The 57,671-nt window shown below is 67.3% G+C and carries 41 protein-coding genes and 1 tRNA gene (1 of these 42 running past the window's edge); 17 read left to right on the top strand and 25 right to left on the bottom strand.

The annotated features are described in order from the left end of the window. Positions 1-386: the start of an ABC transporter substrate-binding protein gene (locus SP5_RS16480; protein WP_042490697.1), read on the bottom strand. 691 nt of this gene lie to the left of the window's left edge; 386 of the gene's 1,077 nt are visible here — the first part of the coding sequence; its start codon is at positions 384-386; the stop codon falls past the left edge of the window. A 100-nt stretch (positions 387-486) separates the two neighbouring features. On the opposite strand from SP5_RS16480, the gene SP5_RS16475 reads away from it, so the two are divergent. Then, the gene (locus tag SP5_RS16475; RefSeq protein WP_042490696.1) at positions 487-1,152 is read left to right on the top strand and encodes a response regulator; all 666 of its coding nucleotides are present in this window, start codon (positions 487-489) and stop codon (positions 1,150-1,152) included. After that, positions 1,142-2,536, top strand: a complete 1,395-nt coding sequence (locus SP5_RS16470) for a sensor histidine kinase (protein ID WP_042490694.1) — start codon at positions 1,142-1,144, stop codon at positions 2,534-2,536. The genes SP5_RS16475 and SP5_RS16470 overlap by 11 nt, the downstream gene beginning before the upstream one ends. Before the next feature lie 63 nt (positions 2,537-2,599). On the opposite strand, the gene katG is transcribed toward SP5_RS16470, so the two are convergent. Further along, the gene (gene katG, locus SP5_RS16465) at positions 2,600-4,831 is read right to left on the bottom strand and encodes a catalase/peroxidase HPI (protein WP_439645623.1); all 2,232 of its coding nucleotides are present in this window, start codon (positions 4,829-4,831) and stop codon (positions 2,600-2,602) included. A 351-nt stretch (positions 4,832-5,182) separates the two neighbouring features. Here katG and SP5_RS16460 point away from each other — a divergent pair, with 351 nt between their 5' ends. From SP5_RS16460 to galA, 3 genes are all read left to right on the top strand, one after another. After that, the gene (locus tag SP5_RS16460; protein WP_042490692.1) at positions 5,183-6,868 is read left to right on the top strand and encodes an alpha-L-fucosidase; all 1,686 of its coding nucleotides are present in this window, start codon (positions 5,183-5,185) and stop codon (positions 6,866-6,868) included. A 128-nt stretch (positions 6,869-6,996) separates the two neighbouring features. Beyond that, positions 6,997-9,807, top strand: a complete 2,811-nt coding sequence (locus tag SP5_RS16455; RefSeq protein ID WP_042490691.1) for a glycosyl hydrolase 115 family protein — start codon at positions 6,997-6,999, stop codon at positions 9,805-9,807. Then, on the top strand, positions 9,804-12,689 hold the full coding sequence (gene galA / locus SP5_RS16450) for a beta-galactosidase GalA (protein WP_174435561.1): 2,886 nt from the start codon (positions 9,804-9,806) through the stop codon (positions 12,687-12,689). Before SP5_RS16455 ends, galA begins: the two co-directional genes overlap by 4 nt. A gap of 145 nt (positions 12,690-12,834) precedes the next feature. On the opposite strand, the gene SP5_RS16445 is transcribed toward galA, so the two are convergent. The 6 genes from SP5_RS16445 to SP5_RS16420 all read right to left on the bottom strand — a co-directional run bounded on the left by SP5_RS16445 (position 12,835) and on the right by SP5_RS16420 (position 24,003). After that, a complete protein-coding gene (locus SP5_RS16445) occupies positions 12,835-13,953 on the bottom strand; it encodes an acyltransferase family protein (RefSeq protein WP_042490690.1) in 1,119 nt (372 codons plus the stop codon). Continuing rightward, a complete protein-coding gene (locus tag SP5_RS16440) occupies positions 13,950-16,244 on the bottom strand; it encodes an alpha-N-acetylglucosaminidase (protein WP_042490689.1) in 2,295 nt (764 codons plus the stop codon). The genes SP5_RS16445 and SP5_RS16440 overlap by 4 nt, the downstream gene beginning before the upstream one ends. A gap of 64 nt (positions 16,245-16,308) precedes the next feature. Next, a complete protein-coding gene (locus tag SP5_RS16435) occupies positions 16,309-19,095 on the bottom strand; it encodes a TonB-dependent receptor (protein WP_052811608.1) in 2,787 nt (928 codons plus the stop codon). A gap of 513 nt (positions 19,096-19,608) precedes the next feature. Continuing rightward, on the bottom strand, positions 19,609-20,622 hold the full coding sequence (locus SP5_RS16430; protein WP_052811607.1) for a FecR family protein: 1,014 nt from the start codon (positions 20,620-20,622) through the stop codon (positions 19,609-19,611). Continuing rightward, the gene (locus SP5_RS16425; RefSeq protein WP_042490688.1) at positions 20,615-21,121 is read right to left on the bottom strand and encodes an RNA polymerase sigma factor; all 507 of its coding nucleotides are present in this window, start codon (positions 21,119-21,121) and stop codon (positions 20,615-20,617) included. Before SP5_RS16425 ends, SP5_RS16430 begins: the two co-directional genes overlap by 8 nt. Before the next feature lie 149 nt (positions 21,122-21,270). Then, complete coding sequence (locus tag SP5_RS16420) at positions 21,271-24,003, bottom strand: TonB-dependent receptor (protein ID WP_042490687.1); 2,733 nt, start codon at positions 24,001-24,003, stop codon at positions 21,271-21,273. Positions 24,004-24,246: 243 nt separating this feature from the next. Here SP5_RS16420 and SP5_RS16415 point away from each other — a divergent pair, with 243 nt between their 5' ends. Continuing rightward, positions 24,247-24,981, top strand: coding sequence for an acid phosphatase (locus tag SP5_RS16415; protein WP_052811606.1), 735 nt, complete (start codon positions 24,247-24,249; stop codon positions 24,979-24,981). Here SP5_RS16415 and SP5_RS16410 read toward each other — a convergent pair. Further along, positions 24,959-27,649: a TonB-dependent receptor gene (locus tag SP5_RS16410; protein WP_042490684.1), complete on the bottom strand. Its 2,691-nt coding sequence runs from the start codon at positions 27,647-27,649 to the stop codon at positions 24,959-24,961. The two genes, SP5_RS16415 and SP5_RS16410, sit on opposite strands and share 23 nt — an antisense overlap. 172 nt (positions 27,650-27,821) lie before the next feature. On the opposite strand from SP5_RS16410, the gene SP5_RS16405 reads away from it, so the two are divergent. Genes SP5_RS16405 through SP5_RS16390 form a run of 4 tightly spaced genes read left to right on the top strand, consistent with a single transcriptional unit; the run spans position 27,822 to position 33,953 of the window. Continuing rightward, positions 27,822-31,397, top strand: coding sequence for a hydantoinase B/oxoprolinase family protein (locus SP5_RS16405; protein ID WP_042490710.1), 3,576 nt, complete (start codon positions 27,822-27,824; stop codon positions 31,395-31,397). Beyond that, on the top strand, positions 31,397-32,059 hold the full coding sequence (locus SP5_RS16400; protein ID WP_042490683.1) for a DUF969 domain-containing protein: 663 nt from the start codon (positions 31,397-31,399) through the stop codon (positions 32,057-32,059). Before SP5_RS16405 ends, SP5_RS16400 begins: the two co-directional genes overlap by 1 nt. Then, positions 32,056-32,961, top strand: a complete 906-nt coding sequence (locus tag SP5_RS16395) for a DUF979 domain-containing protein (RefSeq protein ID WP_042490708.1) — start codon at positions 32,056-32,058, stop codon at positions 32,959-32,961. Before SP5_RS16400 ends, SP5_RS16395 begins: the two co-directional genes overlap by 4 nt. Next, complete coding sequence (locus tag SP5_RS16390; RefSeq protein ID WP_042490681.1) at positions 32,958-33,953, top strand: DUF2891 domain-containing protein; 996 nt, start codon at positions 32,958-32,960, stop codon at positions 33,951-33,953. Before SP5_RS16395 ends, SP5_RS16390 begins: the two co-directional genes overlap by 4 nt. 16 nt (positions 33,954-33,969) lie before the next feature. Here SP5_RS16390 and SP5_RS16385 read toward each other — a convergent pair whose 3' ends face one another. From SP5_RS16385 to SP5_RS16375, 3 genes are all read right to left on the bottom strand, one after another. Next, the gene (locus SP5_RS16385; protein ID WP_042490680.1) at positions 33,970-34,722 is read right to left on the bottom strand and encodes a FadR/GntR family transcriptional regulator; all 753 of its coding nucleotides are present in this window, start codon (positions 34,720-34,722) and stop codon (positions 33,970-33,972) included. 62 nt (positions 34,723-34,784) lie between these two features. Continuing rightward, complete coding sequence (locus tag SP5_RS16380; protein WP_042490679.1) at positions 34,785-35,594, bottom strand: DeoR/GlpR family DNA-binding transcription regulator; 810 nt, start codon at positions 35,592-35,594, stop codon at positions 34,785-34,787. Next, a complete protein-coding gene (locus tag SP5_RS16375; RefSeq protein ID WP_042490678.1) occupies positions 35,591-37,096 on the bottom strand; it encodes a glycerol-3-phosphate dehydrogenase in 1,506 nt (501 codons plus the stop codon). The genes SP5_RS16380 and SP5_RS16375 overlap by 4 nt, the downstream gene beginning before the upstream one ends. 122 nt (positions 37,097-37,218) lie before the next feature. Here SP5_RS16375 and glpK point away from each other — a divergent pair, with 122 nt between their 5' ends. Beyond that, positions 37,219-38,712, top strand: a complete 1,494-nt coding sequence (gene glpK / locus SP5_RS16370; RefSeq protein ID WP_042490677.1) for a glycerol kinase GlpK — start codon at positions 37,219-37,221, stop codon at positions 38,710-38,712. 2 nt (positions 38,713-38,714) lie between these two features. Further along, positions 38,715-39,428 (top strand): triose-phosphate isomerase, encoded by a 714-nt coding sequence (gene tpiA / locus SP5_RS16365; protein ID WP_042490705.1) that lies wholly within the window; start codon positions 38,715-38,717, stop codon positions 39,426-39,428. A gap of 81 nt (positions 39,429-39,509) precedes the next feature. On the opposite strand, the gene SP5_RS16360 is transcribed toward tpiA, so the two are convergent. Beyond that, positions 39,510-40,706, bottom strand: coding sequence for a sensor histidine kinase (locus SP5_RS16360; RefSeq protein ID WP_167334729.1), 1,197 nt, complete (start codon positions 40,704-40,706; stop codon positions 39,510-39,512). Continuing rightward, positions 40,666-41,874 (bottom strand): sigma-54-dependent transcriptional regulator, encoded by a 1,209-nt coding sequence (locus SP5_RS16355; protein WP_042490675.1) that lies wholly within the window; start codon positions 41,872-41,874, stop codon positions 40,666-40,668. The genes SP5_RS16360 and SP5_RS16355 overlap by 41 nt, the downstream gene beginning before the upstream one ends. Before the next feature lie 198 nt (positions 41,875-42,072). On the opposite strand from SP5_RS16355, the gene SP5_RS16350 reads away from it, so the two are divergent. From SP5_RS16350 to SP5_RS16330, 5 genes are read left to right on the top strand one after another with little or no spacing between them, the layout of a single operon-like run. Next, positions 42,073-43,305: an efflux RND transporter periplasmic adaptor subunit gene (locus SP5_RS16350; RefSeq protein ID WP_042490674.1), complete on the top strand. Its 1,233-nt coding sequence runs from the start codon at positions 42,073-42,075 to the stop codon at positions 43,303-43,305. A 12-nt stretch (positions 43,306-43,317) separates the two neighbouring features. Further along, positions 43,318-43,995 (top strand): ABC transporter ATP-binding protein, encoded by a 678-nt coding sequence (locus tag SP5_RS16345; RefSeq protein ID WP_042490673.1) that lies wholly within the window; start codon positions 43,318-43,320, stop codon positions 43,993-43,995. A gap of 13 nt (positions 43,996-44,008) precedes the next feature. Further along, positions 44,009-44,767, top strand: a complete 759-nt coding sequence (locus SP5_RS16340; protein ID WP_042490672.1) for a GIN domain-containing protein — start codon at positions 44,009-44,011, stop codon at positions 44,765-44,767. A gap of 25 nt (positions 44,768-44,792) precedes the next feature. Then, positions 44,793-47,192 carry an ABC transporter permease gene (locus SP5_RS16335; protein ID WP_042490671.1) on the top strand — a complete coding sequence of 800 codons (2,400 nt, stop codon included), beginning with the start codon at positions 44,793-44,795 and terminating at the stop codon, positions 47,190-47,192. Further along, complete coding sequence (locus tag SP5_RS16330; protein WP_042490670.1) at positions 47,185-48,465, top strand: TolC family outer membrane protein; 1,281 nt, start codon at positions 47,185-47,187, stop codon at positions 48,463-48,465. The genes SP5_RS16335 and SP5_RS16330 overlap by 8 nt, the downstream gene beginning before the upstream one ends. Positions 48,466-48,507: 42 nt before the next feature. On the opposite strand, the gene SP5_RS16325 is transcribed toward SP5_RS16330, so the two are convergent. From SP5_RS16325 to SP5_RS19325, 11 genes are all read right to left on the bottom strand, one after another. After that, entirely contained in the window at positions 48,508-48,894 is a 387-nt protein-coding gene (locus SP5_RS16325; protein WP_042490669.1) for a response regulator, read from the bottom strand. Beyond that, entirely contained in the window at positions 48,887-51,487 is a 2,601-nt protein-coding gene (locus tag SP5_RS16320; protein ID WP_281177348.1) for a CheR family methyltransferase, read from the bottom strand. The genes SP5_RS16325 and SP5_RS16320 overlap by 8 nt, the downstream gene beginning before the upstream one ends. Before the next feature lie 42 nt (positions 51,488-51,529). Beyond that, entirely contained in the window at positions 51,530-52,282 is a 753-nt protein-coding gene (locus SP5_RS19825) for a chemotaxis protein CheB (protein ID WP_245613523.1), read from the bottom strand. Between the two features lie 50 nt (positions 52,283-52,332). Further along, positions 52,333-52,893, bottom strand: coding sequence for a PAS domain-containing protein (locus tag SP5_RS16315; RefSeq protein ID WP_245613522.1), 561 nt, complete (start codon positions 52,891-52,893; stop codon positions 52,333-52,335). A 132-nt stretch (positions 52,894-53,025) separates the two neighbouring features. Next, positions 53,026-54,912 carry a M61 family metallopeptidase gene (locus tag SP5_RS16310; RefSeq protein ID WP_052811605.1) on the bottom strand — a complete coding sequence of 629 codons (1,887 nt, stop codon included), beginning with the start codon at positions 54,910-54,912 and terminating at the stop codon, positions 53,026-53,028. A gap of 159 nt (positions 54,913-55,071) precedes the next feature. Next, positions 55,072-55,145, bottom strand: a tRNA-Cys gene (locus tag SP5_RS16305). 84 nt (positions 55,146-55,229) lie between these two features. Continuing rightward, positions 55,230-55,580 (bottom strand): tyrosine-type recombinase/integrase, encoded by a 351-nt coding sequence (locus tag SP5_RS16300; RefSeq protein WP_042490668.1) that lies wholly within the window; start codon positions 55,578-55,580, stop codon positions 55,230-55,232. A gap of 9 nt (positions 55,581-55,589) precedes the next feature. Next, complete coding sequence (locus SP5_RS16295; RefSeq protein WP_052811604.1) at positions 55,590-56,279, bottom strand: site-specific integrase; 690 nt, start codon at positions 56,277-56,279, stop codon at positions 55,590-55,592. Further along, positions 56,266-56,538: a DNA-binding protein gene (locus SP5_RS18605; protein WP_157013780.1), complete on the bottom strand. Its 273-nt coding sequence runs from the start codon at positions 56,536-56,538 to the stop codon at positions 56,266-56,268. Before SP5_RS18605 ends, SP5_RS16295 begins: the two co-directional genes overlap by 14 nt. 91 nt (positions 56,539-56,629) lie before the next feature. Further along, a complete protein-coding gene (locus SP5_RS16285; protein WP_042490665.1) occupies positions 56,630-57,208 on the bottom strand; it encodes a hypothetical protein in 579 nt (192 codons plus the stop codon). 50 nt (positions 57,209-57,258) lie between these two features. Continuing rightward, positions 57,259-57,671: hypothetical protein (locus tag SP5_RS19325; protein ID WP_217995709.1), on the bottom strand; the 413-nt coding region annotated here is incomplete at its 5' end.

The raw sequence follows: 57,671 nt of genomic DNA, 5'->3' as shown, positions 1-57,671 counted from the left end.
GCGGGGAGCGCGGGTTTTTCCGGGCTGAGATAGCCTTGCGCATAACCGTCGTTGATCAGCTTGGCCTGAAGATCCATCGCCGAGGACCAGACCAGATCGGCCCCGGCGGCGCGGCGGCGCGCCTCGGCGACGACGCGGTCGTAGATGATGCTCGATTCCAGATCGTCATAGCGGACCTGGACGCCGGGATAGGTGCGGCGAAACGCGGCGATCAGCGGCTGCATCGCGGCGGTGTCGGCATTGCCATAGATGCGCACCATGCGCTCGCCCCGCGCCTCGTCGACCAGCGCGTCATAGGAGCGGGGATAACCGGCCGGGCGCTGCGCATCGGCGTGAGCGGGCGCGACGGCACCCAGCATCAGCATCGATAGAATTACCATTCGCATCGTTCAGGTCCTCTCGCTTCCCGCCTCTGGGTTCGGGTAAGCTCAATGCCATGGATTATCCCGCCAAGCTGTCATCCGCCTTTCACGCAAGGCCCGCGCCATGCGGATTCTGATCGTCGAGGACGATGCGGCGCTGGCGCGCGGGATCGTCGCGTTGTTGCGCGCGGCGGGCCATGCGGTCGATCATGTCGCGACGGGCGAGGACGCGCTGATGGTCGCGGCGGATGAAGCCTATGCCCTTGTCGTCCTGGATGTCGGGCTGCCCGATATTGACGGCTTCTCGGTGCTCCAGACGCTGCGGCGGCAGGGCAACCGGGTGCCGGTGATGATGCTGACCGCGCGCGATGCGCTGGACGACCGGGTGCGCGGGCTGGACCTCGGCGCGGACGATTATCTGCGCAAGCCCTTCGCGCCGGAGGAACTGGAGGCCCGCATTCGCGCGCTGGGGCGGCGGCGCGGGGGCGATCCCACGCCCGAGCTGGTGGTCGGCGCGCTCGTCCTCGACCGTTCGCGCGGCGCGGCAAGGGTGGGGGAGCGGACACTCGACTTGCGTCGCCGCGAATGGGCGGTGCTCGACGCGCTGGCCACCCGCGCCGGGCAGATCGTGCCGCGCGAGACGCTGCAATCCGAGGTGTTCGGCTATGACGAGCCGGTCGGCCCCAACGCCATCGAGGTGAACATCACCCGGCTGCGCGGCAAGCTGGCCCCCGATGGCCCGGCAATCCGCACCGTGCGCGGGGTCGGCTATATGCTCGATGCCCATTGAGCCTCCACGCGGGCGCGCCGTAGCGCTGCGCACCCGGCTGCTTGCCGCGATGCTGGCGCCGATGCTGGCGATCGCGGTGCTGCTGGGGTTGGCGGGGGCGACGCTGATCGCCGATGTGGTTCGCCGGACCAACGACCGCGTGCTGGGTGGCGCGCTGGGCGCAGTGGCCGAGACGGTGCAGGTGGAGCGCGGCGAGGTGACGCTGGACCTGCCCGCCGCCGCTTTCGGGATGCTGGAGAATAGCGAGCGCGACAATGTCTATTACCGGATCGCGGTAGGGGGACGGCTGCTGACCGGCTATGCCGATCTGTCCGCGCCGAACATCGGTGAACTGGCACTCGACACGCCGCGCTTCCGCTTCGCCCGCTACCGCGATCAGGATATCCGCATCGCCGAAGTGCGCCGCGCGCTGCCCCGCATCGACGCGCCGGTCATCGTGCAGGTGGCCGAGACGCTCGACGGTCGCCGTGCGCTGCAACGGCGGCTGGTGGTCGCGCTGGTGCTGGGCGAGTTGCTGCTGGTGGGCGTGGCCATGCTGCTGATCCGCCCCGCGCTCGCCTGGAGCCTGCGGCCGCTGGCGGGCTTGCGCGGCGCGGTGGCGGCGCGGGACACGCGCGCGACGCCGGACCTGTCGCCGCTCGATACCGGGCCGCTGCCGGTCGAGCTTCGCCCGCTTGCCGATGCGTTCGACCATCTGCTCGCCCGGCTGGACAGCGCGACGGCGGGGATGCGGCGCTTTACCGCCGACGCCTCGCACCAGATGCGCACGCCGCTCGCGGTGCTCAAGGTGCAGGTCGCCCTGGCAAGACGTGGCAGTCCGGCGGCACTGGGCGAGATCGCCGACGCCGCCGATCGGCTGGAACATCTGGTGACGCAGTTGCTGGCGCTCGCCCGTGCCGAGGAGGCAGGGGTCGCGCCACCGCGTGAACGGGTCGACCTGCGCGAGGTGGCGGTCGCCGTCATCAACCGCCGCATCGCCCAGGCGATCGAGGCGGGGGTGGAAATCCATCTCGACGCACCCGCCGACATTGCGATCGCCAGCCACCGCACCCTGTTGTTCGAGATCCTGTCCAACCTGCTCGACAATGCGATCCGCTATAATCGTCGCGGCGGTCAGGTGATGCTGACGGTGTCCGACGAAGCGGGGGAGGGGATCAGGATCGACGTGGCCGATGACGGCCCCGGTCTGCCCGATGCCGATCTGGCCCGGCTGGGCGAGCGCTTCACCCGCCTGTCGACCGCCCGCGACAGCGAGGGCAGCGGACTGGGCCTCGCCATCGTCCGCTCGGCCGCATCGCGGCTCGATGCCGCATTGGAGATCGTGAATACCCGCCCGGGCCTGCGCATCACGTTGCGCTTTGGTGCTGTGCTCGGACCGTCATGACATTGCAATAGTCAGGGCGATCCCCTCCCCTGAAGGGGAGGGGGGCATCTCATGCATCCCGCTTCAGAAGCGATCCGCGTCCATCACCTTCGTCCAGGCGGCGATGAAGTCGTTCACGAACTTCTCCCTGGCATCGTCGGCGGCATAGACCTCCGCCACGGCGCGCAGTTCGGAGTTGGAGCCGAAGATCAGGTCGACCGGCGTCGCGGTCCAGCGGGCAGCGCCCGTCGCCCGGTCCTTGCCCTCATACAGGCCCGGCGTCGCCGACCTGGTCCATACCGTGTCCATCGACAGCAGGTTGACGAAGAAGTCGTTGCTGAGCGCTCCCGGACGGGTCGTCAGCACGCCGTTCTTCGATCCGGCGCTATTGGCGGCCAGCGCGCGCATTCCGCCGACCAGCACGGTCATTTCCGGCACGGTCAGGTCCAGCGAGTCCGCCTTGTCGACCAGCGCTTCGGGTGCGCTGACCTCTGCCTTCGGCCCGTAATAGTTGCGGAAGCCATCGGCGACCGGCTCGAGATGGGCGAAGGACTTCGGATCGGTCTGTGCCTGGGTGGCGTCGACGCGACCGGGCTTGAACGGCACGCTGACCGTCATGCCCCCGGCCCGCGCCGCCTGCTCGATCGCGGCATTGCCGCCCAATACGATCAGGTCGGCCATCGACACCTGACGTCCGCTGCGCGCAAAGTCCTTCTGGATCGCGGTCAGCTTCGCCAGCACCGTCTTCAGCTCGGCCGGATCGTTGACCGCCCAGCCCTGCTGCGGGTCGAGGCGCAGCCGCGCGCCGTTCGCCCCGCCGCGCATGTCGGTGCTGCGGAAGGTCGAGGCCGAGGCCCAGGCCGTGCGGATCAGCGCCGGACCCGAAAGGCCCGATGCGAGCACCATCGACTTCAGCCGGGCCTGATCCTCCGCACCGATCGGTGCGAAGCTGGCGGCGGGCAGCACGTCCTGCCAGACATAGGATTCGGTCGGGACGTCCTTGCCCAGATAGCGGGCACGCGGGCCGAGGTCGCGGTGGGTCAGCTTGAACCACGCGCGGGCAAAGGCCTGTGCGAACAGGTCGGGGTTCTTCTGCCAGCTCTCCAGAATCTTGCGGAAGGCAGGATCGTCCTTCAGCGCCATGTCGGTGGTGAACATGATCGGCGCGTGGCGGACACCCGGCAGATGCGCGTCGGGCACCAGCTGCGCCGCCGCCGGGTCGGTCGGAATCCACTGGGTCGCGCCCGCCGGGCTCTTGGTCTTCACCCAGTCATAGTTGAGCAGATTGTCGATATATTGGGTGGTGAACTGGGTGGGTGAGGCCGACCAGGCGCCCTCCAGGCCCGAGGTCACGGTGTCCTGGGCATTGCCCTTGCCGCACTTATTGGCCCAGCCCAGGCCCTGCTGCTCGATGGCACCCGCCGCCGGTTCGGCCCCGACGCAATCCTTCGGGGCATGCGCGCCATGCGCCTTGCCGAAGGTGTGGCCGCCCGCGATCAGCGCCAGCGTCTCCTCGTCGTTCATCGCCATGTTGCCGAAGGCGCGGCGGATATCGGCGGCGGCGCCGATCGGATCGTGATTGCCGTTCGGTCCTTCCGGGTTGACGTAGATGAGGCCCATGGTGGTCGCCGCCAGCGGACGCTTCAGCGTGCCGTCCGCCTTGGTTCGCTCGGTGCCCATCATCTTGGTCTCGGGGCCCCAGTAGACAACGTCCGGCTGCCACGCATCGACGCGACCACCGGCAAAGCCGACCGTCTTGAAGCCCATATCCTCCAGCGCGACATTGCCGCTGAGCACCATCAGGTCGCCCCAGCTGAGCTTGCGGCCATATTTCTGCTTGATCGGCCAGACCAGGCGGCGGGCCTTGTCCAGGCTGACATTGTCGGGCCAGCTGTTCAGCGGGTCGAAGCGCTGCTCGCCACCGTCCGAACCACCGCGCCCGTCACCGGCGCGATAGGTGCCCGCGCTGTGCCAGGCCATGCGGATGAAGAAGGGACCGTAATTGCCATAGTCGGACGGCCACCAGGGCTGCGACGTGTGCAGGACGCGGCGGATGTCGGCCTTGACCGCCCCCAGGTCCAGGCTGTTGAACTCCTTCACATAGTCATAGTCCGCACCGTAGGGATTGGCACGGGTGTCCTCATGCTGGCGCAGCGCCGTCAGGTCGAGGCGGCTGGGCCACCAGTCGCGGTTCGTCATGCCGCCGGGCCGGGCGACGACCGGCGCGGGCGGGTCCTGCGTCACGGTCTTGGCGGCGGTCGGCGCCTTGGGCTGGGGGCGGTCGGTCTGCTGCGGCGCGCTGGTCAGCACGGCCATCATCGCGATCAGGGAAACGGGTGCAATCGGCATTGGGGCCCCTTTGGTCTGCTATTCGTGTTGCGGGGCGCGATTAGAAAACCGGGTCTCGATGGCAAAGCGAGTTAACCCGATTACAGTCATCGATTGCATGGTGCGGTGCGGTAGGGTTGAATGCGCGACGGGATTGGAGAGCGCGCCCCTATTTTGGCCCCTTGCGACACGCCTTGCAAACTCCGACAAATGTGAATTATGATCGCGCTTATAACATAATGCTTTCACAGAAGAGAGCAGGGCGGGTGACGTAACCCGAGCGGGCTGACTTGAAAGTGCCGGTGCGAGCGACCGGATCGATGGCAGGGAGAGCGAGGGATGAAGGCGAACAGACGCGAGATGATCGGGGGCGCAGTCGCGGCGGCGGCACTGGCACCCGCAGCGGCCTCGGCGGTACCGACGGCGCCGCAAGCCATGGGAGCGGGGCGTGCGCTGAAGGTGCCGCCGCCCTCGCGCTTCACGCCGGATTGGGCGTCACTGACCGCCGGGTACAGCGTGCCCGACTGGTTCCGCGACGCCAAGTTCGGCATGTGGGCGCACTGGACCGCGCAGTGCGTGCCCGAACAGGGCGACTGGTATGCCCGCGAGATGTATCTGCCCGGCAGCCGCGCCTACAACCATCATCTGAAGACCTATGGCCACCCGGCCGATGTCGGTTTCATGCAGATCCAGAACAAGTGGAAGGCGGACCGCTGGGACCCCGGCCGCTTGCTCGACCTCTACAAGAAGGCGGGCGCGAAATACTTCATGGCGCTGGCCAACCATCACGACAATCTCGACGCCTATGATTCCAAATATCATGCATGGAATACGACGCGGGTGGGACCGCGCCGGGATATTGTCGGCGAATGGGCGAAGGGCGCGCGCGCGCGGGGTCTGCGCTTCGCCGTGTCGAACCACTCGGCCCATGCCTGGCACTGGAACCAGCCCGCTTATGGCTATGACCCGACCGGCCCACGCGCGGGTGAACGCTATGACGCCTATAAGCTGACCGCCGCGCAAGGGCGCGGGCAATGGTGGGAAGGGCTCGACCCGCAGCAGCTTTATACCGGCCGCCACATGCCGATGCCCGATGGCATCCGTACCGAGGCGGAGGCCAATGCCTGGCACGAGGCGACCGACCGCCTGTGGAACGAGGGGGTTCCGGCAGGCTCGAACTTCGCGCCCAACTGGCTGCTCCGCGCCAAGGATCTGGTCCAGAAATACCGGCCGGACATGGTCTATTTCGACAATTTCGACCTGCCGCTCGAGCAATATGGCCTGGATTTCACATCCTGGTTCTACAACCAGTCGATGCAGTGGAATGGCGGCCGCCTGGAAGCCGTCGTCACCAGCAAGATGACGCCGCCGCAGCGGCGCACGGGCATCGTCGACGACGTCGAGCGTGGCGGTAAAAATTATATCGAGCGCTTCCCGTGGCAGACCGACACCTGCATCGGCAACTGGCATTACGATATCGAGACCTATCGGAACGACGGCTACAAGTCGGCGGCGACCGTCATCCATACCTTGTGCGACGTGGTGTCCAAGAACGGCAATCTGATGCTGTCGGTGCCGATGCGCGGGGACGGGACGATCGACGACAAGGAAGAGAAGATCGTCAACGATATCGCCGAATGGATGGGCCGTTATGGCGAGGCGATCTATGCCAGCCGCCCGTGGAAGCTGAACGGCGAAGGCCCGACGCGCGGCAATTCGGGCAATTTCTCCGAAGGGGGGCCCAAGTCCGCCTATACCGCGCGCGACGTGCGGTATGTGACGCGCAACGGCAATCTCCATGCGCTGGTGATGGGCTGGCCCGAGGACAATGTTGCGCGCATGACCCTGCTGGCGCAGGGCAACCCGACCATGCCGGGCCAGATCCAGCGCGTGACGCTGCAGGGCGACAACAGCCCGCTGCCGTTCAAGCGCACCGCCGAGGCGCTGGAAGTCACGCTGCCGCCGGGCGCGCGGCATGAGATCGGCGTCGCGCTGGTGATTTCAGGCAATGGCGTCACCGCCTGATGATGGAAGGGGCCACCTGGGGTGGTCGCTTTCCCTGGACTGGAAAAGGCCTCTAATTGGTCAGGCAAATGAGCTTTACAGCTTGAGCCGCCGGGTTAGACTGATCCGATAACCATGGGGGTGGGCGGATGAAACGGGCGGGGATCATGGTCATGGGGGCGGGCCTGGCATCGTTGCTGGGCCTCGCCGCTCCCGCCCCGGCCGCCGAGTTCGACCTGACGCGAGTGAGCCTGCTGGCGGCCCCGGACGGCGAGGGGACCACCCGTATCGCCGCCGAACTTCTGGCCCGCGACCTGACGGCGCTGGGCGGACGGCCGGGCGCGATCGTCGAGGATGCGGCGAACTGTGCCGCGATGTGCGTCGTGATCGGAACGACGGCTTCCCCGATCGTCCAGCAGCTGGCGGCGCAGGGCGGCGTCGACCTGTCGCCGATCTCCGGCGGCTGGGAACGTTATGTCCGGGCCGGGTTCCGCGTGGCCGGGCGGCGCTATCTGCTGATCGTCGGATCGGACGCGCGCGGTGCCGCTTATGGCGTGACCGACCTGTCCCGCGCGCTGGGTGTGTCGCCCTGGGAATGGTGGGCGGACGTCACCCCGCGCCGTCGCGAGCGGATCGTGATTGATGACGCCGCGTTCGTGTCGCGCGCGCCATCGGTGAAGTATCGCGGCATCTTCCTGAACGACGAGGATTGGGGGCTGGAGCCTTGGGCGGCCAAGACCTTCGATCTGGAAAAGGGCAATATCGGCCCCAAGACCTATCAGCGCGTCTTTGAGCTGATGTGGCGGCTGAAGGCCAATACGCTGTGGCCCGCGATGCACTCGGTCTCGACGCCGTTTTTCGGCGATCCGGGCAATGCGCCGCTCGCAAAACGCTATGCGATCGTCATCGGCAGTTCGCACGCCGAGCCGATGCTCCGCAACAACTTGCGCGAATGGGACGAGGGGCAACGCGGCGGGTTCGACTTCACCCGGCGGCCCCAGGCGATCCTGGATTATTGGCGCGAACGGGTGGGTGAGACCAGGGGGCAGGAGGCGATCTATACGGTCGGCCTGCGGGGGCTGCATGACGGACCGATGCAGGGGGTGACGACCACGGCGGCGCGGCGCAGCATCCTGGAGGATGTGGTCGGGCGGCAGCGCGGGCTTCTGGCCGACACGCTGGGCAGACCGGCCACACAGGTTCCGCAGCTTTATGTCGCCTATCACGAGTTGCAGGAGGCCTATGACGCCGGGCTGACCTTGCCCGGTGACGTCACGCTGATGTGGACGGACGACAATTACGGCTATCTGCGGCGGCTCAGCACGCCCGAGGAGCAGAAACGGCCGGGCGGGGCGGGGGTCTATTACCACCTGTCCTATTGGGGGCGGCCGCACGACTATCTGTGGCTGGGCACCACGCATCCCGCGCTGATCCGCGAAGAGATGGGGCGCGCCTGGGACACCGATGCGCGGCGCATCTGGGTGGTCAATGTTGGCGACATCAAGCCGGTCGAATATCTCTCGCAATATTTCCTCGACCTGGCCTTCGACGGGAAGCTGCTGGACGAGGCACCGCGCGAGCATCTGCGCCGCTTCATGGCCGAGCAGTTCGGCGCGGCGGAAGCGGGTGCGATCGCGGACGTGATGATGCGTTTCTATGACCTCGCCTGGCCGCGAAAGCCCGAATTCATGGGCTTCGGCCAGACCGAATGGGTCACGCCCAACCGCCCGAGCGGCTATGTCCGGTCGGATGGCGAAGAAGCGCAGGCGCGCATCGCGGCCTATCAGGCGCTCGCGGCGCAGGCGGAGGCGATCGGCACGCGTATCGCGAAGGACCGGCAGGATGCCTTTTACGAGCTGGTCCTCTATCCGGTGCGCGGCGCGGCGGGGCTGAACACACGTATCCTGTCACTCGATCTGGCCGAGCTGTACGCGCGCGATCAGCGGGCCAGCGCCAATGCCTATGTCGCGGGGGCGAAGGCGGCCCATGCCGGGCTGGTCGCGGATACGGGGCGCTACAATGCGCTGGCTGGCGGCAAGTGGCGCGGGATGATGGACATGGCGCCGCGCCGCCTGCCGGTCTTTGCCGAGCCGATGTGGCCGAACTGGCAGTCCTCGACGCAAAGCGGCTGCGCCACCAGGCTGTGGGGCGCATGGATCGGGGACGAGAATGTCCTGACCTTCACCCGCGGCATTCCCGCCGCGCGGCCCGTGACGCTGTACCAGCATCAGCCGCAGGCGACGGCCTGGGCGGTGAGCGATATGCCCGCCGGTCTGTCCTTGTCGCAAAACAAGGGCGAACTGAACGCGCGCGGGGGTTACGAGCAGCGGCTGACCCTGCGCTACGACGGCAAGGGTGCGGTCGGGCCGGTGACGCTGCGCTGCGGCGATCGGCCGGTGGTCGTCCATGCGACCGCGCTGACCCCGCCCAATGTTGAGCCGGGCACGGCCATCGAGGACGAACGTCGCGTCACCATGCCTGCGCTGACAGCCAGTTATGGGGCGGATTGGGAAGCGATCCCCGATCTCGGCAGTCAGCACGGCGCGCTGCGGGCGAAGCTGACCCTGCCGTCACGCGGTTCGGCGGCGCAGGGCACGCACGCAACATGGCGCTTCGCGACCATGACCGAGGCGGGGGCGACCCTGCATATCGTCGCGCTGCCGACCCATCCGCGCGATCCCGCGCACGGACTTCGCGCCGCCGTCCGGCTGGACGACGGCGACTGGCAGACGGTCGATTTCGCGACCACCGGGCGCAGCGACCAGTGGCGGCAGAATGTGCTGACCAACACTGCGATCGCCGACATCCCGCTCAAGAGCTTTCCCGCCGGACAGCACCGGGTGGCGATCGTGCCGCTCGACCCCGGCCTGATCCTCGATCGTGTCGAGCTGGTGCTCGACGGCGCCCGCCCGCTCTACGCGCCGCTCGCCTCTGATTCTTGGCCGGAGACTGCCCGATGACCGTGACCCGCCGCACTCTTCTGGCCAGCGGGCTGGCCGCACCCGCGCTGGGGACGCCCGCATTGGCGGTCGACCGTCCGATGGAACTGGACAGCGGCGATGCGCCCGCGCCGTTCGACATTATGCCCGAGCCGCCCTTTATCGCCGATCCCGGCCTGCTGCGGCTGGATGACGGTTGGCTGTTCCACAAGGGCGACATCGCCGTGCCGCCGATCCTGGGGCATGAGGAAAGCTATCAGAATGCCAAGGCCGGGATCGCACAGGGCGCGGCGGCGGTCAGCTATGACGACAGCGACTGGCGTGGGGTCGAACTGCCGCATGACTGGGCGATGGAGGAGGTGGTCGACCCCAAGGCCAATGTCGCGCAAGGCTATCGGTGGCGCGGGATCGGCTGGTATCGCCGCACGCTGAAGCTGCCGAGCGAATGGCGCGGGCGCTATCTGGAGGTGCAGCTGGGCGCGGCGGCGACCAACGCCAAGGTCTGGTTCAACGGCGTCCTCGTCGCGCACAGCTTCAGCGGATACACCGCGATCCTGATCGATATCACGCCCTATGCCCGGTTCGGCGAGGAGCTGAACACGCTGGCCGTCCGCGTCGATGCCGAGACGATGGAGGGTTGGTGGTATGAGGGCGCGGGGCTGTACCGCCACAACTGGCTGGCGGTGCGCGACGGGGTGAGCATCGTCACCAATGGCCTGCACGCCGATCCGCGCCGCGACGGTGCGGGCTGGACGGTGCCGGTCGCGCTGACCGTCTCCAACATCCAGAAGACGGCGGCGACCGTCCGCGCCGAGGCGGTGCTGATCGACCCGGCAGGCCGCGCCATCGGCCGGGCGGAGGCGGACGTGACCGTCGATCCGCTCAGGACCGCCGAGGCGATGATGACCATCCCGGTTACGTCGCCGCAGCTCTGGTCGGTCGACCAGCCGACCCTCTACCGGGTGGAGACCCAGCTGCTGCGCGACGGCAAGGCGATCGATGCCCGCGCCACCCGGATCGGCTTTCGCGAGATCCGCTTCGACGCAGCCACCGGCTTTTATCTCAACGGCGTGGCGACCAAGATCAAGGGCGTCTGTGTCCATCAGGATCATGCCGGTGTCGGCGTCGCCATGCCCGATGCGATGTGGGAGTGGCGCGTCCGGCGGTTGAAGGCGATGGGCTGCAACGCGCTGCGCTGCTCGCACCATGCGCCCGCGCCCGAACTGCTCGATGCATGTGACCGGCTGGGGATGCTGGTCATGGACGAGAACCGCAACTTCAACCCCAGCCCCGATTATCTGCGGCAGCTGCAATGGCTGGTTCGCCGCGATCGCAACCATCCCTCCGTCTTCCTCTGGTCGGTGTTCAACGAGGAACCGATGCAGGGCACCGAACAGGGTTACGAGATGGTCCGCCGCATGGCCGAGGCGGTGAAGGAACTCGATACCTCGCGCCCGGTCACGGCGGCGATGAATGACGGGATGTTTTCACCGCTGAACGTCTCGGACGCGGTCGATGTGATGGGCTTCAACTATCAGCATCGCCGCTACGACAGCTTCCACGCCGCGCATCCGACCAAGCCGATGACCAGCTCGGAGGACACCAGTGCCTTCATGACGCGTGGTGTGTGGAAGACCGACATGGCCGCGCACGAGGTCAGTTCCTACGATACCGACGCCGCCGAATGGGGCCTGACCCATCACGAAAGCTGGCGGATGATCGATACGCGGCCCTTTGTCGCGGGGACGTTTGTGTGGACCGGCTTCGACTATCATGGCGAGCCGACGCCGTTCGAATGGCCGACGACCAGCAGCGTGTTCGGCATCATGGACCTGTGCGGTTTCGCAAAGATGGCCTTCCACCTGCGCCGCGCGCAATGGGTCGATGATGCGCCCGCGCTCGCCATCGCGCCGCACTGGACCTGGCCGGGGCGCGAGGGGCAGGCGATCCGGGTGATGGCGCTGACCAATGCCGATACGGTGGAGTTGCGTCTGAACGGCCAGTCGCTGGGCCAGAAAAAGGTCGACCGGCTGGCGATGCCCGAATGGCAGGTGCCCTATAGCGCCGGACGGCTTGAGGCGGTCGGCTATCGCGGCGGGCGCGAGGTGTCTCGCACCGCCGTCGAGACGACGGGCAAGGCCGTCGCGTTGAAGCTGGTCGCGGACCGTGGCGGGATGCTGGGGACGGGCAGCGATGTGCAGCCCTTCACCGTGATGGCAGTCGATGCGAAGGGGCGGGTGGTGCCGGACGCCGATGCGCCGGTCAGCTTTCGGGTGACGAAGGGCGTGGTGATCGGCGTCGGCAATGGCGACCCGAACGACCATGACTCCGAGGTCGTGCCCGCGCGCCGCCTTTTCCATGGCCTGGCCCAGGCGCTGGTCCGGGCCGAGGCGGGGGCGGGTACGCTGATGGTCGAGGCGACCGCGCCGGGCCTGAAACCGGCGCGCGCGTCGGTGCGGGTGATCGCGGCCGAGCCTTTGCCCATGCTGCCCGCGACCCGGCCCGTCGCGATGCTGACCGACTGGAAGCGGAGCGACTTCACCGCGACCCGGCCCGACCCGCTGCGGCGCTATGCGGGCAATGACATGAACAGCCTGGTCTATGCGCGTCCCGGTCGACTGGAGGGACCGGGCGAGGGCGTCTGGTCTACCTATCGCACCAGCTTCACGCCCCGCCGCCGGGTGGCCGAGCAGGGCGGCGCGGTGGTCTTTGCCGAGGTCGTCGGGCGGGCCGAGGCCTGGGTCGACGGGGTGAAACAGGCGGAGAAGACGGACTTTGCGGGCGCGCCGCTGGTCGTGCCGTTCCCGGCCGGGGCGGGGGAGCGGCAGGTGGTGCTTTTGGTGGAAGCAGAGCCGGGCAAGGCTTCGGGATTGGGGCGGACGATTTCGGTTCGGGAGAGGTGAGTCCCTTGGCCTTCGACTTCGGCGCAAAGCGCCGAAGTTTATCCTGAGCAGCTGGCTTGCCAGCCAGCCGAAGGGCTCAGGCTGAACGGGGGTTAGGTATAAGCCCTCCGCTCCGTTCACGCTGAGCGAAGTCGAAGCGCACGGGTCAAACCTTCAAGATAATCCCCTTACGATCCAGCACCCACCCGAACGCACAGCAGACCAGCGTATAGACCAGCGCGCAGAGCAGCGACCCGACCGGCCCCGGCGCGATCGGCTGGAACGCGTTGAGGCCGACCCAGGTGTAAAGCCCTTCGCCATCGACATGGACCAGTTCCAGCACGACGACGAGCAGCTCGGAAAAGAGGTAGATGGCGAGCGGATTGCGCCCCAGCATCTGAAGAAAGGAGCGTCCGAGCGTTACGCCGCGCACCTCGACCAGCCACAGCGTCGCGCCGAGCAGGATCAGGTCCAGCCCGACCGTCAGCGCGACGAACGAGCCGGTCCACAGCTTCTTCGCCACCGGCAGGACCGGCGCGAACAGCAGTGCGACGACGACCAGCGCGGCCCCGATCGCGGCCAGCTTCCCGACCGTCGCGCCATGCTTGCCCCAGCGCTGGATGGCGAGGCCCGTCAGATAGCCCGCGATCACATTGGCGGTCGCGGGCAATGTGCCGAGCAGCCCCTCGGGATCGAAGCCATGATCCTTCTTGTAGAGATGCTCCAGCCCGATCAGCCACAGGTCGAACAGCGTGCCCGCATTCCTGTACCGCCCGAACGCCTCGCCCGTCGGGCTGAGGCCGACGAGGATCGCCCAGTGCGCGACGACCAGGCCGATGGCGGCGATGAGCAGGTGGCTCGGCCGCAGATAGCGCGCGAGCAGCGCCCCCAGCAGATAGCAGAGCGCGATGCGTTGCAGCACGCCGGTAAGCCGGGTGACGACAAAGGGCTTGGCGATCCAGCTGCCGTCCGCCTGATGCGTGAGGAAGGGGAACCAGTACATCAACACGCCGAGCAGGAAGATCAGCGCGGCGCGTTTGAACACCCGGCGCAGGAAGACATGCTCGGCCATCGGCCGGGTCAGCGCGAAACTCATCGCATTGCCGACTGCGAACAGGAAGGTCGGATAGATCAGGTCGGCCAGCGTGAAGCCGATCCACGGCGCGTGCTGCAACTGGGTAAAGGCTCCGCCCGCGCCCGCCGTGTTGACCACGATCATCAGGAAGATCGTCGCGCCCCGGAACATGTCGAGCGAGGCGAAACGCTCGGGTCTGGCGGTGGTCATCGGGCGGTCTCCTGCATCAGCGCGCGGGCCTCGGCCACCGGATCGGTGGGCGCGGCGGTCTTGTAGCTGCGGGGAGAAGCGACCCAGGCCTTTTCCCACTCGAGCAACCGGCTCGTGAAGGCCGCATCGTCGACCGGCCGTTTGGCGAGTGCCGCCGCGCGGGCCTCGGCGAGATAGGCGGTCCAGCGCGGCAGGTAATAATCGGCATACATGCCCGCCCAGGCCTTGGACGCGTAATCGCCCAGATGGCCGCGTCCGCCCCAGATCGTTACCTGCGCCTTGGCATTCTGTTCATAGGCGGCCTTTTCGGCGGGGGTGTCGCCATAGGCGCGCGCATCCGCGATCCAGCTGGCCAGGCTTTCCTGTTGCCCGCCGATCAGATGGTCGATGGCGTGTGCCAGCGCCTTGACCCGCGCCGTCTCGCGGTCTCCGGCGGGAATATCGCCTTTTTTATAGGCGGCGACGGCGGCCTTCACGCTGTCGTCCAGCGACAGGCTGGCGGCGTGACGGGTCAGGTCGACCAGATCATAGCGGTAGAGCGGACTTTTCCCGTAAGCGGGCGCAAGCCTGAGCATCGCCGCGATCCCGGCACGCAGTTTCGCGCGGTCGCCCGGTTCGGCGGGATAGATCGGTGCGTCGGCGGCGGGGCGCTTGAAGAAGAGGTACGCACCCGCCCGCTCGTTCCACCAGCGCGGGGTCCAGTAGCGGACGTCATAGGCGCCCGCGACCACATCCTGCCACGCCGTGACCATCGCCGGGTTGCTCCGTCCATAGCGCGCGGCGGTGTAGCGGCTCAGCCAGGGGCCAAGCGCCATGTCGCCGCCCGGCCACGCCACGTCATAGGCATAGTCATAGACCAGGCTGTTGCTGTGCAGCCCTTCCGGGAACATGCCGAAGCCGCGGACATTCCCGCGCCCCTTGTCGGCGAACATCGCGGCCACATCCCGGCGGTAGAAATCGGGCGCGCCGTACACCGGGTTGCTGCCACCATAATTATGGACATAGCCGTAAACCCAGTTCTTGCCGTCGAACCCGTTCGTCGTCTTCCAGATGCCGGGATAGCGGTCATTGCCGATGTCGAGGATCAGCATCTTCTCGTCCGGCACGTCGCGCAGGAAGGCGGCGATGGCGTCGGGGGTCCAGAATTTCTTGTCCGCCCCGAACAGCCAGCCCTGCATGACCCAGGTCGCCCCCGGCGCGGCGGCGGCGATCGAGGCGTAGAGCCGCTGGCCATAGGCCGCCAGCCGGGCATCGCGCACCTCGCGGGGCAGGGCGGCCGCCTTGGTGGCGGCGTCGAGCGCCGGGGTATTGGCGGTCGCGTCGCCATAAGCGGTGTGGGCGGTGTCGCTGCCATCCTCGGCGATGGGCGGCACCATCTCGTTGAAGGCGTCGGCGAGATAGTATTTCCCCGGCCCGTACTCGGCGGTGTAGAGTTGCAGGAACCGCTTTGCCAGCGGGGCGAACAGCGGATCGGACGGGTCGAGCCAATAGGTCCCCTCGAACCCTTCCCAGGACCGCATCTGGTAGATGCGCGCCTTCGGATGCGCCTCGGCAAAGGCCTTGGGCACGTAACCCGCAAAGGCAGGCAGGATCGGCGTCATGCCCAGGTCGCGCATCCGGGTGAGGATACGCTTTTGCAGGTCGTGCTTCTTGTCGATCCACCCGGTCGGCAGGGGCGCGCGATAGCCCTCGATATTGCCCATGCGCTGCCACGGCAGGAAGGCGGGGCCGGAGAAGTGCTGGGCGAGCTGCGCCTCGCTCAACCCCTGTTCGCGCCAGAGCTGGCGCCAGACATAATCCTGTCCCTCCATCGCCAGCGGCATGTCGACGCCGTGTACCGCCATCGCGTCGATCTCGCGCTCCCAGCGCGGCCAGCTCCACCAGGGCGTGGTATAGCCGAAGGTACAGGTGTTCAGATAGGCGCGGACGTTGAAGGGTGAGGCCACCCAGCCGCTGTCACCGGGCGTCAGGCGGGTCATCGGGCCGACCCGATTGCCCTCCCAGCTGATCGCGAGCCGCCCTTGCGCATTCAGCATCGCCGCCGCCCCGCGCACTGCCGCGACGGGTGAGGAGGCTTCGACATTCAACCGGTCATGATCGACCCGGACGCGGTAGCGGGAATCGGTCGAGGGCCGGATCGCCACCGAGACCTGTCGTTCCGGCACGCCCAGCCGCTGGAGCGCGGCGCGCGCCGCCTGCCCGCCATCGCTCTGCGCATGGGCCATCGAGGCGGTGAGAAACAAGGTGCCGATCAGGCCGAGCGTCTTGGGATAGGTCATCACGGACTTCATTGTCCCCGGTTCATACCAAAAGGGAAGGGCGGACCATGGCTGGCCCGCCCTCCAGAGGGGAGGTCTAGAAGCGCGTCGACGCCGAGAGGTAGATGGTGCGCCCCGTCCGGCTGGCGAGCTGGAAGGTGTTCGCGTTGGTCTGATAGGCGTCTTCGTGCGTGTTGTTCAGGTTGATGATGCCCGCCGTGAAGCTGAGATAGCTGGCGGGCGTGTAGCCCAGTGCCAGGTCCATCTGGGTGCGCGGGCGCACCACATGGGTCAGGCCGCCATTGACGAAGAAGCTCGACGCCGCGTCCTGGACGTACGAGCTGCGGTGGTTGACCGACAGCCGGACGCTGAACATCTCGTTTTCCCAGTACGGCGTCAGGTTCCAGGTCAGCTTCGACAGGTCGCGCAGGTTGAAGCCGGTGCCGATCGCGCTGGCATCGGTATCGACCACGGTCACGTTGCCGACCGCGCCGAAGCCCTTCACCGGCAGGATCATGTCGAAATTCTGCGACGCGCCCAGCTCCAGGCCCTTGATATGGATGACCCGGTCGTCGTTCAGCACCCGGCTGAAGCTGTAATCCGTCTTCAGGTCCGCCGATTGGCAGTCGCTGACCACGCCGTTCAGCGCGACGCCGTCGAACGAGCCGGGGCAGTAGAATTGGGTGAAGGTGCCGTTCTTCACCGCCTTGTAGAAACCGGCCAGCGTGATCGAATTACCCTTGCCGTGATAATATTCCAGGCTGACGTCCAGCTGGTTGGCGGTCAGCGGCTTCAACCGGCTCTCGCCCTGCGCGACCGAGACGCTGGGCCGCAGGCTGGTGGTGACGCGGGTGATGGTGTCGGCCATCTGCGTCTGGCTGTTGAGCAGAGGCCGGACCAGCACCTTGGCCGCCGCGATACGGGCGACGAGGTGCGAGGTCACGTCGAGTGCGAAGCTGGCGCTCGGCAGGACATTGCCATAATCCTGCACGACATGCTGCTGGCCGAGAAGGGTCGCGTCGCTGCCGGTGCCGTTGGTCAGGCTGCTTGTGACGTTCTGGTGGGTATGTTCGTAGCGGACGCCGACATTGCCGCGCACGGGCAGGTTGAAGATCGTGCCGTCGATATTCGCCATCGCATAGACCGCCGGGATGTAACGATCGACGCGGTAGGTGTTGGGCCAGTCGGGCGTGTCGGGCACGCTGATGCCCTTGTCGCGCAGGATCTGCTGCCACAGCGGGGCATTGACCGACAGGAAGCTGCTGGGGATCGCCATCGACCCGCCCAGGAAGTTGTTCACCAGCACGCCGGTCTTCGACAGGTCGGGGATCCAGGCGAACTCGGGGTACGTGACGGGATCGCTGACATCGGCGTCGCGGTCGTGGCGATACGCCTTGGTATCGAAGCTCTCGTGGTGATATTTCGCGCCGAAGACCAGCGCCTTGATCCCGTGCCAGTCGAGGTCCTGGGTCAGGTCGGTCTGGATCGCGCGGTCGTGGGCCGACTGGATATGCGTCGCGCCGTCGACAAAGGCGTACCAGGTGCGGTTGCCCATATTGTAGATCGATCCGTCGGTCAGGCTGGCGGTGTTCCACTTGACGTTGAACGGATCGGAAATGTCGAGCTGTCCGCCATTGGCGAAGCGCACCTCGTCGATCGTCGCCCATTCGTACAGCTTGGCATCGCCCTGGGTATAATGGCCGATCGCGCGGATATGGGTGGTGTCGGTCGGGCTCCAGTTGACCGTGCCGGTATAGGCCTGGGTCTGGAGGTTGCGCAGTTCCGGCTGGTCGTTGTTGTCGACGTTGAAGTTGCTGATGTTGATGTTGTTCGCGACGCCGTTGGCCTTGCTGTTGACCGTCACCGCCGAGGCGGCCCAGCGGCCGAAGACCATCTGGCGCGTGTCGTAGCGGGTGTGGTCGCGCGAATATTCGCCCTGCAACAGGACCTCGAAATTGTCCTGCGGCTTCCACTGGATCGCGCCGCTGCCCATCAGCTGCTCGGTATCGCGGTCGATCCGGCGATAGCGGAGATTGCCCGGCACCTGCGCATCGGAGGCCCCGGCGACGGTGCCCGGCTGATACCAGTTCTTGATGAACAGATAGTCGCCGCGATCCTTCAGCTTCTGATAGCCGACATCCAGCATGACGCCGATCGTGTCGTCGGCGAAGCGCTTGATATAGGCGGCGTTGACCTTGGGCGTCGCGGCCTTGCGATAGTCGGAATAATAGCCCTTGATGCCCGCGATGAAGCTCGGCCCCTTATAGGCGAGCGGCTTGACCGTGTCGATGTTGACGGTGCCGGCCAGCCCGCCCGTATCCATGTCGGCGGTCGGCGACTTGATGACCTGGATCGCGCTTGCCAGATCGGTCTGGATGATGTCGTAGCGGAAGCCGTCCTTGAAGTCGGCGCTGGCGAAGGTCTGGCCGTTGATCGTGGTGCGCGCATATTGCGGACCCAGGCCACGGATGCTGATCGTCGAGCCGCGACCGTTGATGTTGGACATCTGGACGCCCGCGATACGCTGGATCGCCTCGGTGATGTTCTGGGCGGGAAACTTGCCGATATCCTCCGACGAGATGCCGTCGGTGATGCGGATGTCGTTGCGCTTGGCGGCGAGCGCCGAGGCGATGCTCTGGCGATAGCCGGTGACGGTGATCTCGTTCTGGGCATCGGCCCCGGCGGTGTCGGTCTGGGGCGTCGCCTGCGCGGCATCGGCGGCGGCGGCGATGCTGGTGGTCGAGGTGGCGGCGGGGCCGCCGGTCTGTGCCATGGCGGGCACGGCGATCATCGCGGATGCGGCCCAGGCCGCGGTAAAGGCGGTCGTGTGAAGCAGGCGTTTGCGCCGGAGACGCGACGCGTCGTGGCACGGTGACATGGTCATGCTCTTTCCCTCCCTCTGATCCCGACGCGGGGCACATCGCGCCGGGCTTCCCCGAGACTTTGCCGGACGGGCTATCGGCGGCCGGCGGGAAGCAGGGGGCGTCGGCGGCCGGAACGGGGTGAGCGTTCACGGACCGGGATCGGCCGTCTCATCTGCTGCGTCGGGACGCGGAGCCTGTCCGAAGTCCGCCGTCATAAAGGCCGCCTGATCCTTTGGATCATGTGCGCCCATCACGCCGAAAGACCGAATATTTCTTCCTGCATCGCGGTGTTGTAATCTTATGGTCTTATCGGTGACATGGAATGGTCATGCCTGTCAACGGGGCGGAAAGCGGTTTCACGCGGAAATTGGTCAGGGCAATGACTGGCTAGAAATAGTCGTTGAATATTAACGACTTGAGATCGTGAATATTTTGTCATTTGAGGTTGGGCGGCGATCTTGTTGCGCAGAGCAACGATCAATCAGAGTTGAGTGGGCACCACGCCGAACGCTGAGTCTGGATTGGTATTGCGCTTATTGGTTCGGCCAATTGGCCTGGCTGGTTCGGGCGGGTCGCGCCACCCGGATGGTCCGCCCGTCGTCCTTGACGGACAGGTCGAACAGCGCACCGATCAGCGTCAGGCTTTCAAACGGCGTGTCCAGCCGGAAGCGGCCGTTGAACGTCTCGTCCGCCAGCGCCGGATCGGCCAGCCGGATGGGCCGCGCGCTGTAGCGGCCGAGCCGGGCGACCGCATCGCCCAGCCGGATCCGGTCGCCGCTCAGCCAGCGATCCTGCCACCCCTGATAGCGGGCGACATCGAAGTCATGGACCATGATCCGCCCCGCACCCGCCTCCGCCCAGTGCCCGCCCGTCACGACCACCGCCGCCTGGCCGGGCACGGTCAGCCTGACGCGACCGCGATAGACGCGCAACTCGCTATGCCCGGCACCGCGATCGACGCTGAAATTGGTGCCCAGCGCAACCATCTGCCCCTCCGGCGTGGTCACGGCAAAGGGGCGGGCGGCGTCATGGCGCACCTCGAACCGCGCCGCGCCGCTCTCCAGCGTCAGGTCGCGGCCGCTATCCGAAAAGGCGATGGCGACGCGCGAGTCGGCATCCAGCGTCATGTCCGAGCCATCGGGCAGCGCCACCTGACGCTGCTGCCCGACCGAGGAGGCATAGACCCGCTCGACCGTCGCGTCCGGGGCGGCGACATACCAAACGATCGGCGCCGCCACGGCAGCGGCCAGCGCGGCGGCGAGGCCGACCGCGACCCGGCGACGGGTGTGCATCGTCCCCGATGCGGCCCAGCGGCGCGGTCGTGCGCGGGGAAGGGGTGGGGGAGGCGCAACGTCGCGTGTGGCCTGCTCGACCACATCGAACAGCGCCGGATCGCCGAGCAGGCGCACCATTCGCGACAGCGCCGCGCGGTGCGCCGGGGCTGCGTTCAGCCATGCGCCCAGCGCGGCCCGTTCATCGCGCGATAGCGTGTCGAGCCGGTCGGCCCAGTCCGCGGCCTGCTCCAGCATGGTGTCGCGATCAGCCATGCAGGCGACCTCCCTGCATGGGAAGGTCGTCGATACAGCCGTCCAGATCGATCATCGCGCGGACCAGATGCTTCTTCACCGCTTCGACGCTGAGGCCCATGTCCTCGGCGATCTGCTGGCGCGACTTGCCCTCCAGATGCCGCTCGACAAAGACCGCGCGGCGTTGCGCAGGGAGTCGCGACAGCGCGGCCTGGAAGCGATCGTAACGCTGGCGATAGTCGAGGATTTCATCGGCCAGCGGCAGGGCGCAGGCGAGTTCGGGGTCGATCGGCGCGTGGGTCCCGCTCCCCCGCCGCCCGCGATTGTAGATGACCGAGTCCGCCACGCGAAAGCCATAGGCGAGCGGCTGGTCGATGACCTGCTTCCGCTCCTGCTCGATGACCCGCATGATCGCCTCCTGCACGATATCCTCCGCCTGTTCGGGGTCGCGTATGCGCCTGCGGACATAGGTCAGCAGACGCGTCCGTCCCTCCGCGATCCAGGCGCTCGCGTCGGTCATTCGGTCCCGTTCAGGAAGAGCCGGTTGCATCGCATCCGGGGACAATCCTTATCGAAAAAACACCGCGCCAGCCCTTGGGCGGGCCGACGCGGGAGAGGTGCCCTTGATATCCCGCACGGGCCGGACATCAAGGGCGTTCGAGGTCAGGATCAGAAGGTGACGCGGACACCGCCCAGCAGGGTCGTGCCCGAACGGGTCACGACGTACAGCCGCCGGGTGCTGTTCGAATATTGCTTCTCGCGCTGGTTGGTCAGGTTGATGCCGTTCAGCGTCAGCTGGACGTTCTTCGTGACCGCATAGTGCGCCGACATATCGACATAGACCGTGCCCTCGAACCCGGTCACGTCCTGGTCCGGCCCGAGCGCGGTCAGCACCGGCGAGGCGCTGAAGATATAGCCGCTGCGGTAATTGGCCGAGACGCGGGCGTCGAACGCCTTGTCCTGATAATAAAGGGTGGCGTTGGCGTTATACTTGCTCAGCCCCTCCAGCGTGGTGGGGATGCTGCCCTGATAGATCTTGGAATAGTCCAGCCGCGAGTCGACATAGGTGAAGTTCACCGCCGTGCCCAGCCGGTCGAAGGGGGCGGGCAGGAACTTGAAGTCGGTCTGGCCGGACAATTCGATGCCGAACAGGTTGGTCTTGGCCAGGTTCACGGGGCGCGAATAGCTGTCGACCACGGTCGATCCGGTCACGCCCGGATAGAGATTGTCCGGCAGGCCCGTCTGCGAATAGGGCACGTTGTTGATCGTCTGGGTCGAGATATAGCCGTCCAGATTCTTGTAGAACAAGGCAGCGGCGACGTATCCAACCGATCCGAAATAATATTCGGTGGAGATATTATAGTCGTTCGACTTGTACGGGCGCAGGTTCGGGTTGCCGATCGACACGGTGACATTGCCATTGTCGTTCGTCACCGACCCGTTGACCGCCAGCGCGCCGAGTGCCGGGCGGTTGATGTTCTTCGATGCCGCGAAGCGTAGCATCAGGCCGGGGTTCAGCTCGAAGATCAGGTTGGCGGCCGGGAGCACGCCTTCATATTCGCCGCGCACCGTGACGGGGCCGACATTGGCCGTGCCGTTGGAGGTGACATTGGTGCGATAGTAACGCGCACCGATATTGCCGCGGAACGGGATGCCGCCCAGGATATGGTTCCAGTCATACTGGACGAAGGCGGCGCTGGTCCGCTCCTCGACCGCGTATACGCCGATCTTGTTGGTCAGATATTGCGCGCGGTTGATGCCCAACGTCTGGAGCATCTTGGGGAAGTCGACGATCGTCCAGTCCTGCCCCGAATAGCCGGTATAGGTCCGGGCATAGGCGCTGGGATTGGCGTTGACCTTGCCCGACACGAAGCTGCTGGTCAGGATATTGTCCTGCTCGGCATAGTATCCGCCATTGGCGAAGCGACGCCATTCGCCGCCGACGCTGATCGTGTCGTCGGGAGTGATCTTATAGTCGAAGCGGCCCTTGATGTTGTCGAACGCCGAATCCTGGAACGTATTGTTCACGTAGAGGCGCTTGGCGTGCCAGAAATTCGGGTCGGTCGTGTTGAACTTATAGGTGTTGACCAGCGAATAGGTGCCGCCGCGATAGTCGGAGGTGACGTCGCCAAACCCTTCGAGGGTGAACTTGTCGTTGACCGGCATGTCGTAGCGCGAACGCTCGACACCGCCCAGCCAGGTGAAGGTCAGCCCGTCGACCAGCTCGGCATCGCCGCTCAGCACCACCTGCTTGAAGACGTTCTTGGTGTTCTGGACGCGGGTTTCGGTCGACGCCTTGCCGCCCGACACGTCGAGATAGGTCACCTCGTTGCGATCGTTCCACTGGATCGCGTTGACCCGCGAGTTGGGATAGACGATCCCTGCAAAGGTTTCGCCGCCGCCCAGCCAGGTCGAGCTGCCGCCGCCGCGCGAGGCGAGGTGGGTCTCGAAACGGTCGCCCTTGAACTGGCCGTACAGGCCGTCGAGCGTGACATGGACCTTGTCGGTCGGCGCCCACTGGATCGACGAGGTCAGGCCGATGCGTTCCTGCTTGCTGTCCCACACCGACAGGCGGTTGCCGCGCGCGAACAGCAGGTCACCCGAGTTGATCTTGGCCTGCTCGGCGGCGGTCAGGCGGCTGATGTCGCTGCCATTCGCCTTGTTGCGGCGCCAGCGATAGGTGTCGAAGCCCTCTTCGCGGGTGTTTCGGCGGCTATAGGCACCCGACACCAGGATGCCGAAATTGCCCCAGTTTTTGGAGATCAGGCCGGTCAGGCGCGGCTGGAAATCGCGGGTCAGCGTGTTGCTGCCGCCTTGCGCCGACAGCGCGATCTTGGTGCCCTTGTAATCGAAGGGACGCGCGGTGAAGAGGCCGACGGTGCCCGCCAGACCGCCCTCGGTCTGCTGCGCCTGGTACGACTTTTCGACATCGACATGGTTGAACAGTTCGGCGGCGAACAGGTTGAAGTCGAAGGCGCGGTCGCGCGTCGTCTGGCCCCGGCTGTCCTGCGGCGAGTCGACATTGCCCAGCACTTCCATGCCGTTCAGCTGGACGCGGGTGAAATCGGGACCCAGGCCGCGCAGGGAAATGCGGCGACCTTCGCCCGCCTCGCGGTTGATCGCGACGCCGGGCAGGCGCTGCAGCGCTTCGGCGAGGTTCAGGTCGGGGAAGGCGGCGATGTCGGAGGCCGAGATCGAGTCCTTGATGATCGTCGCGTCGCGCTTGGAATTGCGCGCCTGCGCCAGGCTGGTGCGATAGCCGGTGACGACGACGTCGCCCCCCTCGGTCGTCGCGCCGCCGGTCGCCCCCGCCGCTGCCTGATCGCTCTGATCCTGGGCCAGTACCGGCTGCGCGACAAACAGCGCGCTCGACGCGAGCAACAGCGTTCGCTTGGTTCCCATCACTTCAAACCCCCAAAAGACAAAATGCCTCGTCCAGCCATAGGGACGATCGCGGGGAAGACGGGGGGCGCCGCCAAACGGGGACAAGGAATTTTGTAAAAGTTTTAAGACATTTATGGCGTTTTTGTTACAACGACGCACCGCTTGTCTTGGGCGTTGAAAGTTTTGAAAGACCCTGTCCCCGATAGGCTGCCTACGGGCTCTTGGGAACGATGGGCTAAGTCTTCGGAAGGGATGGGTAGCATGGCGGAGCGGACATGGTGGGGGCTGGCGGCTTCGGTGGCGCTGGCCGTCTCGATCCCGACAGCAGCAGCGGCGCGCGATACGGCGGGCTATCTGGCGGCGGGCGAGGGACTGGACCTGGCGGCAGTGCTGCCGGGACCGCCGACGCCGGGATCGCCGCGCGCGCTGGCCGATGCGCGGGCCTTTCGTGACAGCCGCGCGCTGAACGGCATGGCGCGCTGGCAGCAGGCGACGGCAGACGTCTCCAGCGACATGGGCGAGCGTTTTGCGACCGCGCTGGGCTTCCGGCCCGACTGGACCAAGCTGCCCGTGACCCGTGCGTTGCTGGCGAAGTTCGATGCGGATCGCTCGGCGGCGATCGGATCGGCCAAGGCGCATTGGCAGTCGAAGCGGCCCTTTATCGGCAGCGACCTGCCCATTTGCGAGCCGCGCAGGCCTGGGCTGATCGCCAATGGCGATTATCCGTCTGGGCATACCGCGCATGGCTGGGGCTTTGCGCTGCTGATGGCCGAGCTGCTGCCCGACCGGGCACAGCCGATCCTGGCGCGCGGGCGCGACTATGGTGACAGCCGCTGGATCTGCGGCTCGCACAGCCAGAGCGCGGTCGAGGGCGGTTACATGGCGGCGAGCGCGGTCGTGGCGCGCGAACACGGCAATGCGGCATTCCGGCGCGACATGGCGGCGGCGGCCGAGGAACTGGCGCGCTACCGGGCTAAAATCGCCAGTCCGCGCTGAACGAGACGACCCGGCCCTGCTGCGCGCGGACGGTGACGACGCCGCCATTGTCCCCGGCTTGCACCTCTCCGCCCAGTGCGTCGCCTTGCATGATCGCGATCCGGTCGAACAGGTTGGTCGCGCGTAGCCTGAGCGTCAGTTTTTCGGCCGGGTCCCACGCCGCGCCGAGGCCGACCAGCGCGAAGCCGGGCAGCGCCAGGCTGTTGGCGTCATCGGCATAGCGCCGCCCCATCGCCGAGACATCGCCGTCCAGCGTGACGCCGGTGCCGGGCAGGGCGGCGCTGGCCGACAGGCTGGCCATGATGCGCGGCACCCGGCGGGGGATCCGTCCGCTGAGGTCCGTCACCGTCAGTGTGCCGCCGGTCAGGCTGGCGATGCGATAGGATTGCAGGCGCGGGTCCTGCCACGTCACCGTGGCGCGCAGCGACAGGCCGGGCAGGGGGGCGGCCCCGGCCCCGACCTCCAGCCCGATGGTGCGCGCCGCGGCCTGATACGCCCCCACCCGCACCGCGCCGGTCGCCGGATCGAGCGACAGGTCCGGCAGCGCGATGTCGGGAAAGCGACTGGCGAACAGCGTCGCGTCCAGGCCGGTAGTGCCCTGCCCCCAGATCAGCCCCAATTCGGCCTGTTCGATGGTCAATGCACGGGCGTCGTCGCTGCCGCCGATGCGGAACACGCCGGGATCGGGTAGCCGCATCGCACGGGTCGCTCGGGCAAAGCCGCCCAGCCGGTCGCTCGCCCGCCAGTGCAGTGCCAGAGTCGCGGCGGTGCGGGCGATGCGCTTCGACCGCGCGTCCCACAGCCCCGATCCGACCGCGATCCGGTCGTCGGCCAGGGTTGTCGGATCGCCGCCGTCGATGATCATGGGACGCTCGACCATGGCCGACAGCGCGGCCCGCTCGTGCCGCAGGCCCCAGTCGAGCCGCCAGCGTGGCGCCAGCTGCCATTCGTCGGCGGCATAGAAGGCGATCATATGCTGGCGACCGCGCACCGCCTCATAGGTGGAACCCGTGCTGAGCAGCCCGTTATCGGTCGCCCGCCCGAGCACCCGCCCGCCCGCGTCCAGTGCGACCAGATCGAGCCGCCGCCCCTGCTCGCGTGCTTCCAGCAGCACCCGCGCGACCGCGCGCCGAAAATCCCATAGATAGCCCACCGCATAGAGGCCCAGCGTCAGGTCGTGATGCCCCGCCGCCTCCAGCGCATGGGCATAGGATAGGTCGATCATGCCCTCGTTCAGCCGGGTATCCGCCGCTACCGGGTTCAGCATGATGACCCGCTCGTTGCCGGGCAGCGGGGTAAAGGCGCTGCCGTCACTGGCATGGCGCAAGCTGACCTGCGCGGTGGCGGGAAAGGCGGCGGTCAGGCGCGGCAGCGCGTCGGCCATGGCCTGCGCCGCCGGGACCGCGCCGCCCGAGGAGGAGAGGGCGTAACGTTCGGTCCGCGACGCGCGGTAATGGGCGCGCAGGGTCAGCACGCCGCCCCCAAACGGCTGCGTCCAGGCCAGCGAGGGCGTGACCATCCGGTTGCGGTTGTTGTGCCCCAACGGCCGCTCGCCCAGTGCCGCGAAGCGTAGTCGGTCCAGCTCCGGCCCAAAGAAACTGCCTCGTCGGGGATCGAAGCCGGGAAGCACTGTGATCCGCCCGCGCGCATAGAGCATGGGAAAGGACGAGATGTTGAGCGTATCGTCGTCCAGTCCATGCACCGCCAGCGATAGCTGTCCACCGTCACCCAGATCATGATCGGCGCGCACCCGAAACTGGCCGCCGCCCAGCGTCGAGGCGATCCGCCGCACCGTCGGGTCGCGCGTCGCCGAGCCGCCCGCGATCACCCGCCAGCCATCCCCGACCGGCCCGGTCGCATAGCCCTCGAAGCGGATCAGGCCGTAATCGGTCGTGGTTGCCCGCATCTCTCCGCCCGGACGGTCGCGGGGCGCGCGGGTGCGCAGGTTGAGCACGCCGCCCGGCGCATTGCTGGCGAAGATCGCGGAGGGACCGCCGCGCACATAGTCGCTGCTCTCGATCATCAGGTCGGGGCGGACGAACTGGTCGATATCGGTCCACGGCAGCGTGTCGTGCTGCACCGGCAGGCCGTCCTCCTGCACCGCGATCGCCTGATAGCCGTCGAGCGGAATGCCGCGCACCCGGATGGTATTGGCCGCGACCCCGGCGGAAGTATCGACCCACAGGCCGGGCAGGCTCGAGAGTAATTCCGCCAGGCTCTGCGGCGGGCGGCGTGCCAGTTCGACCGCATCGAGGTGCGAGGCGGAATAGCTGCGCTCCAGCTCACCCTGGACCATGGTCCCGCGACGGCCGCTGACGATCACGTCGGGGCTGGTCATCGGGTCTTCGGGCGGCGGCGCGGGGCGAGTGTGCGGCAGGACAATGCGTGGCATGGGACCGATGGCGCGCACGACGATACCGCCCGCAATCCGGCGGCAGGACAGACCGGCGGGCGCGCACCAGCGGGACAGCGCGGTCGACAGGCGCATCCGGCCCCGGAGCGCGGGCGAGCGCCGTCCCGCCAGATCGCCCGGCCGCGCGACCAGCGCCTCGCCCGCCTGACGTGCCAGCCGGTCCAGCCCCGCGCCCACCGGCTGGGCAGGAAGATCGATGGAGAGCAGGGGATCACCTTGCGCGGCGACCAGCGCCAGCGCGACGAGCATCGTCATGGCCGCCCCCCTGGCGGACCGGAAATCATTCGTCCCCTGCCGTTCCTGCCGCTACCAAATCAGCGTCTTGCCGCCGCGCCCTTAGGCGGCAATTGTGTAGCGCGCATGTCACTGGCAAAAGTCGTTTCAAATGATACTAAGGGCGTCGACGGAGGATGACATGCAGGATGCGATGACGCGGTGGCAGTTCTGGATCGATCGCGGCGGCACGTTCACCGACGTGGTGGCGCGCCGCCCGGACGGGAGCGTGGTCACGACCAAGCTGCTGTCCGAAGACCCGGATCGCCGCTACGACGCGGCCGAAGCCGCGATCCGGCAGCTGACCGGCGTGGGCGACGGACCGCTTCCGGCCTGCGGTGTCCGCATCGGCACGACCATCGCGACCAACGCGCTGCTGGAGCGACAGGGGGAGCCGGTGCTGCTGGCGATAACGCGCGGCTTTGGCGATGCGCTGGCGATCGGGTATCAGGACCGGCCCGATATTTTCGCGCGCGGCATCCGCCGCGCGCCGCCGCTGTTCGCCGAGGTCGTCGAGATCGACGAGCGGGTGACGGAGGATGGCCATGTCCTGACCCCGCTCGACCGCGAGGCGGCCGCCGCCGCCTTTGCGCAGGCCCATTCGCGCGGACTGCGATCGATCGCCATCGTCCTGATGCACGGGTGGAAGCATCAGGCGCACGAACTGGCGCTGGCCGAACTGGCCAAGGGGGCGGGCTTCACCCAGATTTCGGTCAGCCACCGCACCGCGCCGCTGATCCGGCTGGTCGCGCGGGGCGACACGACGCTGGCCGATGCGTATCTGTCGCCGGTGCTCGGCCGTTACGTGCAGGGCCTGGAAACCGGGCTGGGCGAGGCGGCGGCGGGCGGATTGCTGTTCATGCAGTCGAGCGGCGGGCTGGTCGCGGGCGATCGTTTCCACGGCAAGGACGCGTTGTTGTCGGGACCTGCGGGTGGGATCGTCGGCATGGCGCGTACGGCACGTGGCGCGGGCTTCGACCGGGTGATCGGCTTCGACATGGGCGGCACCTCGACGGACGTTTCGCTGTTTGCCGGAAGTTACGACCGTCGCTCCGACGCCGTGCTGGCGGGGGTGCGCGTGGCGGTGCCGATGATGCGGATCGATACGGTCGCGGCGGGCGGCGGGTCGATCTGTCATTTCGACGGCGGGCGGTTGCTGGTCGGCCCGGCATCGGCGGGGGCGGAGCCGGGACCGGCCTGTTACCGGCGCGGCGGGCCGCTGACCGTTACCGACTGCAACATGATCCTGGGCAAGATCCAGCCGGACCATTTTCCCGCCCTGTTCGGCCCCGACCGCAACCTGCCGCCCGACCGCGAGGCCGCCGAGCGCGCGCTGGCCGAACTGCTCGATCAGGTGGAGGCGGCGATCGGCGAACGGCTGGACCCCATGGCGGCGGCCGAAGGACTGGTCGCGATCGCGGTGGCGAGCATGGCGCGGGCGATCCGCGCCGTCTCGGTCGCGCGCGGCGAGGACCCGGCCTCCTATGCGCTGGCCTGTTTCGGCGGGGCGGGTGGGCAACATGCCTGTCTGGTCGCCGATGCGCTGGGCATGGCGCAGGTGCTGATCCATCCGCTCGCGGGGGTGCTGTCGGCGGTCGGCATCGGGCTGGCCGATCGCAGTGTGGTGCGCGAGGCGACGGTCGGCCTGCCGCTGGGCGACGAGGCGCTGGAGGCATCGCTGGCCGAGCTGTCCGCTGCCGCCGTCGCGGGGCTGGCGGAGCAGGGGGTCGATCCGGCGGCGGTGCGGCTGAGTGCGCTGGCGCAGCTTCGTTATGCGCGCAACGACCAGACGATCGGCGTCGTCTGGGATAGTCCCGAGGCGATGGCGACATCCTTCGCCGAGGCGCATCGCCAGCGTTTCGGCTTTGTCGGCGAGGATGCGCTGGTCGTCGAGCAGCTGCGGGTCGAGGCGATTGCGGGCGGCGAGGCGCAAGACCTGTCAGCGCCGGTCCTGGCCGGGCGGACGGCCGATCCGGTCGATCGCGTCGTCATGTATCTGGCGGGCGCGCGGCATGACGTGCCGGTCCACGCCCGAGAGGGACTGGCGGCGGACACGGTTCTATCGGGACCGGCCCTCGTCATCGATCCGGTGTCGACCGTCGTGGTCGAACCCGGCTGGCAGGCGCGGGTGTTGTCGGAGGGGACGCTGCTCCTCCAACGGGTGGCGGCGCGGCGTGAGCAGGCGGCGGAAGAAACGGTCGATCCTGTCCGGCTGGAAATCTTCGCCGGGTTGTTCATGGGCATCGCCGAGGAAATGGGTGCGGCGCTTCAGCGGAGCGCGGCGTCGGTCAATATTCGCGAGCGGCTGGATTTCTCCTGCGCGATCTTCGACGCGGACGGCGGGCTGGTCGCCAACGCGCCGCATATCCCGGTTCATCTGGGGTCGATGGGCGAGAGCATCCGCACCGTCATCCAGGCACGCGGAAACACGATGCGCGAGGGACAGGTCTATGCCCTGAACGATCCCTATCGCGGCGGTACGCACCTGCCCGACATCACCGTCGTCATGCCGGTCTTTGCCGGGGACGCGGCACCCGCCTTCTTCGTGGCGGCACGCGGGCATCATGCCGATGTCGGCGGTACGACGCCTGGCTCGATGCCGCCGGACAGCCGGACGCTGGCCGATGAGGGCGTGGTCTTCGACGATGTGCTGATCGTCGAGGACGGCGCGATGCGCGAGCAGGCGATCCGGGAGCTGCTGGCCAGCGGCCCTTACCCGGCGCGCAATATCGACCAGAATATCGCCGACCTCGCCGCGCAGGTCGCGGCCTGCGCACGCGGGGCGGACGGGCTTCGTCAACTGGCCGCGCAACAGGGACAGGGCGTCGTCACCCGCTATATGGCTTATGTCCAGGCCCATGCCGAGGCGATGGCGCGGCGGATGATCGCCACGCTGTCCGATGGCGCGTTCCGCTACGAGCTGGACGACGGCGCGGTCGTCGCGGTGCGCGTGACGATCAACGCCGAACGGGGCAGCGCGACGATCGACTTCACCGGCACCAGCGAACAGCGGCCGACCAACTTCAACGCGCCGCTGGCGGTGACGCGCGCCGCCGTCCTCTACGTCCTGCGTCTGCTGGTCGACGAGGCGGTGCCGCTGAACGAAGGGTTCCTCCGGCCCGTGACGCTGATCGTGCCCGAAGGATCGATGCTCAACCCACGTTTCCCCGCCGCCGTGGTGGCGGGCAATGTCGAGGTCAGCCAGGTCGTGACCGACGCGCTGCTGGGCGCGCTGGGGGCGATGGCGGCCAGCCAGGGGACGATGAACAACCTGACCTTCGGCGACGACAGCTATCAATATTACGAGACGATCGCGGGCGGCGCGGGCGCGGGGCCGGGGCATGACGGCGCCGATGCGATCCAGACGCATATGACCAACAGCCGCCTGACCGACCCGGAGGTGCTGGAGACACGCTATCCGGTGTTGCTCGAACAATTCGCCATCCGGCGCGGGTCGGGCGGTGCGGGCGAACGGCAGGGCGGCGACGGCACGATCCGCCGCCTGCGCTTCCGCCAGTCCTTGCGCGCCGCGATTCTCAGCAACCGCCGCGTCGTGCCGCCCTTCGGCCTGAACGGCGGCGGGGCAGGGCTGCCGGGCCATAACCATGTCGAGCGGGCCGATGGCACGGTCGAGGAACTGGCCTCGACCGCCGGGATCGACATGGGCGCGGGCGATGTGCTGGTCATCGCGACGCCCGGCGGCGGCGGCTATGGGCGGGGGGCGCGCTGATGTGGGTGCTGGCGGGGATCGTCGTCATCGCGGGCGGCTTCCTGCTGCGCTTCAACCCGCTGCTGGTCATCATCGTCTCGGCGTTCGTCACCGGCTTTGCGGCGGGACTGGACCCGATGCGCATCGTCGCCACCTTCGGCCATGCCTTTAACGAGACGCGCTATGTGACCGCGATCTACATGGTTCTGCCCGTGATCGGCCTGCTCGAGCGGCGGGGGCTACAGGCGCGGGCGCGGGCTTTGGTCGGCGGGCTTCGCGGCGCGACGGCGGGGCGGCTGCTGACCGGCTATCTGCTGTTCCGGCAGGTGACGGCGGCGCTGGGCCTGACCTCGGTCGCGGGGCCTGCCCAGACCGTCCGCCCGCTGGTCGCCCCGATGGCGGAGGCCGCCGCCGAGCGTCAGGGTGGCGCGCCCGAGGACGCCGACGGGGTCAAGGCGATGGCGGCGGCGACCGATACGGTCGGGCTGTTCTTCGGCGAGGACATCTTCCTGGCGGTCGGATCGATCCTGCTGATGAAGGGCGTGCTGGAGGGCTATGGTATCCTGCTGGAGCCGTTCCAGCTGTCGATCTGGGCGATCCCGACGGCGATCGCGGCGTTCGTGATCCATGGCACGCGGCTGTGGTGGCTCGACCGGCGGCTGTCGCGGGGCGGCGCGCAATGATCGGTCTGAACCTGGTCTATGCGGCGGCGGGGATCGTCTTTGCGGTCTTCGCGCTTCTGTCGGCGCGCGATCGGCGCTTTGCCAATGCCGCCTTTTATGCGCTGATCACCATATCCTTCCTGTTCGGCAACCTGCTGGGCGATGTGGCCAACGGCGTGCTGGTGCTGGCGCTGGTCGGCATCGCGGCCTCGGGGCGGATGCGTCGGGCCGAGGTCGTGGAGCCTGCCGAAGATCGTTACGGCGCGAAGGTCTTCGTTCCTGCGCTCATCATCCCGGTCGTCGCCCTGGTCGGTACGCTGGCGTTCAAGCATGCGCCGATGCTGGTCGACCCGAAGCAGGCGACGCTGGTGGCGTTGACGCTGGGCACCGTGATCGCGCTGGTGCTGTGCTCGATGCTGCTCCACGCGAGGCCTGCCGAGCCGTTCGTCGCCGGGCGCGGGCTGATCGACGATATCGGCTGGGTCGCGGTGATGCCGCAGATGCTGGCCAGCCTGGGCGCGGTCTTTGCGCTGGCGGGGGTAGGGGGTGTCGTCGGTACACTGATCGGCGCGGTGATCCCGGCGGGCAGCGTGATCGGCGCGGTGCTGGCCTATGCGCTGGGCATGGCGCTGTTCACCATCGTCATGGGCAATGCCTTTGCCGCCTTTCCGGTGATGGCGGCGGCGGTCGGCGTGCCGATCCTGATCCGCCAGATGGGTGCGGACCCCGCCATTGTCGCCGCCGTGGGCATGCTGGCGGGTTTCTGCGGGACGTTGATGACGCCGATGGCGGCCAACTTCAACCTGCTGCCCGCCGCGCTGCTGGGGCTGAAGGACAAATATGCCGTCATCCGCGCGCAGCTTCCGACCGCGCTGCCGCTGCTCGCCTTCAACATCCTCCTTCTCTACGGAATGATCGCATGACCCGGTTGGACCGATCCGCCGCCGAACGCTTTGCCGCCATGACGCTGGGCCATGTCGGGCGCGAATATCCCAATGTCCTGATGCACGTCCTGAACGGGCCGGAGGATGCGCGCACCCCGTCCGAGCTGCACCCGATCTTTTATGGCAGTTTCGACTGGCATAGCTGCGTCCATGGCTGGTGGCAGTTGCTGCGCCTGATCCGCCACTATCCCGATCTGGAGGCCGCGCCCGCGATCCGCGCCCGCGCCGATGCGGTGTTCGTGCCCGACAAGGTGGCGGGTGAGCTGGCCTATCTGGAGCGGCCGGGCGCGGCGGGGTTCGAGCGGCCCTATGGCTGGGCCTGGATGCTGGCGCTGCACGACGAGGCGAGCCGTCATGATGCGAACTGGGCTAAGGTACTGGAGCCACTCGCGCGGTTGTTCGCGCGCCGTTTCGCCGACTTTCTGCCGCGCCTGACCTATCCCCTGCGGGTCGGCACGCATTTCAACAGCGGCTTTGCCCTGACGCTGGCGTGGGACTGGGCGGAGCAGCGCGACGCTGTATTGCGCGAACGGATCGCGGCGGCGGCGCAGGGCTGGTTCGGGCAGGATCGCGGCTGTCAGGCCTGGGAGCCGGGCGGCGACGAATTCCTGTCGCCCGCCTTGTGCGAGGCGTTGCTGATGAGCCGGGTGCTGAATGCCGCCGCTTTTCGCGAATGGTTCGACGACTTCCTGCCGCATGTCGCAACGGGCGAGCCTGCGACGCTCTTCACCCCCGCCATCGTGTCCGACCGGACCGACGGCAAGATCGCGCATCTCGACGGGCTGAACCTGACCCGCGCCTGGTGCTGGCGGGTGATCGCCGCGAAGCTGGGGCCGTCGCATCCGGTCGCGGATCGCGCGAAGGCGACGGCGGACGCGCATCTGGCCGCCAGCCTGCCGCATCTGGGCGACGATTATATGGGCGAACACTGGCTCGCGACCTTCGCCCTGCTGGCGCTGGAGGCGGGGTGAAGGTGCGGGCCGCCTGTCAGATCTTCAGATGTGCGGTCCGGTCGCGCTTCGCCGCCAGCGCCTGACGCACCTCCGCGACGGCGCGGGCCTCGCTGGCGATCAGCAGGCCCTCGAGCGCGGCGGTCAGATGCCGCTGCATCGCCACCCGCGATGCTACTGGATCGCGCGAACGCAGTGCTTCCAGGATGGCGGCATGATGCTCGACGATCGGGCGGACGTCGATCTCGCGGACCTTGGCGTCGAGCAGCACGCTCTCGGCCGAGCGTAGCCGTTGTTCCCATAGCCGGTCGATCGTTTCCAGAATGGCGCTGTTGCGCGTCGAGCGGGCGATCAGCGTGTGGAAGGCGCGGTCGGCGTGGAAGGCACCACCGACCGTGTTGTTCTCTTCCTCGATCGCATCGACCAAAGTCGCCAGCTCGTCCAGTTCGCTGTCGGTGATCTGCGACGCCGCCAGCGCCGCCGCCTCCGGTTCGAACAGCAGGCGCGCTTCGGCGACTTCCATCGCGGAGACGCCGAAGTCGGGCGTCTCGCCCTGGCCCGGCAACGCCACGACATGCGCGCCCGACCCGATCCGCACCTCGATGAAACCCTGGACTTCCAGCGCAATCAGCGCCTCGCGGATGACCGGACGACTGACGTCGAACCGCGTCGCCAGCTCGCGCTCGGCGGGCATCCGCGTCCCGATCGGGTAGCGGCCCTCCTGCAACTCGGTAATCAGCGTGCGGGCGAGTTCCCGGTAGAGCCGGTCCTGGGTCGTATTGTTGTCCATCAAGACCCTTATAGGGGCCGAGCCGGGATGCTGGTCAAGCGCCAGTGTCAGACCAATGTGTGTCAGACCAATTTAGACGTTCCGCCTCCATCGGTTTCGACCACGGTCGTCCCGGCGGCGCTGGCGGCTTCGCGGAGGCGCGGATCGGCCCTGTCGGTGACGAGGAAATCGACATCGCCCATGTCGCCGACCCGCACCGGCGCGGCGCGTTCCAGCTTGGACCCGTCGATGGCGAGCAGCACCTGCCGGGCCTGGGCGATGATCGTCTGCGACACCCGCACCTCGTCCACGTCGAAGTCGAGGAAGCTGCCGTCCGGGTCGATCGCCGATGCACCAATCAGCGCCATGTCGACCTTGAACCCCCGGATGAAGTCCATCGCCAGCGCGCCCACGACCGCCCGGTCGCTGGCGCGGACCCGGCCCCCGGCGGCGATCACCTCGATCGAGGGGCGACCGCCGAGAATGTCGACGACGTTCAGATTGTTGGTGATGACCATCAGGTCGCGGTGATCGACCAGCGCGCGGGCAATGGCTTCGGTCGTGGAGCCGATATTGATGAACAGGCTGGCACCGTTGGGGACAAGCGCCGCCGCCGCCGCGCCGATCGCGGCCTTGGCGGAGGCGGCGACGGTGCGTCGCTCGGCATAGGCGAGATTGTCGGTGCCCGAGGTCACGACCGCGCCGCCATGGACCCGTGCCAGCATCGACTGGCCCGCCAGGATGTTCAGGTCCTTGCGGATGGTCTGCGGCGTCACGCCGAGCTTTTCGGCGAGTTCATCGACGCTGACGCTGCCCGTCCGCCGCGCCACGTCGAGGATCGCGGCATGACGGCCTGCGACGATCTCCGCCGATCCGGGGGCGGGGGGCTTCACGCGACGCCCTGTCCGGCCAGATAGGCCGCCAGCCGCTCGGTCGTCTCGGGGGGTACGTGCAGGCCCAGCTTGCTGCGGCGATAGAGAATGTCCTCCACCGTCCGCGCCCATTCGCTCGTCACCAGATAGTCGACTTCGGCGGTGTGCAGCCCGCCCCCCAGATCGGGGCCGAGATCGCCGTGCGCCAGGATCGCATCAACGCGCGTGCCATAGGCGCGGGCGAGACGACGCAGCAGGGCGGGGGACAGATCGGGGTGCTTGGCAGTCAGCGCGCGCAGGAAGGCATCGAAGTCCGCATCCGCGATATCCCCGCCGGGCAGCGCCGCCCCGGCCGTCCACGCTCCCCCGGCGGCGGGGAAGAAGCGCGCCAGTTCGCGCATCGCGTGTTCGGCGAGCTTGCGATAGGTGGTGATCTTGCCGCCGAAGATGTTGAGCATCGGCGCCCGACTCTCGCCCTCCGCGCCCGTATCGAGATCGAGCACATAGTCGCGCGTCACCGCCGAGGCATTGGCCGAATGATCGTCGTAGAGCGGGCGGATACCGGCATAGCTCCACACGATATCGGCTTCCCCGGTCTTCTTCGCAAAATAGCGGTTCACCGTGTCGAGCAGATAGGTTGTTTCCGCCCCGCTGATCGATGCCTTGGCGGGCGCGTCGGTCCAGGGTTCGTCGGTGGTGCCGACCAATGTGAACCTGCCCTCATAGGGGATGGCGAACACGATGCGGCGGTCGTCATTCTGCAGCATGAAGGCATGGTCGCCGTCATAGAGCTTGGGCACGATGATATGGCTGCCCTTGACCAGCCGGACCCCGCGATCGCGCCGCGCCCCATGGGTGCGGCCGATGACGTCGGCGACCCAGGGACCCGCCGCATTGACCAGTGCGCGGGCGCGGACGGTGCGGGTCTCGCCCGCCGCCTCGATCGTCGCGACCCAGCCATCGCCTTCGCGCTGTGCGTCGATCAGCTTGGTACGCGTTGCGATCTTTGCCCCCCGCTCGGCGGCATCGATCGCGTTGAGCACGACCAGGCGGCTGTCCTCGACCCAGCAGTCCGAATAAACGAAAGCCTTGCCCTTTCGCGGCGAAAGCCCGTCACCCAGCGTCGAGCGTTCCAACGCAACGGTGCGCGTGCCCGGCAGCTTCTCGCGACCGCCCAGATGATCGTAGAGGAAGAGGCCCAGCCGCACCATCCAGGCGGGGCGCGGCGACTGGGTCTGCGGCAGGACGAAGGACAAGGGCCAGATGATGTGCGGCGCCATGTTCAGCAGCCGCTCCCGCTCGATCAGCGCCTCCCGCACCAGCCGAAACTCGCCATATTCCAGATAGCGCAGACCGCCATGGATCAGCTTGGTCGAGGCCGAGGAGGTATGGCTCGCCAGATCGTCCTGCTCGACCAGCAGCACCGACAGGCCGCGCCCGGCGGCGTCGCGCGCGATCCCTGCACCGTTGATGCCGCCGCCGACGATCAGCAGGTCGATCATGTCGCTGTTCCGGTCCACCATGCTGCCGAGTCCCTGTTTTTCTACGCCAGCCCTGATATACCCTCCGTCAGGAAAACGAAAGCATTGACGTTCATATGAAAGCGTGTGACGTTCTGAAACGAAAACAGGGAGAGGGGTGAGCGATGGCGTCGCACATTCTGGTGATCGATCAGGGCACGACCTCGACGCGAAGCATCATGTTCGATGGACAGGCCCGCCGGGTCGCCATCGCACAGGCTGAGTTCGCACAGCATTACCCCGCACTCGGCTGGGTCGAGCATGACCCGGAGGATATCTGGCGCGATGCGCTGGCCACCGCGCGCAAGGCGATCGAGGATAGCGGCGTCGCTCCGACGCAGATCGCCGCGATCGGCATCACCAACCAGCGCGAGACGGCGGTCGTCTGGGACCGTGCCACCGGCGAGCCGATCCACCGCGCCATCGTCTGGCAGGACCGGCGCGGCACCGAACTATGCCAGACGCTGAAGGCCGACGGAGTCGAGGATCTGGTGCGCGAGCGGACCGGCCTGCTGATCGACCCCTATTTCTCGGCGACCAAGCTCGCCTGGCTGCTCGACCATGTCGAGGGCGCGCGCGGGCGGGCCGAGCGGGGCGAGCTGGCGTTCGGCACGATCGACAGCTTCCTGCTCTGGCGGCTGACCGGCGGCGCGGTTCACGCGACCGACATCACCAATGCCAGCCGCACGATGTTGTTCGACATCCATCGCGGGGTCTGGGACGAGGAATTGTGCCGGTTGCTGCGCGTGCCGATGGCGATGCTGCCCGACGTGCATGACAATGCGCATGTCTTCGGCACCACCACGCCCGATCTGCTCGGCGCGGCGATCCCGATTGCGGGTATGGCGGGGGACCAGCAGGCGGCATTGTTCGGCCAGGCCTGTTTCCGCCACGGCATGGCCAAGTCGACCTATGGCACCGGCTGTTTCATGCTGCTCAACACCGGCGAGACGGCGGTGACCTCGAAGCATCGATTGCTGACCACGCCCGCCTATCGGCTGAACGGCAGGACGACCTATGCGCTGGAGGGATCGATCTTCGTCGCGGGCGCGGCGGTGAAGTGGTTGCGCGATGGGCTGGGCGTCATCACCCATGCCAGCCAGACCGACGACCTCGCGACGCAGGTGCCCGACAGCCACGGCGTCTATATGGTCCCCGCATTCGTCGGCATGGGGGCGCCCTATTGGGAGCCGGATGCGCGCGGTGCCATCTATGGCCTGACCCTGGGGGCGAGCGCGGCGCATCTGGCGCGTGCGGCGCTGGAGTCGGTCGCCTACCAGACGATGGACCTGGCCGAGGCGATGAAGGCCGATGCGGGCGAAGGTCCCGCCATCCTGCGTGTCGATGGCGGCATGGCGGCCAATGACTGGCTGTGCCGCTTCCTCGCCAACATGATCCAGACGCCGGTCGAGCGGCCCGCCGACCTGGAGACGACGGCGCGCGGGGCGGCTTTCCATGCCGGGCTGGCGACGGGGGTGTGGTCGGGCCTCGATGCGCTGGAACAGCTCTGGTCGCGCGAGGAATGTTTTGAACCTTCCATGGCCGAGGACGCCCGCGCGCCGCTGGTCGCCGGATGGCGCGACGCGGTGGCGCGGACGCTGGCCAAGCCCGTCGCGTGACGATGGCGAAGCGGTCGCTGCTGGTCGGCAATTGGAAGATGCATGGCGATGGCGGCGACCTGCCCGTCATCGCGGCGATCGGTGACGCGGCACGGCAGCATCCGGCGGTCGACGTCGCGCTATGCCTGCCGGCGACGCTGATCGACCGGGCGCGCGGCGTTTGTCCCGGTCTGGCCATCGGCGGGCAGGATTGCCATGCAGAGCCGAGCGGCGCGCATACCGGCGATATTTCCGCCCCGATGCTGCGCGAGGCGGGGGCGTCGCTGGTCCTGCTGGGCCATAGCGAGCGGCGGGAGGATCATCATGAGGGCGACGCACTGATCGCCGCCAAGGTGCGGACCGCGCGGGCGGCGGGTCTGGAGATCGTGCTATGCGTCGGCGAAACGGCGGAGGATCACGCCGCCGGTCGATCGGCGGCGGTGGTTCGGGAGCAACTGACCCGTTCGCTCGCCGGGACGGACGGGCAGGGGATATCCATCGCCTATGAACCCGTCTGGGCGATCGGTGGCGATAGTACCCCCGAACCGGCGGAGGTCGCGGTCATGGCCGGGCTGATCCACGATACGGTTTCGGGTACGCGTGTCCTGTATGGCGGTTCGGTTACGGCAGAAAACGCTGCGGCGATGTTTGCGCAGGGCGGAGTCGATGGTTTTCTCGTCGGCCGACAGAGTTTGGATGCCGATACCTTTACGGCGATCTTGGCGTTGATGGATTAAACTTGTGCCCCTGTAAGGGGAGGGGGGCCAGCGAAGCCGGTGGAGGGGTGTCCCGCTATCGAGAGGGTTGATACCCCTCCGTCAGCGTTCCGCGCTGCCACCTCCCCTTGCAGGGGAGGAAAGGAGTAGCTCAAACGTCGTCACGGCGACCGGCAAAAGGGTCAGTTCCCCGCCATGCGCCTGCGCGATCCGGCGGGCGAGCGTCAGGCCGATGCCAGACCCTTCAGGCTTTGTGGTGTGGAAGGGACGGAAGATCCGCGCCCGCTCCGGCGCGGGGATGCCTTGCCCGCTGTCCGACACGCGCACCACCAGCCGATCCGCCTGCCCGACGACGGCGAGGGTCACCGCCGGGGCGACTGTCCCGGCCAGTGCGGCTTCGGCGGCGTTGTGGAGCAGCGCCCAGAGTCCTTGCGTCATCTGGTCGCGGTCGCACCAGCCGGTCACGGCTTCGGGCATGTCGACCGACAGCGTCACCCGGTCGCCGAAACGCTCGGCGAACAGGCGGGACAGGTCGCCGACCAGCTCCTCCATATCCACTACGGCCCGCACCGGATCGGGCAGCCTGGCCAGCATCCGATACGCCCGCGTGAAGCGCTCCAGCCCCTCGATCCGCCGGGCCAGCATCGCCAATATGCCGGGAAGCCGGGCATCGCCCCGTTCGGCCGCCACCTGCGCGCTGTCGGCCAGCGAGACGATCGGCGACAGGCCGTTCAGCAGTTCGTGGCCGAGAATATCGATCATCTCGTTATCGGCATGGGCCTCGGCCGCGCGGCGTTCCGCCTCGATATCCACCAGCATCACCAGCGTACGACCGGGGCCAGCCACCCGCTCGATCCGCCAGCTCCTGCCTTCATGGCGCAACTGCGTCTGTCCGGTGTCGCGCAGCGCGGGCGGGGTCGGGATTACCCGGTCGTCGGTGGCGAACAGGGTGCGGCTGGCGCGGTTGATCGCCTGCGCCCGCCCGGTATCGACGCGCAGCAGGGGCAGCGGGATCTGGTCGAACAATGCGTCCAGCGGCGGGCCGTCCGGGGCGGGGCGCGTCATGTCATGACCGCCACCACCGCGCCCCGCCCGCGCCGCCGTCCAGCATCCCGCCCCGATCAGCCAGGCGATGCACAGCCCCGCGCCCAGGATCGACCCCAGCATCCCCCTCTGCCACGCCAGCAGCATCGACGCGCCGAGGATGGTCAGCGCCAGCCCGGACAGCCCCGCCGCCACCGCGCGCCGTCGCGACAGGTCAAAGCCCATGACGTGCCATCCGGCGATAGAGCGCGCCACGACTGAGCCCCAGCGCCTGCGCGGCCTGGGTGACATTATGGTGATGCTGGACCAGTGCCGCCTCGATCATCGCGCGTTCGCTCTCGTCCAGATCGAAGCTCGCACGGGACGTCGCCGGGGCCATGTTCTGGGCGGCCGGGGGGGCGAGCAGCGCGGCCTCGATCACGCCCTGTTCGCCCAGCAGCAGCGCCCGTTCGATCGCGGCGGCGAGGCCGCGCGCCTCGTCGGGCCAGTGCGCGGTCGCCAGCAGCGCCTCGGCGGCGGGGGTGAAGCGGGGCGGGGGCAGGCCGTGCCGCTCGGCCGCGATCCGCGCGAAATGGCGGGCGAGCAGCGGCACATCCTCCCGTCGTTCGGCCAGCGACGGCGCGACGATCTCCACCGCCGCGATCCGCCGCGCGAGCGCGGGCATGATCGCACGGGGATCGTCGGCGATGGCGATATAGCGGTCCTCGGGCCGCAGCCGGTCGAGCAACCGGGCCTGGGTGACCTCGTCCAGCCGGTCGGGATGGCGGAGCAGCCAGCTCGTGCCTCCTTCGGCGCCGTCCAGCCGATCCCAGGCCAGCGGATCGCGCACATCGATCCGCGGCATCGGCCGCCCGGCTGCGTGGGAGGCGGCATGAAGCGCGGCCGCGATCAGGCCGCGCCCCGCACCCGATGGCCCGGTCACGACGACACCTGCCATGGTCGGGCCGACACGGCGGATCAGGTCGCGGACATGCGCGATGACGGGGCTGTCGCCCAGCAGACGGGCGGGTTCGGCCTTGCCTTCGTTTATGACATGATCGCGGGGCGCGGCGCGGCGGCGCGCGGCCAGTTCGATCTTGGCGATCAGCTCGGCATTGCGCCACGGCTTCATCACGAAGTCGCGTGCGCCCGCCTGCATCGCGGCGACGGCCAGCCGGATGCCGCTATGCGCGGTGATGACGATGATGCACGCGCCCGGATCATCGGCGAGCAGCCTGTCCAGCATCGCCAGCCCCTCCGCCCCGTCCGTCCGCCCGGCGGCATAGTTCAGGTCGAGCAGGATCGCGTCGTAGCGCCGGGCCGCCAGCCGCGAAAAGCCATCTTCCGGCCCTTGCGCCACGTCCAGCTGGTGCCCCGCCAGATCGATCGCGATGGCCAGCGATTCGGCGATGCGCGGATTGTCGTCGATGACCAGGATCGCCAAGGCGGTGGACGGCGCGCTTGACGCCGGGTCGGACCGTCCATTTTCGGACGGTGCGTCCGGTGCCGAACGGTCGGATTCGGCAGGGTCATGTGAAAATGGCGTATTCATAGGGGTTTAGGTTTTTCGCCCGTCCTGGGTGACACTCCATCCATGATGACCGAACAGCCCGTACACGCAAGCACTTCACCGGGGGCGGGAATGGACCGCGTCATCGCGCGCAAGCCCGCGCCCTGGTGGCGCCGCCGCCCGGTGGTGATCGCCGTGTTGCTGGCGATCGGCGCGGTGCTGGTCTGGCGGTTGCTGCCCGCCGCCGGGTCGACCGACATTGCCGCCGCCAATGTCGAGACGGGCGAGGTGACGCGCGCCGCGTTCGACGATTATCTGCCCGTCCGCGCCACCGTCACGCCGCGCATCACGACGCTGGTCGGTGTCCTGTCGGGCGGGCAGGTGGAAAAGCTGATGGCGCAGGACGGCGAGATGGTCGGCGAGGGGCAGCCGCTGGCCACGCTGGCCAATCCGCAGCTCAAACTCGACGTGCTGACCCGCGAGGCGCAGATCGCCAGCCAGCTGGGCGGCGTGGCGAGCGAGGGGCTGGGGATCGAGCGCAATACGCTCGACCGGGCGGCACAGGTGGCGCAGGCCGAATATGACCTCATCAAGGCGCGCCGCGACCTGGGCATCCGCCGCCAGCTTCACGATCAGGGTTTCCTGTCGGACGCGGGGGTGAAGAGCTTCGAGGAGGAGGCCGCCTATCAGGAAAAGCGGCTTGCCCAGTTGAAATCGGGCCGCGCGACCGAGGCGCGGATCACCGCCACCCAGTCCGCCCGGCTGAACGACACCCAGACGCGGCTGTCCGGCAATCTGGCGGCGGTGCGCGCGGGACTGGAGGCGTTGACCATCCGTGCGCCCGCGGGCGGGCGGCTGACCAACTTCACCATCCAGCCCGGCCAGACGCTGAAGCCCGGCGACCCGGCGGGACAGGTCGATAGCGAGGGCTCGTGGAAGCTCGTCGCGCAGGTCGACGAATATTATCTCGGCCGCGTCGCGCTGGGCCAGTCGGCGACGACCTCGGAGGGGGCGAGGCTGACCGTCTCCAAGGTGTTGCCCGCCGTGAAGGACGGGCGGTTCCAGGTGGAACTGACCTTCGACAAGGCACCCGCCGGGCTCAATCGCGGGCAGACGATCGATATCCGCATCACGCTGGGTGCGGCCAGCCGTGCGGTGGTGGCGCCGGTCGGCGGCTGGCTGGAGACGGGGGGCAGTTCGGCCTTCGTCCTCGACCCCGATGGCGCCCATGCCCGCCGCCGTGCCGTCCGCATCGGCCGCCGCAATCCCGAACAGGTGGAAATCCTCTCCGGCCTCAATCCCGGCGAGCGCATCGTCATCAGCAACACCGCGTCCGTAAAGGGCGACATCCTGAACATCCGATAAGGGGGAAGATCAATGATCCGACTGGAAGCCATTCAGCGCCGCTACGTCTCCGACGAGGTGGAGACCACCGCGCTTCACGACATCGACCTGCATGTCGCGGCGGGCGAATTCCTGGCCATCATGGGGCCGTCAGGCTGCGGCAAGTCGACGCTGCTCAACACGCTGGGCACGGTCGATCGGCCGACCGGCGGGCGATACATGTTCGGTGACCGCGATCTGGCGGCGATGGACGAGAAGCAGCTGGCCAAATTCCGCGCCGAGACCCTGGGCTTCGTGTTCCAGAGCTTCAACCTGATCGACGAACTGACCATCGAGGAGAATGTCGCACTCGGCCTCGCCTATCGCAGCGACGTGGGGGATCGGCGCGGTCGGGTGGCCGCCGCGATGGACAAGGTCGGCATCGCCCACCGGGCGCGCCACTTCCCGCACCAGCTGTCGGGCGGCCAGCAGCAGCGTGCCGCTATCGCCCGCGCGATCGTGGGCGATCCAAAGCTGATCCTCGCCGACGAGCCGACCGGCAACCTCGACACCGCCAATGGCGAGCAGGTTATGAACATCCTGACCGGGCTGAACGATGCTGGCGCGACCATTGTGATGGTGACGCACTCGCCCAGCCATGCCGACCTCGCCAAGCGCCGCATCGACATGCTCGACGGCCGCATCGTCGCCAGCGCCATGCGCGCGATCTGAAAAGGACATTCCGATGAAGAAGATGATTTCCGCCATCGCCCTGCTGTCGCTCGCCGCCGTTGCGGCACCCGCACAGGAAAGCGCGCAGACGACGCGCGGCTACGACCTGCGCGGCTTCGACCGGATCGACGTTGGCGGGTGCGATATCGTGACCGTCTCGCTGGGTTCCGGCTATGCCGTGTCGGCGCGGGGGCGGGCGGCCAATATCGACCTGCTGCGTATCGACACCATTGGCGGCGCGCTGCGCATCCGCCGCAAGGACAATAGCTGCAACGGCCATGACCGCCGCGTCGCGATTGCCGTCACGCTGCCCGCGATCAGGGCGGTCAGGCTCAGCGGTGCGGCCGAGATGAACCTGCCCGCCCTCGAGGTACCGGCGTTCGCGGTGGATACCAGCGGCGCGAGCGTGCTTCGCCTGTCGACGCTGCGTAGCGGCACGACCAGTTTCGGCCTGTCAGGGGCGAGCGGCGTGACGGTGCGGAGCCTGCGTGCCGAACGCGTGAAGCTGGACATGTCGGGGGCGAGCGTCCTTCGCGCGGACGGCGATACGGGGCAACTGACCATCGACAGCAGCGGGACGAGCGAGGTGAATACGCGCGCCCTGTCCGCACGGCAGGTCACGATCGGCGCGAGCGGCACGGCCCATGTGCGCGTCGGTGCCTCCGAACAGGCGAATGTGAGCGCCAGCGGCATGGCCGATGTCAGCGTCGAGGGAAATCCCCGCTGCACCGTCGCCAGGAGCGGGCTCGCCCGCATCGCCTGCGGTCGATGACCGTCTTGTCCGGGGGCATCACATCATGAACAGCTTCGCGCTTCTGTCGCTCTATCGCTCGCTTGTGCGCCACAAGCTCTACGCCGCGCTCAACATCGGCGGCCTGGCGGTGGGGATCGCCGTCTTTCTGGTGCTCAGCCTCTATGTCCGGTTCGAGACGGGGTATGAGAAATGGCTGCCGGATCATGACAAGCTGTATCTGGTCGAGGAATATTGGAACATGCCGGGCAGTCCGGTCGATGGCTATTCCACCGGCACGATGGGCGGGCTGATCGACCAGCTTCGCGAGGATTTTCCCGATACGGTGGGCACGCGCATTCAGGTCATGGATGTGAACGTGGTGCGGGGTAACACGGCGACCACCGAACCGCTGGGTTATGCCGATGCGAATTTCCTCGATATCGTACGCTTGCCGATCGTGGCCGGCGATGCCGTGCGCGCTCTGCAAGTGCCGGACAATGTCCTGATCAGTGAAACCATCGCGAAGCGGTATTTCCCCAACGGAAATCCGGTCGGACAGGCGATGACGCTGACCATCCTCGGAAAGACGGCGCGCTATCGCATTGCCGGTGTCTTCCGTGATCTGCCGCCGGATACCGAATTGCCCTATTCGATGCTGGTCAAGACGCCCACGCCGCATCCCGACCCCATGTGGAACCACTGGGGCAGCGAGAGGGTCTGGACCATTCTCCGGTTCGACACGCCGCAGGCCGTCACACGTCTGCAAGCGCAGATGCGAGCCTTTGTCGATCGCCGGGCCAAGGAACAGGGACCGTCCGCCAAACTACTCAGCCTCAGGATCAATCCGCTGTCGGATATCCATCTGCAGACGTCCCCCGGGCGCAAGATGACCGTCGTGACCTTGGGTATCGTCGGCCTGCTGACCCTGCTGATCGCCATCGTCAATTACGTGAACCTGGCAACGGCGCGTGGCGGTTTGCGGGCGCGGGAAGTCGCCATGCGGAAGGTTCTGGGTGCGAATCGCACGGCTCTGATCCGCCAGTTTCTGGGTGAAGCCATATTGATCGCGGCCTTCGCTGCACTGGGCGGCCTGATTCTCGCCGAACTGGGCCTGCCGATGATCAATGCCGCCGGGGGACTGAAGCTGTCGCTCGACTATGCGGTGGTGCTACCCGGACTGGCGGTGTTGGCGCTGTTCGTCGGAGGTCTGGCGGGACTGTACCCGGCGCTGATGCTGTCGCGCTTTCCGGCGGCGGCGGTGCTGGCCTCGTCCCGCTCGCCGGGCGGCGGCCGGGCGGGGGCGCGGGTCCGCGAGATACTGGTGGTGTTCCAGTTCGCCCTCGCCATCGCCTTCATGATCGGAACCGTGGTGCTGATCGCACAGACACGGCATGTCCGGAACACGGATGTCGGGTTTCGGCGGGATGGTCTGGTGACCGTCAGTTCGACCAGCGACAGCGCTGTCACAGAGCCGCAACTGACCGCATTTCTTACGCGAGCCGCGTTGCTGCCCGGGGTGCGATCGGTGACGACGTCCGACTCTTCGCCGGGGGCTAGTAGTTTTAACAGCGACAATTACGCGGTACCGGGGAAGCCTGAACCCGGTGCCAGCCTTCAAGCGATCATCACGTCGCCAAATTTCTTTCCGACTTTCGGTATCAAACTGCTCGCTGGCCGCTTGCCTGACGATGCACATCGCGCGGATGATGCGCGCAACGCGGACGATGCTACGCGGACAGTCCCTAATGTCGTCATCAACCGCAAGGGGGCCGAGGCACTGGGCTTCGACAGCCCGGAGGCGGCGATCGGCAAGACGGTCGGGCGGAACAATCCCCGGACGATCATCGGCGTGGTGGAAAATGCCCGCTTCTTCTCGCCGCGCGATCCCGTCAATTCGACCATGTATTATTATCATTCGCGCTTCTCGACGATCCCGCGCACGACTCTGCGCGTCGAGGGTGATCCTCGAGAGACGATCACAGCGCTCCGCGGCATCTGGAGCCAGATCGCGCCGCAGGTTCCGTTCGAAGCGAAGACCGCCAGCCAGAATATGGAGGAATATTACAAGGCCGACGATCGGACCACGCGCCTGTTCGGGATCGGTGCGGGTCTCGCGGTCCTCATCGGCTGCGTCGGGCTCTGGGGCCTGGCCTCCTTCAATACGCAGCGGCGGGTGAAGGAGATCGGTATCCGCAAGACGCTGGGTGCCTCGGCCACCGATATCGTCCGCTTGCTGGTCGGGCAGTTCCTGCGGCCGGTGCTGATCGCCAATCTGATCGCCTGGCCGCTCGCCTATGTCGCGATGCGGACGTGGCTGGCGGGGTTCGACGACCGGGTGGCGCTGTCGCCGCTCTACTTCGCGGCCGCCACGGCGCTGGCGCTGGCCATCGCGGTGCTCACCGTGCTGGGCCAGTCGCTCAAGGCCAGCCGTGCGGCCCCTGCCTGGGCATTGCGTCATGACTAGGCGGCGGGCGTGGCTGCTGATGGGGGTGGCCCTGATCGCGGCCGCCCCCGCCTCGGCGGAAACGCTGCGGGAGGCGATGGCGGCGGCGTGGGAGGGCAATCCCGAACTCGCCGCCGCGCGTGCCCGGCAGGAAGCGCTGGCCGAGATGCCGAACCAGGCACGCGCCGCCGGGCGGCTGACGGCGGGGGCGACCGGCAATGCGGGGTATGATCGTCTGGGTTCCGATGGCACGGGCGTGCGCACCGGCTCGACCTCGGCGCTGGGCGGTGTCAATGCGACCCTGCCGATCTGGACCGGCGGTCGGGTGTCCTCGGCGGTGCGGGCGGCGAAGGGGGATGTCGCGGCTGGCGGCGAAGGCTTGCGTGATGTCGAGGCCGATGTGCTGGAGCGGGTCGTCGGCGCCTATGCCGACCTGCTCTATACCCAGCAGGCGGTCGAGGTCGCGCGGGTCGGGATCGCGCGGCTCGACAGCCAGGTGGCGGAGGCCAGGTCCCGATACGGCCTGGGGCAGGCCACGCGCACCGACGTCGCACAGCTGGAGGCGCAGCGGGCCAGCGTCGTCGCCAACCTGGTCGATGCCGAGGCGGCGGCGGCCACCGCGGCGGCAGCGTACCGGGCGATCGTGGGGCGCGACGCGGGCGTGCTGGACGCGACGATCGCGACGCCCGCCGCCCTTCCGCGCACCCTGGCCGACGCACGGGCGGCGGCGGAGGCCGGCAACCCGCTGCTCCTGGCCCAGCAACGCCGGGTGGAAGCCGCCACCGCACGGATCGACCAGGCGCGCGCCGATGGTGCCCCGGCGGTCGATCTGGCCGGTGGCTATGGGCGCGGCGTGCAATGGGCGGGAGGGCAGGCGAACGGCTTCGACAGCGCCGCCAATGCGGGGCTGGCCTTGCGTATTCCATTGCTGACCGGCGGCTTGGTTGCCTCGCGCGTGCGGCAGGCGGAGGCGGTGCGGCGGGCGGAACGCTTTGATGCGGATGCCGTGGCGCGCGGCGTGTTGCGGGCAGCCGACACCGCCTGGGCCTCGCTCACCGCCGCGCAAGGACGGCTGACGGCGAGTGCGCAGGGGCTGAAGGCGGCCGATTTGGCGTTGAAGGGCGTGCGGGCCGAATATGGCTTCGGCCTGCGCTCGACGATCGACATATTGGTGGCCGATCAGAGCTATCGCGCGGCGCAGCTGGCGGTGGCGCGGGCGCAGGTTGATGTGCTGATCGCGGAGGCGGCCTTGCTGCGCGCGACCGGGCGGATGGGGCGGGGGGCTTTTGGTTGATGGGTGTCTCGCAGAAACCGGACTGAGCGATCGCCCCCCGACTTATCCCGCCGCCCGATCCCCTTCGGCCGGACCCGATACCGCCATCGACAGCGTCCGCCGGAGCAGGGACGGCGAGCACGGCTTGCCGCACACCGCCGCGCCCGGATAGCGCGATTGCAGCGCGTGTTCGTCGGCATGGCCCGAATGGAAGATCAATGGCACCCCCGCTTCGTGCAGCCGCTCGGCCGCCGGGAAGACTTCGCCGTCGCGCAGGCGCACGTCCAGGATCGCGCAGGCCAGCTCGGGCTTGTCGCCGTCCAGATGCGCCAGCACATCCTCGACGCTGACATAGGGGCCGTCCACGCGATAGCCGCCATCCTCGATAATGGACTGAAGATCCAGCGCGACGAAGAATTCGTCCTCGACCAGCAAAATGGTTTTAGTCATGCGAGAGTACCGTCTCCGGCAAGGTAAGGCTGAGGAGGAAACGCCCGTCGAGGCTTTTGCGCTCCAACTCCGCCCCCAATTGGCGTGAAGAAGTCTGGACGAGCAGCGTGCCGAAGCCCTTGGCACCGGTATCGTCGGGCACCTGACCGCCGGTTTCGGACCAGTCGAGCCGCAACTTGCCGTCCGCCAGCGTCCAGCCGACCGACAACTCGCCCGAAGGCTGCGCCAGCGCGCCGTATTTGACCGAGTTGGTGGCCCATTCGTGCAGGATCAGCGCCAGCGGCGACAAGCAGCGGCGATCGACCAGCAGCGGTGGGCCATCGATGGTGATCGTCGACTGTCCGCGATAGGGGGCGATCGTCGCCTCGACCAGCGCGGCCAGCTCGATCGCCTGCTGCTCGCCTGCCGGGGAGGCGAGCGAATGGGCGCGGCCCAGGGTCGCGATCCGCTCGCGCACATCGTCGGCCATTTCGGTCACGTCGTCATGCGAACGTGATGCCGCCGAGACGATGCCCGAGATGATCGCGAACAGGTTCTTCACCCGGTGGTTCATCTCGCGCAGCATCAGCTCGCGCGTCTCGGCAATGGCATATTCGGCGGTCACGTCGATCGACACGCCGACCATCCGGTGCGGCGCCGAAGAGGTCACGACCCGGCCGAAACCCTTGATCCAGCGTTCCTTGCCATTCAGGTCCAGCCGGAACGTCATCTCGAAATCGCCGCGCCCGGCCATCGCCTCGGCCAGCGCCAGCTCGACGCCGGGCCGGTCCTCGGGGATGATCCGGTCGAACACCTGATGCACCTGGTCCGCCGTATCCTGGGACGAAAAGCCGAACAGGTGGCGGCCCGTCTCGTCCAGGAAGATCTCGCCGGTGCCGCCGCGATATTCCCACACGCCGATGCCGCCCGCCTTGATCGCCAGGTCCAGCCGCTCGCGCTCGGCGGCGAGTTCGCGCTCCAGGCTCAGCGCGTCGGTGATATCGGTCAGCACCAGCGTCGCGCCATCGATCCCGTCGCCCTGGGTGCGATAGGGCAGGATGCGCAGCGACAGGGTGCGCCCGCCGTCGCGCGTCGTCACCCGCTGCTGCATCGCCGCGCCGCCGCCCGCGACCTGCGCCGCGCCGTCGAGATAGTCGGTCGTCGCCAGCCGGGTGGACACATCGGCCAGCAGCCGCCCCCGGTCGCTGGGCTGCAGCGGGAAGATGGCCCGCGCCGCCTCGGTATAGCTGCGGATGCGCAGGTTTCGGTCGAGCACGACCACCGCGAGATCGGTCGATTCGAAGAAGTTGCGCAGGTCGGAATTGGCGACGGTCAGCTGGTCGACCTTTGTCTTCAGCTCGTCATTGACGGTCGACAGTTCCTCGTTCGTCGATTGAAGCTCCTCGTTCATCGACATCATTTCTTCGTTGGAGCTTTTCAGCTCCTCATTCGCCGTCTCCAGCTCCTCGACCGTGGACCGCAGCCGGTGGCGGGTCAGGCGCAGCTCGTCCTCCAGCGCCTCGATATGGTCGTCACCCGGTTCCAGATCGGCGAGGTCGCTCGCCTCGACCGGACTGAACGGCGCGGAGTCACGGAACAGGAACAGCAGCGATCCGTCGGTCAGGGGGTCGCAGATCACCTCGACTTTCTGGACGCCAAATTCTGTCGTCACCGCCACGTCGCGCGCCGCGATCCGCTTGCGCGCGTCACGCGCCTGGCGGAGCATCGGGCCGATCACCTCGCGCAGGCCGGGACGGGCCAGCGTGATCGCACCCGATCCGCCCGCGCGGGTCACGGGGAAGTTGAAGTATCGGCTCAACCGCCCGAACGCGGCCAGGATGCCGCCGTCCTGGTCCACCACCATGCTGGGCGGGGAATAGCGGTCGACGATGCGGCGCATCGCCGTGCTCTCGTCGCCGCTGGACGACCCTCCGTCACGCTCGCCCCGCTCGCCGCGCCGACGCGGGCTGCGGCTCATGCCGCCGGGCAGGTCGATGGGGTAGGAGGGGGAACCCGGCGACCGTTCGAACAGCCGGGCATGGCCGTCGATCGCGGGGAAGAGATGGTCGAACCGGCCGACGCTCTCCGACGGTCCCAGGAACAGATAGCCGCCCGGCCGCAGCGCATAATGAAGCAGCGGCAGCACCGATTGCTGCAACCGGTCATCGAAATAGATCAGCAGGTTGCGGCACGATACCAGGTCGATCCGCGAAAAGGGCGGGTCCTTGACCAGGCTGTGGTTGGAAAAGCGGATCATGTCGCGGATCGGCGCGGCGATGCTGAACCGCTCGGCATGCGGCATGGTATAGCGTTCGCGGAGATGGGCCGGAATATCGGCCATGGCGGAGGCGGGATAGCTGCCCTCGCGCGCGATCTGGAGCATCTGTTCGTCGATGTCGGTCGCGAAGATCTGCACCGCCAGCGGCTGCCCGCTTTCACGCGCGGCCTCGGCGAACAACATGGCGATGCTATACGCTTCCTCGCCGCTGGAGCAGCCCGGAATCCAGATGCGGATATCCTCGTCGGGGTCGCGCTCCCGCGTCAGGGGTTCGACCGCCCTGGTGCGCAGCGTCTCGAACAGTTCGGCATCGCGGAAGAAGCGGGTGACGTTGATCAGCAGGTCGCGGAACAGGGCCTCGCACTCGTCCGCATCGCTCTACACCCGCGCCAGATAGGCCGAGCCGGTGCCGATGCCGAGCACATGCATCCGCCGCTCGACCCGGCGAACCAGCGTCGTCCGCTTATAGCCCGAAAAGTCGTGGCCTACCGCGTTGCGCAGCACCCGGCACAGATCGTCGATATGGTCGGCGACGACCTCGGCCTCCTGCTCCTTCGGATCGCCCGAACGGCGCGCGAAAAAGGCATGGAGGCAATCGAGGATTTCGCCGGGAGGCTTGACGAAATCGACCAGCCCGGTGCCGACCGCCGACAGGGGCATCCCGTCATAGCGCGCGGTTTCGGGCTTCTGGACGACGCTGACGCCGCCATTTTCCTTGATCGCGCGCAGGCCCGTCGTGCCGTCCGCGCCGGTCCCCGACAGGATGACGCAGGCGGCATTGGCCTGCTGGTCGCTGGCCAGCGACAGGAAGAAATCGTCGATCGGGCGGCGCAGCCCGCGCGGCTGGACGAAGTCCGTCAGCTCCAGCACGCCGCCGCGAATGGCGAGGCCCCGGCCGGGCGGGATGATATAGACGCGGTCGGCCTCGATCCGCTCCAGCCCCTCGCACTGGCGCACTTCCAGATTGGTATGCCGGTCGAGCAGTTGGGCCAGCATGGACTCGTGATTGGGGTCGAGATGCTGGACGACGACGAACGCCATGCCCATCGGCGCGCGCGCCGGAGTCAGCATCTCGCGAAGCGCCTCCAGCCCGCCCGCCGATGCACCGATGCCGACCACGGGCACGGGCACGATACCATTATCCTGATGGGTGGCGGTCTGCGGAGACTCTGCGTCCGCGCTCACGGAAAGGCGGCCCGGTCGAGGTCCGACAAGGTGAGCTTGGCTTGCGCGATGGTCGCGGCGGTGTTGGCGATGGCGGTCAGCGACCCCTCCAGCACGATGCCGCTTTCCGCCAGGATCGGGGTCAGCTTGCCCAGCGTGCGGCCCAGTTCCGCATCATAGGCGGCCAGCCGCTCGGGCTGTGAGCGGCTGACATCGAATTGCGACGCGAAAATATAAGGCATCTCGCCGCCCAACTGACGCAGCTTCGACATGTAGAGCAGATTGACGAAGGGCGAGCCGTCCTTGCGGAAATTGATCAGCATGGTGCGGACGTTGACCTGGCGATCATTGGCAAGGAATTCGCGGATACGCTCGCGCGCTTCGCTGTTGTCGGCATCGCGCTGGAGCATCCGGCAATTGCGCCCGACCACATCCTCGCTGGTATAGCCCGTCAATTCGCGAAAACCGTGATTGATGAAGATCAAGGGATTGTCATCGCGCGCGTCGGCCAGCGCCAGGGCGATGGGGGACTGGTCCAGATAAGCGGCCAGATGACTGGGAATTTCAATATCGTGCACGTAACCTGGCTCCATGACGCGCATTCGCATGGCGTCCTTCCCTCCGCAAGTGCCGTGACCCCCGGCGCCCCCCGAAAACTTCACATGGGTGAACCCTTCGGGGCACCATGACGTTCCCGCCGTCTTACGAAATCATTGCGACGGCGGAACGGGCGAAGCCGTGGTCGGGACGGGGCGCGGCCCCAGCCAGGACTGGCGGAAACGGGTCTGTTCGGGTGTCAGCGGCTGGCCGATCTTTTCGTTCGGCATCACCTCGATCGTCGGATCCTCCGCCAGCGTCAGGATGGTACTGCGCTCGCCCCCGCGCTGGCGATAGACGATGGGAAGGCGGTCGCCGGGCGCATGGCGCGACAGGATCGCGGTCCACGCCTGCTGGTCGGCGAGCGGACGGCCATCGATGCTGACGATCCGGTCGCCCTTGTCGAGCCCGGCATCGTAAAGCGGCGTGCCCGGCATGGTCGGTGCGGTCAGCACCATGCCGCCGTCGAGCGGACCCGGCATGCCGCCCGCCCAGGCTGCCTTCGGGTTCTTCTGGCGCAGGGTCAGTCCAGCCTGAGCCAGCAACGGCGCGAAGTCGGGCAGGCCGCTGGCGGTGATGCTTTGCGCGAAGAAGCGGTCGGCAAAGGCCTGATCGCCCGTCACCTGTCCCAGCGCGACGCGCAGATCGTCGGGGCGATAGCTGCGCTCGGGCTTGCCGAAGCTACGCCACAGCTGGCGCATATAATCGTCGAGCGACAGCTGCGGGAAACGTTGCCGCAGCTCCATGTCGAGCGCCAGCGCGATGACTGCGCCATACGGATAATAGGAGAAGAAGATGTTCGGGTTGGTCGGGTCGATCGACTGCGCCGCATCGACGAAGGGCGCGCGCAGGCTCATTTCCTGCGGCCCGCCATAGCGGCGCGCCGGGGAATTGATGAGCGCGTTCAATGTGCCCGACAGCTGGGCGATATAGTCCTGAACCGGCATCTCGCCCGCACGGACCACAGCCAGCGGGCCATAATATTGGGTGAAGCCCTCGGCCAGCCAGAGCGACGGCGTGGCGTTGGCGCGGGTGAAGTCGAACGGCTCCAGCTCGCCCGGGCGGATGCGCTCGACATTCCAGCTGTGGAAGAATTCGTGGCTCAGCGTCTGGATCTGCGAGAATTTGCCCGCCGCCAGCGAGCGCGCCTGGCTGATGACGGTCGAATTGCGATGCTCCATGCCGTCGCCGCTGATCTGCGGCATGTAATCGGCGAGGAAGGTGTAGGTGCCATAGTCATAGGCGGGCGTCTCGCCGAAGATGGCGATCTGCTGCGCCACGACCTTCTGCGCCATCGCGGCGAAACGGTCGAGATCGGCGGGGCTGCCGTCATGGTGGACGGTCAGGCGGATGGTGTAGGTCTTCGCCCCGTTCGCAACCGTCCAGTGACGCTCGTCCCAGGCGGACAGCTCGACCGGGCTATCCATGAAATATTGCAGGTCGCGGGCGGTGAAGACGGTCGGGTCGCTGGTCGGCGCGAGCTGCGTGGCGATCTTCCACCCGGCTTGCGGATGAAAGCGGACGCGGATCGGTCGTGCGTCCTGCCCCACCGCCCACAGGAAGGTCGCGGGGATATTCAGCCGGGCATGGGTCGGATCGATCTGCGCATAGGTGCCGTCGCCCCGGTCGCCGAACAGCGTGTAGCGCACCGTCACCGTGCCGTCATGGCCGACCACGGTCCAGCCGTAAGGATCGGTCCGCTCGACGGTCAGCGGCTTGCCCGCGCCGTCGACGGCAGACACCGAATAGACGTTCTTGGCGAACTCGTGCAGCGCATAGCGGCCGGGCGAGGAGCGGGCCATCTGGAAGCGGACGGGCGTGCGGTCCAGCCCGCGATAGGTGACGCTGACCTGCGCCTCGTGATGCTGGGCGCGGGGGAAGGCGATGTCATATTCGACCGGCGCCTGCGTGGCTTGAGGTGCGGGAGCGGTCTGCGCCGCGACCGGCTGCATCGCCGTGGAGGCCAGCGCCACCGCCGCCGTCATCGCCAGAAACCGCATTCCATTCCCCTTCGTGTCCGTAAGTCCGCGACTTAGGCATGGAGACTGGCCATGGTCCACCGCTTTTCCGGGAAAGGGCTGATCCGCCGGGAGCCGGCCGAATCACTGCGCGGCCCGCCCCGCAGGGCTGGTCCAGTGATCCGAAATGTCAGGAAAATCTGGAGGCGCGACCGGGAATCGAACCCGGGTGCAAGGATTTGCAGTCCTCTGCGTCACCACTCCGCCATCGCGCCGTCGCCGCGCAAATGCTGGGGTTTTCGCCTCCCGTCAACACCCGAGTTCGCACTTTTCTGTGGATGGTTCGCACTTTCGCCATTTTAAGCACCGCGCACGCCCTCCATTTTTTCGACGGCCGAACGCGCGGCAATGCGCTGCGAGGCGTATTTCATAGCCATCTTGAATGTCGAATGTCCCAGCACCGATTCGATCTCGGCAACCGTGCAGCCTGCCTCCTCCATGCGCGATCCAGCTGCATAGCGGAGGCCATGGATAGATCGATCGTTGGGCATCTCCTTCATGCCGTAGAGCGCCTGCCTGATCGCCTGGGAGAGGCTGTTGGCGGTGAATGCCTTGCCGGTCACCGTCGTGCACACGACGACGCCTCGTGCACTCCGCCGCAGCTGCTCGAGATGATTGCGCAATGCCGTATGGCAGGCGATGTCGAGCATCGCGCCAGTCTAGCTTTGCCTGACGCGCACGACACCGCCCTGAAACTGCTGCCAGGTCATTCGCACGATGTCTTCGCGGCGCTGACCGGTATAAAGCGCAATCATCACAGGAGTGACCAAGTGGGGCGGGCAAAGCGATAGAAACAGCTCCACCTCCGCATCCGACCAGACGACGTATTGCTTCTTGCCACCCTTGGGCTTCAATTCCTTGATGCCCTTGGCGGGGTTTAGGCCTTCCGGCACCAAGCTGCTTTCATCAGCCCAGCTGTAGAGGCGGCTGACCATTTGCTTGATCTTGTGGGCCTTGCGGGTGTTCGCGGCGTGATCATCGCGAACGGCCTTGATCATGGCCAGCGTGGTGAAGCGATATTGTTGGTCGCCCAGCTCTTCGTCGATGAGGCGAAGGGTGTTCGAATAGTCCTTCTGCGTAGCATCCGCGAGGCTCTTGAATTCGACACTTCGCTCATACTTGCGGATCAGCCAGGCGAAGCTGCCCCGATCGACGGCGCCTGCGGGCTTGCCGATCAGTTCGATCAGTTCAGCATATTTGCGCAGGAACGGCCCCTCGCCGGGCGCGCCGGGCAGGGCAACCCGCCCCACGGCGGGATGCCGGAAATACCAGTATTTGCCCTTTTTGGGGCCATCCAGGTACTTCAGCTTCTTATCCCGGCCAGCCGCCGGCTTTTTAGCCGCGACCATTCCTACGCCGCGCGAGGAACGCGCGCTCCTGGTCGATGGCGGCACGGTCTGCGTCGGCGCCATCGATTATCTGACCGCCCATGCGATCAGCGAAGATGTCCAGCGACCGCCGGTCGTACAGAACCTTGCGGCCCCGTTCGATCGGCACGATCCCGAGCAGGCGGAACGTGTTTTTGCTCATGCTGTAATATGCGGCCGCCATGGCGATCGGCATCAGCCGTGGCCAGTCGGGCAGGTTTTTGCGGTTATCCATGATCACCCCTCACCCCGCACGGGGCAGCTAGGCTCACAGCCCTCCAAGGTGGAAGGAGCCGGGACGGCTATTGCGAAAAGGTCGTGGCGGCTGCCCATCAGTCTACTACCGCGAAACCGTTGAGCAGCCAGAGCATGCGGGTCCACGCATTGCGAAGACCCTGCCCGAGCGGCAAGACGATCTCCGGTAATTCGAAACCGGACATATCCGCAATATATGCGCCTTCGCTCTTCGGGGATCTCGTGGGCATGAAGGCGTTCGGCATGAGCCCGCCCTGTTTACTGCCCCCGCCGTGGCTGACGAGAATCAGATTGGCTTCGTCGAACTTTGGCAGGCGAGGCTTGAGAGTGCCACTTGCTCCCCATTCGTCGAGTTGCATCATGCCCGTCAGACGGTCGTACTCCGCATCGATTTCCGGTGTGATCAGGTCGACGCTGTCGCCAAGGATGTCCGCCATATTTCCGGCGCTGATGGCGAGCCGTAGTGCGACCAGCGTACCGATCTCCGACGGCGTGAACAGCCGGGTCTTTCCCGGCTGGACCGCCACGATGCCTAGCCAGCTATAACGGCTGATCCATCCAGCGATCGTGGGACGGGGGCGGGCGAGGATCGTCGATACCTGCCCCGCAGTGCAGATCGGCTGGTCATACTGGGGGATCATCATACCGTCGTTCATCGCGCAAACCCTTCCTGTTGACAGCTAAATAGTATTAACCTGTTTAGGGTTCAATAGGATCCGGCTTGGTGATGCCTTGCAAGCAGACGATTTGCGCCTGCCAGCCGCTGCGCATCGGCGAGCAACGCGCGCCGGTCATCCTCCCACACTTCCTCGTTTTGGAGTGCGAGCCGCAGCTTGTAGAGGACGGCCGCTTCGTGTGGTGCCGGATAATCCATGAGCGCCGACCGAGCTTGATCGAGATTGCTATAGAGCTGGCCAAGTCGATCGGACGGTATTTGGTACCAAGGCTCCTTCTCAATCCGGCAACGCCGTTCGTACCAATCATCTACCTCCTTCTGCTTCCCGCGATGCGGGTCGAAGGCCGGAAATGAATGATAGGTATGTCCCATGCGCACGGTCTCGCCATATGGCTCCCGACCCTTGGGATGGATGACGATTTGCATTGACGGCTTCGGTCCGG

The organism is Sphingomonas parapaucimobilis NBRC 15100 (assembly GCF_000787715.1).
In the GTDB taxonomy this organism is placed as follows: Bacteria; Pseudomonadota; Alphaproteobacteria; order Sphingomonadales; family Sphingomonadaceae; genus Sphingomonas; species Sphingomonas parapaucimobilis.
The sequence above is the reverse complement of the archived record's forward strand: the minus strand, read 5'-3'. Positions and strand labels throughout refer to the sequence as shown.

Excerpts from the sequence above, each read along its gene's own strand:
- SP5_RS16285 (WP_042490665.1), bottom strand. The coding sequence starts at position 57,208 with ATGAACGACGGTATGATGATCCCCCAGTATGACCAGCCGATCTGCACT.
- SP5_RS16325 (WP_042490669.1), bottom strand. The coding sequence starts at position 48,894 with ATGACTAAAACCATTTTGCTGGTCGAGGACGAATTCTTCGTCGCGCTG.
- SP5_RS16310 (WP_052811605.1), bottom strand. The coding sequence starts at position 54,912 with ATGCGGTTTCTGGCGATGACGGCGGCGGTGGCGCTGGCCTCCACGGCG.
- SP5_RS16425 (WP_042490688.1), bottom strand. The coding sequence starts at position 21,121 with ATGACCGACGCGAGCGCCTGGATCGCGGAGGGACGGACGCGTCTGCTG.
- galA (WP_174435561.1), top strand. The coding sequence starts at position 9,804 with ATGACCGTGACCCGCCGCACTCTTCTGGCCAGCGGGCTGGCCGCACCC.
- SP5_RS16395 (WP_042490708.1), top strand. The coding sequence starts at position 32,056 with ATGATCGGTCTGAACCTGGTCTATGCGGCGGCGGGGATCGTCTTTGCG.
- SP5_RS16300 (WP_042490668.1), bottom strand. The coding sequence starts at position 55,580 with ATGCTCGACATCGCCTGCCATACGGCATTGCGCAATCATCTCGAGCAG.
- SP5_RS16375 (WP_042490678.1), bottom strand. The coding sequence starts at position 37,096 with ATGGTGGACCGGAACAGCGACATGATCGACCTGCTGATCGTCGGCGGC.
- SP5_RS16350 (WP_042490674.1), top strand. The coding sequence starts at position 42,073 with ATGGACCGCGTCATCGCGCGCAAGCCCGCGCCCTGGTGGCGCCGCCGC.
- SP5_RS16330 (WP_042490670.1), top strand. The coding sequence starts at position 47,185 with ATGACTAGGCGGCGGGCGTGGCTGCTGATGGGGGTGGCCCTGATCGCG.
- SP5_RS16295 (WP_052811604.1), bottom strand. The coding sequence starts at position 56,279 with ATGGTCGCGGCTAAAAAGCCGGCGGCTGGCCGGGATAAGAAGCTGAAG.
- katG (WP_439645623.1), bottom strand. The coding sequence starts at position 4,831 with ATGGCCGTGCTGACCAGCGCGCCGCAGCAGACCGACCGCCCCCAGCCC.
- SP5_RS16340 (WP_042490672.1), top strand. The coding sequence starts at position 44,009 with ATGAAGAAGATGATTTCCGCCATCGCCCTGCTGTCGCTCGCCGCCGTT.
- tpiA (WP_042490705.1), top strand. The coding sequence starts at position 38,715 with ATGGCGAAGCGGTCGCTGCTGGTCGGCAATTGGAAGATGCATGGCGAT.
- SP5_RS16335 (WP_042490671.1), top strand. The coding sequence starts at position 44,793 with ATGAACAGCTTCGCGCTTCTGTCGCTCTATCGCTCGCTTGTGCGCCAC.
- SP5_RS16440 (WP_042490689.1), bottom strand. The coding sequence starts at position 16,244 with ATGAAGTCCGTGATGACCTATCCCAAGACGCTCGGCCTGATCGGCACC.
- SP5_RS16430 (WP_052811607.1), bottom strand. The coding sequence starts at position 20,622 with ATGGCTGATCGCGACACCATGCTGGAGCAGGCCGCGGACTGGGCCGAC.
- SP5_RS16455 (WP_042490691.1), top strand. The coding sequence starts at position 6,997 with ATGAAACGGGCGGGGATCATGGTCATGGGGGCGGGCCTGGCATCGTTG.
- SP5_RS16415 (WP_052811606.1), top strand. The coding sequence starts at position 24,247 with ATGGCGGAGCGGACATGGTGGGGGCTGGCGGCTTCGGTGGCGCTGGCC.
- SP5_RS16475 (WP_042490696.1), top strand. The coding sequence starts at position 487 with ATGCGGATTCTGATCGTCGAGGACGATGCGGCGCTGGCGCGCGGGATC.
- glpK (WP_042490677.1), top strand. The coding sequence starts at position 37,219 with ATGGCGTCGCACATTCTGGTGATCGATCAGGGCACGACCTCGACGCGA.
- SP5_RS16345 (WP_042490673.1), top strand. The coding sequence starts at position 43,318 with ATGATCCGACTGGAAGCCATTCAGCGCCGCTACGTCTCCGACGAGGTG.
- SP5_RS16390 (WP_042490681.1), top strand. The coding sequence starts at position 32,958 with ATGACCCGGTTGGACCGATCCGCCGCCGAACGCTTTGCCGCCATGACG.
- SP5_RS16400 (WP_042490683.1), top strand. The coding sequence starts at position 31,397 with ATGTGGGTGCTGGCGGGGATCGTCGTCATCGCGGGCGGCTTCCTGCTG.
- SP5_RS16435 (WP_052811608.1), bottom strand. The coding sequence starts at position 19,095 with ATGACCATGTCACCGTGCCACGACGCGTCGCGTCTCCGGCGCAAACGC.
- SP5_RS16420 (WP_042490687.1), bottom strand. The coding sequence starts at position 24,003 with ATGGGAACCAAGCGAACGCTGTTGCTCGCGTCGAGCGCGCTGTTTGTC.
- SP5_RS16385 (WP_042490680.1), bottom strand. The coding sequence starts at position 34,722 with ATGGACAACAATACGACCCAGGACCGGCTCTACCGGGAACTCGCCCGC.
- SP5_RS16470 (WP_042490694.1), top strand. The coding sequence starts at position 1,142 with ATGCCCATTGAGCCTCCACGCGGGCGCGCCGTAGCGCTGCGCACCCGG.
- SP5_RS16460 (WP_042490692.1), top strand. The coding sequence starts at position 5,183 with ATGAAGGCGAACAGACGCGAGATGATCGGGGGCGCAGTCGCGGCGGCG.
- SP5_RS16405 (WP_042490710.1), top strand. The coding sequence starts at position 27,822 with ATGACGCGGTGGCAGTTCTGGATCGATCGCGGCGGCACGTTCACCGAC.
- SP5_RS16445 (WP_042490690.1), bottom strand. The coding sequence starts at position 13,953 with ATGACCACCGCCAGACCCGAGCGTTTCGCCTCGCTCGACATGTTCCGG.
- SP5_RS16410 (WP_042490684.1), bottom strand. The coding sequence starts at position 27,649 with ATGACGATGCTCGTCGCGCTGGCGCTGGTCGCCGCGCAAGGTGATCCC.